Annotated in this window: 45 protein-coding genes and 1 pseudogene (1 of these 46 running past the window's edge); 23 read left to right on the forward strand and 23 right to left on the reverse strand. The window is 59.3% G+C overall.

Annotated elements, in window-relative coordinates:
• Window positions 1-112 precede the first annotated feature (112 nt).
• Window positions 113-859 (reverse strand): DUF3120 domain-containing protein, encoded by a 747-nt coding sequence (locus ACVWVQ_RS08470; RefSeq protein WP_457507929.1) that lies wholly within the window; start codon window positions 857-859, stop codon window positions 113-115.
• A 152-nt stretch (window positions 860-1,011) separates the two neighbouring features.
• On the opposite strand from ACVWVQ_RS08470, the gene ACVWVQ_RS08475 reads away from it, so the two are divergent.
• The 3 genes from ACVWVQ_RS08475 (at window position 1,012) to ACVWVQ_RS08485 (ending at window position 4,564) form a co-directional block, all read left to right on the forward strand.
• Complete coding sequence (locus ACVWVQ_RS08475; RefSeq protein WP_457507931.1) at window positions 1,012-2,055, forward strand: glucokinase; 1,044 nt, start codon at window positions 1,012-1,014, stop codon at window positions 2,053-2,055.
• 264 nt (window positions 2,056-2,319) lie between these two features.
• The gene (locus tag ACVWVQ_RS08480; protein WP_041436329.1) at window positions 2,320-3,306 is read left to right on the forward strand and encodes a methyltransferase domain-containing protein; all 987 of its coding nucleotides are present in this window, start codon (window positions 2,320-2,322) and stop codon (window positions 3,304-3,306) included.
• Window positions 3,307-3,319: 13 nt separating this feature from the next.
• Window positions 3,320-4,564: an FAD-dependent hydroxylase gene (locus ACVWVQ_RS08485; protein WP_457466853.1), complete on the forward strand. Its 1,245-nt coding sequence runs from the start codon at window positions 3,320-3,322 to the stop codon at window positions 4,562-4,564.
• Here ACVWVQ_RS08485 and ACVWVQ_RS08490 read toward each other — a convergent pair.
• From ACVWVQ_RS08490 to ACVWVQ_RS08500, 3 genes are all read right to left on the reverse strand, one after another.
• Complete coding sequence (locus ACVWVQ_RS08490) at window positions 4,534-6,261, reverse strand: helicase HerA domain-containing protein (protein ID WP_457507933.1); 1,728 nt, start codon at window positions 6,259-6,261, stop codon at window positions 4,534-4,536. The genes ACVWVQ_RS08485 and ACVWVQ_RS08490 overlap by 31 nt on opposite strands.
• Before the next feature lie 30 nt (window positions 6,262-6,291).
• The gene (locus ACVWVQ_RS08495; protein WP_457507935.1) at window positions 6,292-7,095 is read right to left on the reverse strand and encodes an Ig-like domain-containing protein; all 804 of its coding nucleotides are present in this window, start codon (window positions 7,093-7,095) and stop codon (window positions 6,292-6,294) included.
• A 257-nt stretch (window positions 7,096-7,352) separates the two neighbouring features.
• Window positions 7,353-7,721, reverse strand: a complete 369-nt coding sequence (locus ACVWVQ_RS08500; protein ID WP_011432615.1) for an AbrB family transcriptional regulator — start codon at window positions 7,719-7,721, stop codon at window positions 7,353-7,355.
• A 328-nt stretch (window positions 7,722-8,049) separates the two neighbouring features.
• On the opposite strand from ACVWVQ_RS08500, the gene coaBC reads away from it, so the two are divergent.
• From coaBC to ACVWVQ_RS08525, 5 genes are all read left to right on the forward strand, one after another.
• Complete coding sequence (gene coaBC / locus ACVWVQ_RS08505; protein WP_457507992.1) at window positions 8,050-9,279, forward strand: bifunctional phosphopantothenoylcysteine decarboxylase/phosphopantothenate--cysteine ligase CoaBC; 1,230 nt, start codon at window positions 8,050-8,052, stop codon at window positions 9,277-9,279.
• Window positions 9,280-9,347: 68 nt separating this feature from the next.
• Window positions 9,348-10,118 (forward strand): hypothetical protein, encoded by a 771-nt coding sequence (locus ACVWVQ_RS08510; protein ID WP_457507937.1) that lies wholly within the window; start codon window positions 9,348-9,350, stop codon window positions 10,116-10,118.
• Between the two features lie 210 nt (window positions 10,119-10,328).
• The gene (cax, locus tag ACVWVQ_RS08515) at window positions 10,329-11,447 is read left to right on the forward strand and encodes a calcium/proton exchanger (protein ID WP_414355509.1); all 1,119 of its coding nucleotides are present in this window, start codon (window positions 10,329-10,331) and stop codon (window positions 11,445-11,447) included.
• Between the two features lie 119 nt (window positions 11,448-11,566).
• Window positions 11,567-12,727, forward strand: coding sequence for a hypothetical protein (locus ACVWVQ_RS08520; protein WP_457507939.1), 1,161 nt, complete (start codon window positions 11,567-11,569; stop codon window positions 12,725-12,727).
• A 130-nt stretch (window positions 12,728-12,857) separates the two neighbouring features.
• On the forward strand, window positions 12,858-13,367 hold the full coding sequence (locus ACVWVQ_RS08525) for a mechanosensitive ion channel family protein (protein ID WP_457507941.1): 510 nt from the start codon (window positions 12,858-12,860) through the stop codon (window positions 13,365-13,367).
• Between the two features lie 88 nt (window positions 13,368-13,455).
• Here ACVWVQ_RS08525 and ACVWVQ_RS08530 read toward each other — a convergent pair whose 3' ends face one another.
• The 3 genes from ACVWVQ_RS08530 to ACVWVQ_RS08540 all read right to left on the reverse strand — a co-directional run bounded on the left by ACVWVQ_RS08530 (window position 13,456) and on the right by ACVWVQ_RS08540 (window position 15,081).
• Window positions 13,456-13,695, reverse strand: coding sequence for a DNA-directed RNA polymerase subunit omega (locus ACVWVQ_RS08530; RefSeq protein ID WP_457507994.1), 240 nt, complete (start codon window positions 13,693-13,695; stop codon window positions 13,456-13,458).
• Between the two features lie 264 nt (window positions 13,696-13,959).
• A complete protein-coding gene (locus ACVWVQ_RS08535) occupies window positions 13,960-14,643 on the reverse strand; it encodes a DUF2232 domain-containing protein (RefSeq protein ID WP_414383551.1) in 684 nt (227 codons plus the stop codon).
• Window positions 14,644-14,892: 249 nt separating this feature from the next.
• Complete coding sequence (locus ACVWVQ_RS08540) at window positions 14,893-15,081, reverse strand: hypothetical protein (RefSeq protein WP_457403271.1); 189 nt, start codon at window positions 15,079-15,081, stop codon at window positions 14,893-14,895.
• A 125-nt stretch (window positions 15,082-15,206) separates the two neighbouring features.
• Here ACVWVQ_RS08540 and ACVWVQ_RS08545 point away from each other — a divergent pair, with 125 nt between their 5' ends.
• From ACVWVQ_RS08545 to ACVWVQ_RS08555, 3 genes are all read left to right on the forward strand, one after another.
• Window positions 15,207-16,217 (forward strand): ArsJ-associated glyceraldehyde-3-phosphate dehydrogenase, encoded by a 1,011-nt coding sequence (locus tag ACVWVQ_RS08545; RefSeq protein ID WP_457507943.1) that lies wholly within the window; start codon window positions 15,207-15,209, stop codon window positions 16,215-16,217.
• A gap of 21 nt (window positions 16,218-16,238) precedes the next feature.
• Window positions 16,239-17,525, forward strand: a complete 1,287-nt coding sequence (gene arsJ, locus ACVWVQ_RS08550) for an organoarsenical effux MFS transporter ArsJ (protein ID WP_414355478.1) — start codon at window positions 16,239-16,241, stop codon at window positions 17,523-17,525.
• Between the two features lie 139 nt (window positions 17,526-17,664).
• Window positions 17,665-19,296 (forward strand): alpha-D-glucose phosphate-specific phosphoglucomutase, encoded by a 1,632-nt coding sequence (locus tag ACVWVQ_RS08555; protein ID WP_457507945.1) that lies wholly within the window; start codon window positions 17,665-17,667, stop codon window positions 19,294-19,296.
• 44 nt (window positions 19,297-19,340) lie between these two features.
• On the opposite strand, the gene ACVWVQ_RS08560 is transcribed toward ACVWVQ_RS08555, so the two are convergent.
• The 4 genes from ACVWVQ_RS08560 to menA all read right to left on the reverse strand — a co-directional run bounded on the left by ACVWVQ_RS08560 (window position 19,341) and on the right by menA (window position 27,013).
• A complete protein-coding gene (locus ACVWVQ_RS08560) occupies window positions 19,341-22,826 on the reverse strand; it encodes a hypothetical protein (protein ID WP_457507947.1) in 3,486 nt (1,161 codons plus the stop codon).
• Window positions 22,808-23,986: an LptF/LptG family permease gene (locus ACVWVQ_RS08565; RefSeq protein ID WP_457507949.1), complete on the reverse strand. Its 1,179-nt coding sequence runs from the start codon at window positions 23,984-23,986 to the stop codon at window positions 22,808-22,810. Before ACVWVQ_RS08565 ends, ACVWVQ_RS08560 begins: the two co-directional genes overlap by 19 nt.
• Window positions 23,987-24,063: 77 nt before the next feature.
• On the reverse strand, window positions 24,064-25,917 hold the full coding sequence (locus ACVWVQ_RS08570) for an LptA/OstA family protein (RefSeq protein ID WP_457507951.1): 1,854 nt from the start codon (window positions 25,915-25,917) through the stop codon (window positions 24,064-24,066).
• 154 nt (window positions 25,918-26,071) lie between these two features.
• Window positions 26,072-27,013 (reverse strand): 2-carboxy-1,4-naphthoquinone phytyltransferase, encoded by a 942-nt coding sequence (gene menA / locus ACVWVQ_RS08575; protein WP_457507953.1) that lies wholly within the window; start codon window positions 27,011-27,013, stop codon window positions 26,072-26,074.
• Window positions 27,014-27,284: 271 nt separating this feature from the next.
• On the opposite strand from menA, the gene ACVWVQ_RS08580 reads away from it, so the two are divergent.
• Window positions 27,285-28,931, forward strand: coding sequence for an isochorismate synthase (locus ACVWVQ_RS08580; RefSeq protein WP_457507955.1), 1,647 nt, complete (start codon window positions 27,285-27,287; stop codon window positions 28,929-28,931).
• 149 nt (window positions 28,932-29,080) lie between these two features.
• Complete coding sequence (gene thrC / locus ACVWVQ_RS08585; RefSeq protein ID WP_414355507.1) at window positions 29,081-30,160, forward strand: threonine synthase; 1,080 nt, start codon at window positions 29,081-29,083, stop codon at window positions 30,158-30,160.
• A gap of 23 nt (window positions 30,161-30,183) precedes the next feature.
• Here the strand turns inward: thrC and ACVWVQ_RS08590 are convergent, their stop codons facing one another.
• The 5 genes from ACVWVQ_RS08590 to ACVWVQ_RS08610 all read right to left on the reverse strand — a co-directional run bounded on the left by ACVWVQ_RS08590 (window position 30,184) and on the right by ACVWVQ_RS08610 (window position 34,737).
• Window positions 30,184-31,089, reverse strand: a complete 906-nt coding sequence (locus ACVWVQ_RS08590; protein WP_414355472.1) for a coiled-coil domain-containing protein — start codon at window positions 31,087-31,089, stop codon at window positions 30,184-30,186.
• A gap of 338 nt (window positions 31,090-31,427) precedes the next feature.
• Window positions 31,428-32,828, reverse strand: a complete 1,401-nt coding sequence (locus tag ACVWVQ_RS08595) for an AtzE family amidohydrolase (protein ID WP_414409002.1) — start codon at window positions 32,826-32,828, stop codon at window positions 31,428-31,430.
• Entirely contained in the window at window positions 32,825-33,013 is a 189-nt protein-coding gene (locus tag ACVWVQ_RS08600) for a DUF4089 domain-containing protein (RefSeq protein ID WP_457507958.1), read from the reverse strand. Before ACVWVQ_RS08600 ends, ACVWVQ_RS08595 begins: the two co-directional genes overlap by 4 nt.
• 71 nt (window positions 33,014-33,084) lie before the next feature.
• Window positions 33,085-33,717, reverse strand: coding sequence for a hemerythrin domain-containing protein (locus tag ACVWVQ_RS08605; protein WP_457507959.1), 633 nt, complete (start codon window positions 33,715-33,717; stop codon window positions 33,085-33,087).
• 153 nt (window positions 33,718-33,870) lie between these two features.
• Window positions 33,871-34,737 carry a tRNA (5-methylaminomethyl-2-thiouridine)(34)-methyltransferase MnmD gene (locus tag ACVWVQ_RS08610; protein WP_414355468.1) on the reverse strand — a complete coding sequence of 289 codons (867 nt, stop codon included), beginning with the start codon at window positions 34,735-34,737 and terminating at the stop codon, window positions 33,871-33,873.
• A gap of 124 nt (window positions 34,738-34,861) precedes the next feature.
• Here ACVWVQ_RS08610 and accD point away from each other — a divergent pair, with 124 nt between their 5' ends.
• The 3 genes from accD to ACVWVQ_RS08625 all read left to right on the forward strand — a co-directional run bounded on the left by accD (window position 34,862) and on the right by ACVWVQ_RS08625 (window position 37,247).
• The gene (gene accD, locus ACVWVQ_RS08615) at window positions 34,862-35,806 is read left to right on the forward strand and encodes an acetyl-CoA carboxylase, carboxyltransferase subunit beta (protein WP_414344447.1); all 945 of its coding nucleotides are present in this window, start codon (window positions 34,862-34,864) and stop codon (window positions 35,804-35,806) included.
• Window positions 35,807-36,045: 239 nt separating this feature from the next.
• Window positions 36,046-36,441 (forward strand): STAS domain-containing protein, encoded by a 396-nt coding sequence (locus ACVWVQ_RS08620; RefSeq protein WP_457507962.1) that lies wholly within the window; start codon window positions 36,046-36,048, stop codon window positions 36,439-36,441.
• A 101-nt stretch (window positions 36,442-36,542) separates the two neighbouring features.
• Window positions 36,543-37,247: a class I SAM-dependent methyltransferase gene (locus ACVWVQ_RS08625; protein ID WP_457507964.1), complete on the forward strand. Its 705-nt coding sequence runs from the start codon at window positions 36,543-36,545 to the stop codon at window positions 37,245-37,247.
• Between the two features lie 75 nt (window positions 37,248-37,322).
• Here the strand turns inward: ACVWVQ_RS08625 and ACVWVQ_RS08630 are convergent, their stop codons facing one another.
• Window positions 37,323-39,503, reverse strand: coding sequence for an NAD-binding protein (locus tag ACVWVQ_RS08630; protein ID WP_457507966.1), 2,181 nt, complete (start codon window positions 39,501-39,503; stop codon window positions 37,323-37,325).
• A 474-nt stretch (window positions 39,504-39,977) separates the two neighbouring features.
• Between ACVWVQ_RS08630 and ACVWVQ_RS08635 the strand changes: the two genes are divergently transcribed.
• Window positions 39,978-41,024 (forward strand): Fe(3+) ABC transporter substrate-binding protein, encoded by a 1,047-nt coding sequence (locus tag ACVWVQ_RS08635; protein WP_457507968.1) that lies wholly within the window; start codon window positions 39,978-39,980, stop codon window positions 41,022-41,024.
• A gap of 82 nt (window positions 41,025-41,106) precedes the next feature.
• Here ACVWVQ_RS08635 and ACVWVQ_RS08640 read toward each other — a convergent pair.
• Window positions 41,107-42,215 (reverse strand): annotated as a pseudogene (locus ACVWVQ_RS08640) (RNA-guided endonuclease InsQ/TnpB family protein).
• A gap of 124 nt (window positions 42,216-42,339) precedes the next feature.
• Here ACVWVQ_RS08640 and ACVWVQ_RS08645 point away from each other — a divergent pair.
• From ACVWVQ_RS08645 to radC, 3 genes are read left to right on the forward strand one after another with little or no spacing between them, the layout of a single operon-like run.
• Entirely contained in the window at window positions 42,340-43,404 is a 1,065-nt protein-coding gene (locus ACVWVQ_RS08645; RefSeq protein ID WP_457507970.1) for a CIA30 family protein, read from the forward strand.
• Window positions 43,397-45,169, forward strand: coding sequence for an ArnT family glycosyltransferase (locus tag ACVWVQ_RS08650; protein ID WP_457507972.1), 1,773 nt, complete (start codon window positions 43,397-43,399; stop codon window positions 45,167-45,169). Before ACVWVQ_RS08645 ends, ACVWVQ_RS08650 begins: the two co-directional genes overlap by 8 nt.
• Before the next feature lie 7 nt (window positions 45,170-45,176).
• On the forward strand, window positions 45,177-45,908 hold the full coding sequence (gene radC / locus ACVWVQ_RS08655) for a RadC family protein (protein WP_457507974.1): 732 nt from the start codon (window positions 45,177-45,179) through the stop codon (window positions 45,906-45,908).
• Window positions 45,909-46,012: 104 nt separating this feature from the next.
• Here the strand turns inward: radC and fmt are convergent, their stop codons facing one another.
• From fmt to ACVWVQ_RS08670, 3 genes are all read right to left on the reverse strand, one after another.
• A complete protein-coding gene (gene fmt / locus ACVWVQ_RS08660; RefSeq protein WP_457507976.1) occupies window positions 46,013-46,981 on the reverse strand; it encodes a methionyl-tRNA formyltransferase in 969 nt (322 codons plus the stop codon).
• 80 nt (window positions 46,982-47,061) lie between these two features.
• Window positions 47,062-47,790, reverse strand: a complete 729-nt coding sequence (locus ACVWVQ_RS08665; protein WP_457507978.1) for a hypothetical protein — start codon at window positions 47,788-47,790, stop codon at window positions 47,062-47,064.
• Window positions 47,791-47,950: 160 nt separating this feature from the next.
• A complete protein-coding gene (locus ACVWVQ_RS08670) occupies window positions 47,951-49,675 on the reverse strand; it encodes an electron transfer flavoprotein (RefSeq protein WP_457507980.1) in 1,725 nt (574 codons plus the stop codon).
• Window positions 49,676-49,785: 110 nt separating this feature from the next.
• On the opposite strand from ACVWVQ_RS08670, the gene ACVWVQ_RS08675 reads away from it, so the two are divergent.
• Both ACVWVQ_RS08675 and ACVWVQ_RS08680 read left to right on the forward strand, forming a co-directional pair.
• A complete protein-coding gene (locus ACVWVQ_RS08675) occupies window positions 49,786-50,919 on the forward strand; it encodes an anhydro-N-acetylmuramic acid kinase (protein ID WP_457507982.1) in 1,134 nt (377 codons plus the stop codon).
• Between the two features lie 181 nt (window positions 50,920-51,100).
• Window positions 51,101-52,549, forward strand: coding sequence for a DUF2079 domain-containing protein (locus tag ACVWVQ_RS08680; protein ID WP_457507984.1), 1,449 nt, complete (start codon window positions 51,101-51,103; stop codon window positions 52,547-52,549).
• Window positions 52,550-52,874: 325 nt separating this feature from the next.
• Here ACVWVQ_RS08680 and ACVWVQ_RS08685 read toward each other — a convergent pair whose 3' ends face one another.
• Entirely contained in the window at window positions 52,875-54,029 is a 1,155-nt protein-coding gene (locus ACVWVQ_RS08685) for an RNA-guided endonuclease InsQ/TnpB family protein (protein WP_457507986.1), read from the reverse strand.
• 163 nt (window positions 54,030-54,192) lie between these two features.
• On the opposite strand from ACVWVQ_RS08685, the gene ACVWVQ_RS08690 reads away from it, so the two are divergent.
• The gene (locus ACVWVQ_RS08690) at window positions 54,193-56,193 is read left to right on the forward strand and encodes a PhoX family protein (protein WP_457507988.1); all 2,001 of its coding nucleotides are present in this window, start codon (window positions 54,193-54,195) and stop codon (window positions 56,191-56,193) included.
• Window positions 56,194-56,359: 166 nt separating this feature from the next.
• Here the strand turns inward: ACVWVQ_RS08690 and ilvD are convergent, their stop codons facing one another.
• A protein-coding gene (gene ilvD / locus ACVWVQ_RS08695) for a dihydroxy-acid dehydratase (protein ID WP_457507996.1) crosses the window boundary here: on the reverse strand, window positions 56,360-57,362 show its 3' portion. The gene runs 695 nt beyond the window's last position; only the last 1,003 of its 1,698 coding nucleotides appear in the window; the start codon falls outside the window, past its right edge; the stop codon is at window positions 56,360-56,362.

Genomic DNA, 57,362 nt, shown 5'->3' on the forward strand with positions numbered 1-57,362 from the left:
GCGGGATACCGCCATTCTGTTTGGAAACAAACAGAATGCTATCGCTGCATAGTTGAACAGTGATGTTCAGCAGTGTTCAGCGTAAATGTATCAGTTATGGGGATGTCCCAGCTCACCGCAGCAGAGCTGCCCCCCAGCCAAATAGCCCATCCACCAACAGGGTATTCAGCACTGCTCCCGCAAATGCCCAATGGTGCAAGCGGCGGGATCCCTGGACTCTCCACAATCCAACACCCAGCAACAGAAGGCCCAAGCCGATGCCCCAACCCAGGCCCCAGGGGGTAGCCATTTTGTCGAGGGCCGCCCTAAAAGGGACAACCGCCTGCTCCAACCGGTCAAACTGCATCGCCTGCCGCCACTCAGGCAGCAGCCCCACCGAGTGAATGTAGAGATCTGTAACCGCCGTACCCCACAGGGAGCCGAGATAAAACCAGGTACCGATGCGGGCAAACCGTCGCCGTGTCCCCCACCAGACAATCGGGATCCCCAAGGCTTCCATGGGCATGTGCCAAAGAGGCTCAAAGCGCAGCCATCCCCAATACAGGGATCCTGCCAGCCAAGTCAGGGTAAAGCCGTACAGCAAATCTCCCCACAGGCGGGTACGGGGCTGGGAGTAGAGATGCAAGCTAAGGCCCAGCCAGCCCAAAGACATCACCAAACTGACCCAAGGGGCATATCGCACCAGGGGCGCTTGCACAAAAACCGGCAGGCACACCAGCAGAGCTGCCATTCCCCCAATGGCATGGTGGGATCGAAAACGCCTTTGAGCCGAGAGAGGGCGGGGATCCAGCCCGGCCAAACGCTCAGAGGACAGCAGAGGCTCATCTTGGAGAGGGGGTAAAAAAGGTGTAGAAGACAAAATGCAATATTAAAAACCTTTACATTAGTTAACATAGCACCTTCTTTGCCCTTCCCTCTTCTCCCCAGCAGGAGCGGGGAAGCCTTGGGGGCCTGGCATTCTCTCTCCAGAGATGTCAGGGTGGGAAGGAGGTGCTGGCCGGAGGAAACTGTATGGACTTGTTGTTGGCAGGAGACATCGGGGGCACCAAAACCAGCCTCAGCCTTGTCAATGCCGAGGATCCCGAGCACAGCCTTTACCACTGCCGCTATGCCAGCCAAGATTACGCCAACCTCGCCCCAATGGTGGGAGAGTTTCTGGCCCAGGCTCGGCGGGAGCTGGGGCGAGATCCACAGCCTGCTGCCGCCTGTTTTGCAGTGGCCGGCCCCGTCATGGAAACAAGGGGCTCAGGGTCTGAGGGACAGACTGCCAAAGTGACCAACTTGCCCTGGGATCTGCAGTCGAGCCAATTGGCCGCAGAGCTGGGGATCCCGCGCGTAGCCTTGATCAACGACTTCAGCGCTGTGGGGTATGGCGTGCTTGCCCTCAGCGACCAGGATCTGGACACCTTGCAAGTGGGTGAGCGTCAACCGCGGGCTCCGATTGGCGTGATGGGAGCAGGCACGGGTTTGGGGCAGGCTTACCTTACCTGGGGAGAAGGGGGTTACCAAGTTCATGCCAGCGAGGGCGGTCACGTGGACTTTTCCCCGCGCACCCCTCTGGAGTGGGAGCTCTTGAGGTATTTGCAAAAACGGCACGGACGTGTCTCCACCGAGCGGGTGGTCTCGGGGCAGGGGATCGTTGCCATTTATCAATTTTTGCGGGATAGCCAGTGGGGCTCAGGAGAAGAACAGCTGCTGGCCCAAATTGAGGCTTGGGAAAAGGGAGCTAAGCATATTGACCCGGCAGCCCAAATTGCCAATGCTGCCATGGAAGCACGGGATCCTCTGGCGGTGGAGTGTCTGCGGCTTTTCATCAGCCTGTACGGGGCTGCAGTCGGGAACTTTGCCCTACACCTATTGCCGCGCGGGGGCCTGTTCATCGCTGGGGGGATCGCGCCCAAGCTCTTGCGCCTACTGCATCAAGGGGAGTTTTTGTCCTCGTTTTTGGATAAGGGGCGGATGCGTCCTCTTCTGGAGCAACTGTCGGTGCAGGTGGTGGTGAATGCGCAGGTGGGGCTGAGGGGAGCTGCTCGCTACGCCGCCAACCTTTGGTAGGGAGCAGCCGCTGCTACTGAGGTTGCCGCCCCGGCCCAGCAGGCGATCGCAGCAATCCCAATGGGTGCTGGAAAATCTCGCCCAGCCGTCCTTTGCCCCAGACTCCATCTTGAGCCAGCAGATGGGGCAAGATGGGATTGCGCCTTTGCTGGGCTGGATTGGCAGACCCCACACCGGAAAGCACTCTGCCTGTGGCTCCGCCATCCAACTGACAATGATTGCCACCACGCAGAGGGACTTCATAGAAACTTCATGGTTGATCCGATGAATCCAATCTTTTGGGCTTTGGGCATAGCTGTGCTGCTGGCCGTGGGCTTGGCAGCCTATCTGTTGACTGCTCGCAAATACGAGTCTCCCGCCTCTGTGGCCAAGTCTTACGACGAGTGGACTCGGGATGGGATCCTAGAGTTTTACTGGGGCGAACACATTCACCTAGGCCACTACGGCTCTCCTCCCCAACGAAAAAATTTTCTGCAGGCCAAGCACGACTTTGTCCACGAGATGGTGCGCTGGGGGGGGTTGGATCGACTGCCTGCAGGGACAACCGTGTTGGATGTGGGCTGCGGCATTGGTGGGAGCTGCCGCATCTTGGCCCGTGACTACGGCTTTGTCGTTACCGGCATCACCATCAGTCCTCAGCAGGTGAAGCGGGCCCAGGAGCTCACCCCCCCTGATCTGCCTGTCCAGTTTCAGGTGGCAGATGCCCTCGACCTGCCCTTCCCCGATGCCAGCTTCGATGTGGTGTGGTCCATTGAGGCAGGGCCTCACATGCCGGACAAGGCCCGCTATGCCCAAGAGATGCTGCGGGTGTTGAAGCCAGGGGGAATCCTGGTGGTGGCGGACTGGAACCAGCGGGACGACCGGCAAAAGCCCCTGAACTTTTGGGAGCGGCTGGTGATGCGGCAACTGTTGGATCAATGGTCACACCCTTCCTTCTCCAGCATCGAAGGCTTTGCCGAGCAGTTGGAGGCTACTGGCCTGGTGGCAGGACGAGTGGAAACCGCCGACTGGACTCAGGAGACCCTTCCCTCTTGGCTGGATTCCATCTGGCAGGGCATTGTCCGTCCCGAAGGGTTGCTGAAGTTTGGCTTGGTGGGCCTGATTAAGTCGCTACGGGAGGTGCCCACTTTCTTGCTCATGCGCCTGGCCTTCGGCACCGGCCTCTGCCGCTTTGGCATGTTCCGGGCCGTGCGAGCCGCCACGTCGGCAGACTCCACCCGCACAGAAGTGGTTGCCCACAGCAGCCAATAGGAGAATAAGAGAGATGACAACTCTTGCTCCCACTCCGGATACTTTGGCAGCCCTCTACGACGTGATTATCGTCGGCGGAGGCATCGCGGGCTTAACCCTAGCTTGTGCCCTGCGGGGATCCGGCCTGCGGTTGGCCCTCATTGAGGCCCAGTCGGCTGAGGCAGTCAAACAGCGCCCCCTGGCCTATGCCCTTTCGCCGCTGTCAATCCGCATCTTCCGGGCCGTCGGGGTGTGGGAGGCGCTGGCTCCCCACATTACGCCCTTTGCTCAGGTGATTTTAACCGACGCCAACGCTCCCCAGCGGGTGACGTTTAGACCGGAGGATGTGGGGGAAGCGGCAGTTTTCTACTGTGGCGAGCATGCCTGGCTGCAGCAGGCGCTCCAGGAGCAGGTGGCTGCCGATCCCAAAATTAGCTGCTACTACGAAGCCAAGGTGGAGAGCGTAACCTATGGGAAGGCTGCAGCCGAGGTAGAGCTGGAAACGGCCCAGGGGCGTCGCCAACTGCGGGCCTCCCTGGTGGTCGCCGCCGACGGCCTGCGCTCCCAGGTGCGGCAGTGGGCAGGGATCCCTAGCGACGGCTGGGACTATTGGCAGTCCTGCATCACCGCCTTGGTGGCCCCTTCCCAAGACCACCAAAACATTGCCTACGAGCGCTTCTGGCCTGCCGGCCCCTTCGCCATCTTGCCCCTGCCCGGCAACCGCTGTCAGGTGGTCTGGATCATGCCCCACGAGCAGGCCAAAGCCACCCTGGCCCTTCCTCAGGCCGACTTCTTGGCCGAGATGCAGCGCTACTACGGCGGTCAGAGCGGCCAGCTCACTTTGCTGAACCGGCCCCAGGTTTTCCCGGCTCGCCTACGGCAAAGCCGCCGCTACTATCAGCATCGTCTTGCCTTGGTGGGAGATGCCGCCCACCACTGCCATCCGGTGGCTGGCCAAGGGCTCAACCTCGGCATCCGCGACGCCGCTGCCCTGGCCCAGGTGCTCCTAGACGCCTGGAGACGGCATGAGGATCTGGGAGATGTCAAAGTCCTGCGCCGCTACGGTCGCCGTCGCCGCTGGGAAAACTGGGTGGTGCTGCTCTTCACGGATCTGCTCACCCGCACTTTCTCCAACTCCTACTGGCCCGTAGTGGTTATGCGGCGGTGGATCCTGAGAGGGATGATGGCCTTCCCCCCCCTGCGGTGCTTGCTGCTGTGCTTGATGACGGGACTTTGGGGGAGCTCTCCCTACAGTCCCAGCTCCTCCTTGGCCTTCTGAGCGGCCAGGAGCACCTCCGCATCCTCAGCCTGAGACCAGTCAGGATCGGCAATTTCGGCGTAGAACCGCTGGTCGTAGGGGCGGGTTTGCACCACCACTGGCATGGGCACGGCATGGCCCAGAATTAGGGCTTGCTGTTTGGAATCCAGCTTGGCCAACACCGTTCTCAAGTTCTGGCTACCCGCCACCCCTGTGAACACCGCCTCGATATCTTGGTCGTCGTTGAGCAGCGCCGTGATGCGAGTGCCCAACTGCGACATCACCTCGCTGTCGATGCTGGAAGGGCGCTGATCCACCACCAGCAGGGTGACAAAGTACTTGCGCATCTCGCGGGCAATGGTGCCGAAAATGGTCTGCTTGGCTGCCCGCGGATTCAAAAAGCGATGGGCCTCCTCAATGGTGATGCATAGTTGACGGGGCTTGTCGAGGGGATTTTTGGATTGCAAGTACCGCTCCGTCTGATGTACGTAGGCCTGGTGAATGCGGCGGGTGATGACGTTGGCAGCCAACATGTAGGAAAGCAAGTTGGACTGGGATCCAAACTCGATAACCACGTGAATGCCGCGGCTGAGGGCATCCAAAATCTGGCCGATGTAGTTGTGGGGCAGGGTGCTGCGGATGTACTTGAGGTTGTCAAGGCGGGTGAGCTTGCGCTGCAGGGCCATCATCGAGGCTTTGTTGCCCATTTTCTGTTCGCAAAACTCTTGAATCTCGGTGTTGGAAAGGCTCAAGAGGCGGCTGATCCAGTCGCGGCCAAACTCGTTGCGCAGGATAATGGCGTTTTCCAGGCTGGCTTCCGATAGGTTCAGCTCCTCTGCCAACAGGGCCAGATCCTCCACCTCGATCTGGTTGTAGGCGATGAAGAGCTCCTGCGCATCCCGCACCCCTCGCCGCCGGGTGGAATCGGGATCCAGGGTATAGATCTGTACCTGACCGGGAAAGAGCTGCCGCAAGCCCTTGACGGTGCTGGCGTGTTTGTCTTCGCTGGCCGCCTCCCAGCCGTACTCGGAGTGCATGTCAAAGATCAAGTTCACCGCTGCCCGTTTGCGGATGATGCCGGCCAGGATCAGGCGGGCTAGAAAGGACTTGCCGGTGCCCGATTTGCCGAAAATGCCGTTGCTGCGCTCCACCCAGCGATCCAAGTCCAAACAGATGGGCACAGCCATGTCGAGGGGCTGGCCGATAGCAAAGTTGCGCCGCTCTGGGTCATCTTCCCAGCCGAAGACGGTGCGAAAGTCCAGTTCCCGTGCCTCATACACCTGTGAAAAATGGGCGGGCACCGTTTTCACGGGCAGCAGCTCCATCGCGTAAGCGGGACGGAGTTCTCGGCTGGGGGTGGTGGAAGCCGTTTGAGTCTCTGCCAAGTCAGGATGGATCGGAGGATACTCCCCCTCCATCTCCCGCGGCACCAACATCAGCATCGGGGTGAGGGCAATGATGCCGTAGGTGCCGGTACCGGCCAGCACTTCCCGCAGCAGGGTCTCTTCAGGACGGGGGGGGTTGACCAGGATCTGGGGGTTGCTGGTTTCTAGGGTAACGTCGGTGAGCAGGCCGAAGAAGCGGTTGCGCTGCCCCTGGATCACCACGAATTTGCCCACCCGCAAGTCTTCTACCGAGACGCCGGGATTGAGGCGAGCCTCCAGTCCCCGACTCAGGGATCCCTGGATCACGGTGGCCAAGGGTTGAGGAGGGGTCATGGCGTTGGGGCTTGAGTTCCAGATGCCTTGTCAGTTGCCCATCTGTAAGCGGGCGCTGGTGCGGGGGGCGCCATCCTGCACAATCCAGGTGCGGACGATCTCCACTTCCTCCGGCGTCCAAAAGCCCAGACGGGACAGGGGCAGCCCGCGGGCCTGAATGTAAGCAATCTCAGGGGATCCGCCGCGAGCTTGGGGGCGGTTGGGGTTAGTGGCGTTGAGGATGTAGGCGTGGCGGCTCGTCCACCGGGGATTGATCAACTCGCTATTGGGATCCCCGGGCCTGACATAGGCCATCGTGGCCTCATAACTGTCCAGCAACTGGGTGCGCTGCCGTCCTGCCGGCTGATGGCAACCCACACAACTGGCTTCTAGCAGCGGTTTGACATCCCGTTCGTAGGTAAATTGCGGTTCGGTGCGAAAACTCAGCTGAATGGCCTGCTCGAGGGGCAGCCCCTCTTGGGGAGAAAGCGTGAGGGTGTAACGGGTGCTAAAGCGCAAGGGATCCCGAGGCTTAAGCAACAACTCGTCTCCCTGCACATCAAAAATAACCGCTGCCGGCGGATCCAACTGAACCGCCAGACGTTGTAGATTGGGATCCAGTGGCCGATTGAATTGCAGCCGAATGACTCCATCCACAAAAACATCCTGCTGTTCGGGGGTAGGCTGGGAAGACACCCACTCCAAAAATGCCTGACTTTGAGAAGCATTCGACTGAGGCCAAACTTGCCGATGAGACTCGATGACAAAGAACGCTGCTGCCAACAACAACAGCCCCGCCCAAGTTCGCCACCGCCGCCAATGGCGAAAGACATTTTGTACGGTCGGAGTGTTCATTGCCGCAGACCCAATTTAACTGTTGTCAGAATAGCGAACTTAACCCACACTTCAGCCATTGATGAGGTACAAACTGCCAGGGATCCCCAGCGGATCATGAGGATCCCTTGTTCTGAAAAGTAGAAAGACAATGAGCACCGGAGCGAAGGGAAGAGGTCGCTGCTCCCAAGCCCCTAGAGGCCGAAAGGAATACCAAAGGCTTTACCCAAGCTGAGATGAACTCACCAGCAGGGAAAAGCATCCAGGGAGACAGCAAATCAGTTGACCCGCTCCAGCTTGATGTTATGGTGGCCCAGCTTGATCTCGAACTCATCTCCGGGCTTGAGGCCCATCTTCTTGGTGTAGGCAGCTCCAATCAGGAGGTTGCCATTCTTATGAACCGAAACCCGGAAGGTAGGAGCGCGGCCACGGGATCCATTTTCGTCACTAGCGCCGAGATCCACGCCAACGGCCTTCAACAGGGCGTTGTTAAACTGCATCAGATTCACTCGCTCCTGACCATTCTTGGTGTAGGTGACATAACCACAGGCGCGAGCTTTTTCCTTGCGATCCGCATTTCCCATTGAAGTTACCTTGTCGAGGAGCTCTTGGCCAGTGAGTGGTTTTGGTTTACTGGTTGTAGCCATATCGAGATGGTTTTAGGGACAACTGTTAGTGTAGCCAGAAACAAACAGGGATTGCAACAGAGTTTGATCCAATTCCTTCTTATTACAGGGAATAAGTCAGCGACCGCAATGGGATCTGAGGGGTGGTTGCGCAAAACAGCAGTGGGGAATTCCCTCTAAAGGCCAGAACCTGTGGGGGAGACTTTGGCTGAAATTGGGTAATGACAGATCCTCAGGCCCTATTCTCGACAGGGTCAAAAGTATCTTTGGGCGAGGGATCCCCGCTTCGCTGCCGGAATTGAGCAAAAGCAGGGAAACTGGAAACAAGGCTGTTTGCGTGTCACTCGATATGGATCCCTTTTGGTCGGGGCGGCGTCTCCTCATTGGGGTGAGCGGGGGGATTGCTGCTTACAAAACGGCAGCTTTGGTGTCTGCTCTGGTGCAGCAGGGAGCAGAGATCAAGGTGGTTTTGACAAAAGCCGCGGAACATTTTATTTCTCCTTTGGCTTTTGCCACCTTGTCTCGCCAACCGGCTTTCACCGATGCCGCCTTTTGGCAGGCAACACGAGGACGACCGCTGCACATCGAGTTGGGGGAATGGGCGGAGGCTCTCCTCATTGCGCCCTTGTCGGCCAACACCTTGGGCAAGTTGGCTCATGGGCTGGCGGATAATTTGCTCACCAATGTGATCCTGGCTTCCCAGTGTCCGGTGGCGGTGGCACCGGCTATGAATACGCAGATGTGGAAGGCAGAGAAGGTAGCCGAGAATTGGCAGCGGCTGCAGCAGGATCCCCGTTTTTGGGCCTTGCCGACGGCCAGTGGCCGCTTGGCCTGTGATGCGGTGGGGGAAGGGCGCATGTTGGAGCCGGAGGCCCTGCAGGAGTATGTGCGGGCTTTGCTCTGGACAGGGGGGAAAAAAGATTGGCAGGGCAAGCGGGTGTTGGTGACGGCGGGGGGTACACGGGAGCCCATCGACGCAGTGCGTTTTATCGGCAACCCGGCCAGTGGTCGGATGGGAGTGGCGCTGGCGGTGGCGGCAGCCTGCCGGGGGGCGACAGTGACGCTGGTCCATGGGCCGTTGGGGATCTCCTTTGATCCAGCGCCCTTCGCCATTCGGGCCATTCCGGTGGAGACGGCAGCCCAACTGGAGGCGGCTTTGCAGGCGGAATTTCCCCAGGCGGATCTCTTGTGGATGGCTGCTGCTGTGGGGGATGTGCGCCCCTCTCAGGTTTACGCGGGGAAGCTGCCCAAAGCCGATCTACCCCAGATGTTGCCGTTGGAGCCGATCCCTGACCTGCTGGCAGCTCTGGCCCGCCACAAACGCCCTGGCCAACGCCTCATCGGCTTTGCCGCCCAAAGTGGGGATCCCTTGCCACCGGCCAGAGAGAAGCTCCGCCAAAAGGGCCTGGATGCTATTGTGGCCAACCCCATCGACCAACCGGATAGCGGCTTTGGCAGCAGCCACAACCAAGGCTATTGGATCCCCCAGCAGGGAAACCCAGAACGGATCCCATTGGCGACCAAGCCAACCCTGGCCCACCGACTGCTGGATCTGGCCCTGCACTTGGAGTTGGGCTGACTTCGACACCAAGACTAACGATCTTGCCAAAGATCAGGTACCTTTGAGGCTAAGCGCAGAGGGATCCCATGGCGATCATCGTCCTGAAAGCCTGGTATTTGGATTCGGTGTTGTCTGCTTCCCAAGTCCAACAGAGGGCCCCCGACCTGCGCCTAAGCCGTACCGGCCTCTTGAAGACGGCAATGCGGGCCGACTTTCTCGACGATGTGGAGCAGGTGAAGGCTTCCCTGTGGTGGCAGCGCTACCTGGAAGGAGAGCTGGTGGAGTTTTACATCGAGGGCAGCGGTGCCTACAGCATCTCCAACCTCGATTTGATCAGCCGCGAGATCTACTTTAATAAGCGGGCCACTCTGAACATGACCGAGCCCGTCATCTACTTCTGCGGCCAATCGGATTACCCCAACTCCAGCGCCACTCTGCACCGGGCATTGCAAGCCGTGGTAGAGACCCTCAATCGCAACCACGGGCCGGTTGTGCCCCTGCAGCTGCAGGGATCCCTTCCCGCCGAGGCCGAGACCCCGCTCATCGACGCGGCCTTGATTCGCAAGCTTAAGCACGCGCTGCTGGTGGTGGCCGATGTAACCCCTGTGCAGGTGAATGGCCGGGGGCGTCCCCTGCCCAGCCCCCAGGTCTGTCTGGAGTTGGGCTATGCCCTGCAATCGAAGCGCCCTGAACAATTGCTGCTGGTACAACTCCCCCGCGACGGCATCGAGGGATCCTTTCCCTTTGAGGTAGAGGGCAGCAGTTTTTTGAAAATCGCCGATCCCCAGCATCTGTCCGATCAATTGGGAGCCGAGATCGCCCGGCAGTTGCAGCGCAACCGGGTTATCTCCCTCTAGCCAGCAGCACCTATCCAACCTCCCCTCGCAGCCGTTAGACTCTTGGAGATGGTCACTCCTGGCCATGGGGGATCTGGCTCCCCGAAACCCAAACAGCCTCCATCGTCGCTACCTTTTCTCCCCTTGTGAACCATGACCCTGGCTAACGCAAATCCTTTGGTTTCGCCGGATCGCTCTGCGGCAGGTTGGCAGAGAGGTCTGAACAGCATAATGTTCCTGCTGCTGTTGGGGGTTCCCCTATCTTGGGTGGGGCACTTCCGGGGCTGGGATCCCAACCTGGTCTTCCTCTGTGCGGCTTTGGCGGTGGTGGCCTTGGCAAAGTTTATGGGTCAGGCCACGGAAGAGATTGCAGCCTTGACAGGGCCGACAGTCGGGGGGCTGATCAACGCCACCTTTGGCAATGCGGCGGAGTTAATCATCGGCTTGGTGGCACTGCGGGCGGGGCTGGTGGATGTGGTGAAAGCCTCCATCACCGGCGCGATCATCAGCAACCTGCTCTTGGTGGCCGGCTTGGCCATGTTTTTGGGCGGGATCAAGTTTCGGGAGCAGAGCTTTCGACCCGAGGTGGCCCGCATGAATGCCTCGGTGATGAACCTGGCGGTGGTGGCCTTGATCTTGCCCAGCGTGGTCACCTATGCCGATGCCAACTTGGGGGAGATCTCCATCCAAGAGCTATCCACGGCGGTAGCCCTGGTGCTGATCGGGGTTTACGGTCTTACTTTGCTGTTTTCCCTCAAAACCCACAGCTACCTCTACACCCTTCACGAAGCGGAAGCCGCAGAAGATGAGGCGGCCAGTCGCCTGGCCCTCAATCCGGTTTTGCAGGCGGAGGGATCCATTCCCCAAGTGCTGACGGCTCCACCTGAGCGGGCCGGTTTGGGGTTTTGGGTGCTGATCCTCTTGGGGTTGACGGTGCTGGTGGCGCTGGAGTCGGAACTGTTGGTGAGCACTCTAGAGGATACGCTGGAACACTTTCACATGACGCCGCTGTTTATGGGGGTGATTTTGTTGCCGATCATCGGCAACGCGGCAGAGCATGCGACGGCGATCACGGTGGCCATGAAAGACAAGATGGATCTCTCCTTCTCGGTGGCGCTGGGCTCGACGATGCAAATTGCCCTGTTTGTGGCACCTCTGCTGGTGCTGGCCGGGGATGTGCTGCATCAGCCCATGAACTTCAACTTCGGCATGGTAGAGTTGGTGGCCATTGCCGTCTCGGTGCTGCTGATCAATTCCGTCAGCAGCGATGGGCGCTCCAACTGGCTGGAAGGGCTACTGCTCTTGGCCACCTATGCCATCCTCGGGATTGCTTTCTTCTTTCTGGAGTGAGGCGTTAAAGTGTTCTGCACCGCTGACGCGAACGGCTCATGCTGCGAAGCTGCGAATGGTGCCCCGCACCGCTGACGGGAACGGTAGGCAGGCCGAAGCCGAGGAAAACGGGATCCCTGTTGTGGCCTCTCCTTTTCGGTGCATCTTTTGCCCTATCCCCCATAGGCGGGCCCGCATGGGGGCAGGAAACTGCCGAAAACAACGGCACCGCCCCCAACCTGCCTTTGCTCAACCGTTTGGATGCCCTAGAAGAGCTGCGGCAAGCGCTTAGCCTCCCCACCTCTTCTATCCAGGCGGAGGCCGTGACGCTGGATGGGCGGCGTTTGTTCGTGGTTACCGCACCGCAGGGGGATCCCGGCAGCCTGCCGCCGGTGTCGCAGCGGGTGCGCTCCATTGAACAAACCCTGCACCAGTTGGCCAGCGCCGGATTCGATCCAGAGGCGCTGCAGGTTGAAGTCACCCTGGACGGCCAGACCAACCAGCCTGTTATCCGGGTGAATGGGCGACATTTGCTAACCATCACCTCCCTCGATGCTCAATTCCAGGGCGCCCAACCCATGGACTGGGCTGAGAAGGTAGCCGGCATTGTTGAGGAAGCGCTGCGCACTTCGCAACGGGAGCGGCAGCCTCAATTTTTGCGCCGCCAAGCGGTGATTGCCCTCGGCATCTTGGCCGTGGCGGGCAGCCTGAGCCAGCTCTGCCAGCGAAAACGGCGACGGCTGCAGCAAAAACGCGCTGCCCTGCAGACGGAATACCAGGCCATCCAAGCAGAGGTACAGGAGCACCTAGCGGGGGAAGAGCAGTCGGGTGTGGATCCCGTCCTGGTCGAACAACAGGCCGGACGCAAACGGCAGGAATCCTACTTGGAGCTGCAAATTCGCCTGCTACGCCTGGTGCAAATTGGCCTGTGGGTGGGCGGAGTCGGGGTGAGCTTGGGCCTTTTCCCACAAACGCGACCCCTGCAAACGTTTTTCCTGGTTTCCCTGCGCGGCCCTCTGTTGCGGTTGGTAGGGGTGGGTCTGGCCACCTATGGCAGTGTTTGGCTGAGTGGACTGGTACTGGATAACCTCTTTGCTGCCCTGCGCCAAGAGCAAAATGCCCCCACCTATCGCCTCAGCAAACGCCTCAGCACCTTTGCCAGCGTCTGTGACATACTCCCATCACTGACCCTACAGGTACAGCGTGGGCTTCGCGCTTCAAAGTGCTACGCACCGCTGACACGAACGGGGAGCTACTGCAAGAACCCTCCACGCGCAGACACGGGATGTCCCACCGCGTAGCTGTACCAGATTCCGGCAACGCCGTTTTGTACAGCCATGTTGATTATGGCACAGGATATATACGCCTTTCATCCCGACCCTCCTGCTGTTGCAGAGAGTGCGGGGCTTCCCGGCGGTTTAGCTAACCCAGTTGCGCAACACCGAAGGCAGCTTGATCTCCATTCCCAACAGTGCCATCCGGGTGGTGGAAAACCTCTCCAACGGCTGGTCACGGGTGGATCTGGGGATCATGATTGCCTATGAAAATGACCTGGAACAGGCGATACGCATCACCGAGCAGGTGGCTCTGCAGATGTACCGGGAGCCGGCTTGGCGGGAACAAATTCTCGAGCCCCCCGAAATGCACGGTGTCGATGATCTGGGGGAGCGGGGGATCACGTTGCGCATTTGGATCAAGGTGCAGCCCCTGCAGCAGTGGAGGGTGGCGCGGGAATACCGCCGTCGCCTCAAGCACGTCTTCGATCAAGCAGGGATCCAGATTCCTTTCCCACAGCAGACCCTCTGGTTCCACAGCCCCTTGGAGATGCGCATCCAGGGTCTCAGCCCAGAGGAGACCCACCGCCTGCTGCACCTAATGGAATCGCGGCTCGAGGCTCGCCTGCGGGAAAGGGATCCCGTTCCAAGCGACTTGACAAAATAGATAGACGCCGAGGGCTTCCACCCTTAGCCGCTCAGCCAGCTTGCAATTTCAACAGGGCGATCCCGCCAGCGGGCCGTGGGCCTAACGGCTACTCATCGCCGATGATTTCCGGCTCGGTCAGCTCATCCGACATTTCGATGACGGCGCGGCGGATCGGCTTCATCCAGCCATCTTCTATGTCGTCCGGATCGTCGTAGCAGCGGCGCTTGGCGCGGTTGGCCACCTGTACCGTGATGCGATAGCGATTTTTGGAAGCGTTGATCAGAGCCTCTACCCGACGCATCAGCTCGTCATTGTCAATAGCCAGTTGATTTTTGCGCAGGGCCATCATCGCAGTCTTAGTCTTGGTATCTTTTGCCGCCGGGATCCCAAGGGGACTCCGTCCCGCTACCGCGAAAGGACTCCGTCCCGCTACCGCGAAAGGACTCCGTCCCGCTACCGCGATCCTAGCAGAGAACCTTCCAGTTCTTGCATTCCTGTAGCGTTGCATGGCAATAGGGTGGGACTTTTGCCAAGAACTCATTTGTCAAGATTTGTCAAGAACTCATTTGCAGAGCAGCTTGCTCTGCTCTTGTACAACTCACAGGGGCTGCTAATCCAGCAAAAACTGTACCCACTTCGGCGGGGGTGGCAGCGGGCAACGAAAGTGCTCCATCACCAGGGCGGCCACCAAATGCACCGTGAATACGTAGATGAGGGAATTGAAGGCAATAAATCCCACCACCACCACCTGAACCATCCAGGGTTCTGCCACCCAGTAGACGCCCCATCGGCTGAGGGACACATCCAGGAGCCAGTTGGTTAGGCCGGTAAGTTGAATGGTTACATAGATCCAGAGGTTTTCCCCCACCAGTAGGGAGGAAAGCACCAACTGGAAGATCAAGCCCAGGGCGCTGAGCACAGCCCCGCTCACCACCGAGACGTACCAGGAAAGACGCTGCTGCCACAGGCGGGCACACCAATAGCCCAGCAGACCATAGGGAATGACATAGAGAATGCTGCGCGTGGGCCCTATCAGCACCGTCAGCAACAGGCCGGAGACCACCAGGGCCATTGCCCCTGTGCGGGGATCCCAGCGCATCACCGCCAGCGCCACCGGGATGGGGAAAAACAGGCGCATGAAAGGAGCTAGCGGCGTGTAGCTCAGGATCCAGATCAAGGCTGCCGTACTGGCCAAAAAAGCTGTCTCCACCACCCTCAAGGCCGGAGAACGGGGAGGTGGGGGGGGTAAGGGAGGAAAGTCATCCTGCACAGAGGGCTGAGGCGGCGGGGGCACATCCAGAAAAGCACAACTTTTCCCAGCTTAGCTTGTCGGGGTGTGGGGGTAGCTAAGCCCCGCACTGTACTCGTAGAGTCAATGTCGGGATACAGATACCCCCACATGGTGTATGATGGGAGTACTTGCACAAAACGGCTTTTGCCGGAATCTGGTGCAACTACGCGGTAGGGCATTCCGTGTCTGCTCGTGGAGGGTTCTTGCGTAGGCTCCCCGATGAAGCGAGAAGCCCACGCTGTACCCGTAGGGTCAGCGATGGGAGTATGTCACGCCACCGGTTGCCGGGTTGGGCGAATTGTTGCCCAGAGGTGTGGATCTGGACTGCAAATCGGCTACAGGATAGGCCCTGTTGTCGATTGGGGCTGCCTCAGCGGATCCCTTTTGGATTTCAGGACATTCGGCAACATTTCCCAAGGCCAACCGTGAACCGACCCCCATCGGCCAGTCTCTCCTGACCCTACCCATCAACTTGTCTTGAAACGACTAGGGCGTTCTGATAAAGTCGAGGCGGGATTTGCCCTGAGAGAGCGGGATCCCTTCTGGACAAGTCTAGGGTCAATGCTATGGCAGTGCGGGTGGGCATCAACGGTTTTGGCCGCATTGGACGGCTGGTGTTGCGGGCTGCTTGGGGCTGGAAAGAGCTGGAATTCGCCCACATCAACGAGATCAAAGGGGGAGCGGCGACGGCGGCCCACCTGTTGAAGTTTGACTCGGTGCAGGGCCGCTGGGCTATCGACATTGAGGGATCCGATAACCGGCTGCGCATCCAAGAGAAAACCCTCACCTTCAGCGAACACAAATCCCCCGGTGAAGTGCCCTGGGCAGAGTTGGGGATCGAGCTAGTGCTGGAATGCTCGGGCAAATTTGTCAAGGCAGCGGAGCTGGATGCCTACTTCAAAGCGGGGGTGCGCAAGGTGATTGTGGCTGCCCCTGTCAAGGACGAAGAGGCCCTCAACATTGTTATGGGCGTCAACGATCACCTGTACGACCCGGCCCGGCACCATTTGCTCACGGCGGCTTCCTGCACCACCAACTGCCTGGCTCCTTTGGTGAAGGTCATCCACGAGGGGATCGGCATTGTTCACGGGGTGATCACCACCATCCATGACGTCACCAATACCCAAACCATGGTGGATGCCCCCCACAAAGACCTGCGGCGGGCCCGCTCCGCTCTGCTGTCTTTGGTGCCCACCACCACCGGCTCGGCCACGGCCATTGGGCTGATTTACCCCGAACTCAACGGCAAGTTGAACGGCATTGCCGTGCGCGTGCCCCTCTTGAATGCTTCCCTAACCGATGCCGTGTTTGAGGTCAGGCGGCCCACCACTGTGGAGGAGGTTAATCACCTTTTAAAAACGGCAGCCGAGGGCCCACTCAAAGGCATCCTTGGCTATGAGGAGCTGCCCTTGGTCTCGGTGGATTTCAAAGGGGATCCCCGCTCCAGCATTGTGGATGCGCCCTCGACGATGGTGGTGGATGGTACCCAGGTGAAGATCCTGGCCTGGTACGACAACGAATGGGGCTACGCCAACCGCATGGCGGAACTGGCCCGCAAAGTGGCCCGCAGTCTATAGATCCCCTTTGGAGACCTGCCCATGACTTCTGTTTCGACGGCTCAAGCCTCTGCGGTTCGCAACTACGCCCTGGTTACAGCGGCCTATTGGGGGTTCACCATCACCGATGGCGCCATCCGCATGTTGGTGCTGCTGCACTTCCACAAGTTGGGCTTTACCCCGATCCAAATTGCCATGCTGTTTCTCTTCTACGAGATCTTCGGGGTGATTACCAACTTCCTGGGCGGCTGGATTGGATCCCTGTTTGGCCTGCGGCTGACCCTCTATGGGGGCATTGCCATCCAGATCTTCGGTTTGGTGATGCTGGGCGTGTTGAACATGCAGTGGCCGGTCTGGGGTCAGGTGGCCTACGTGATGACGGCCCAAGCTCTGGCCGGGATCGCCAAAGACCTCACCAAGATGAGCTCCAAAAGCGCCATCCGCCTGGTGGTGCCCAAAGAAGCGGAATCCCGCCTGTTTCGTTGGGTGGCTATGCTCACGGGATCCAAAAACGCCCTCAAGGGGGTGGGGTTCTTTGTGGGAGCGGCCCTGCTGCAGATCTTCACCGAAATCTACGGGGATCCCATGGGCTTCCGCATGGCCAACTTTGTCCAGGCGGGGGCGTTGGCTTTGATCTTCTGTTCGGGGGCGCTGCTGCCTGCAGACATGGGCAAAATCAAGGCCAAGATCCCCTTCAAGCGGCTGTTTTCCAAGAGCAGAGAGATCAACATCCTCTCGGCAGCTCGCTTTTTCCTGTTTGGGTCGCGGGATGTGTGGTTTGTGGTGGCCCTGCCGGTGTTTCTCTACGACGAGCTGGGCTGGACTTTTATGCAGGTGGGCAGTTACATGGCCATCTGGGTGATTGGCTATGGGTTCATTCAGTTTGTAGCGCCGCAACTGCTGGGTGGGGGTCGCCCTGGCCGTGCTCCCAAGGCCCGCACCATCCAGATTTGGACCTTCGTGCTGACGGCGGTGCCGGCGATCATTGCCACAGCCTTCATGGCCGGGCTGGCACCGGAGCTGGTGATCACCGGCGGCTTGATCCTGTTCGGGATCGTCTTTGCCTTCAATTCGGCAGTGCATTCCTACCTGGTGCTGGCCTACACGGAAGACGACGACGTAGCCCTCAATGTGGGCTTTTATTACATGGCTAATTCCGGCGGGCGGCTGTTGGGGACGGTAACTTCTGGGATCCTCTTCCAGTTCTACGGATTGGAGGGCTGTCTTTGGTTTTCCACCCTCTTGATCTTGGCGGCGGGGCTGTTCTCGTTGAAATTGCCGGATCCCAGCAAAACCCCGGTGGAGTGGGTGGTTAAGCCAGGGGATTGAGGATGGAGGGCTACCAGCGGAGATCGATGCATCCATTCGACCCATCCACAAATGGGTGGAGGGGAAAGAACTCTGCTCAGCACAAACGAGAGGCCCAACGATGAGATAGTAGAGGAGCAAGCAGCTTTTCCGGCAGCCTATGAGCCTGCGCATTGTTCCCACGACGCCCTTCCCTGGCCAAAGACCCGGCACTTCTGGCCTGCGCAAGCCGGTGTCCGTGTTTCAGCAGCCCCACTACCTGGAAAACTTCGTCCAATCCATTTTTGATGTCCTAGAGGGATCCAGCGGCCAAACCCTGGTGGTGGGGGGAGATGGCCGCTACTACAACCGCGAGGCCATTCAGATCCTGCTCAAGATGGCGGCGGCCAATGGTATTGGGCGGGTGTTGGTGGGGCAGGGAGGGATCCTCTCCACGCCGGCGGTTTCCTGTCTCATCCGCAAGTACGGCGCCTACGGGGGGATCATCTTCTCCGCCAGCCACAACCCCGGCGGCCCCCAGGGGGATTTCGGCATCAAGTACAACATCGGCAACGGTGGCCCTGCCCCGGAGAAGGTGACCGAGGCCATTTACGCCCGCACCCAGCAGATCCGGGAGTACCGCATCCTGGAAGCTCCCGATGTCGATCTGGATCGCTTGGGCGAGCAACGGCTGGGGTCCCTCACGGTGTCCGTCATCGACCCGGTGGCCGATTACTTGAGCCTGATGCAGCGTCTGTTCGATTTCGAGGTCATCCGCGACTACCTGGCCTCTGGGATCCGCATTGCCTTCGACGCCATGCACGCCGTCACCGGCCCCTATGCCCACGCCATTTTCCAGGGATCCCTGGGAGCACCAGAGGGCAGTGTGCTCAACGGGCAGCCCCTGCCGGATTTTGGCGGCGGACACCCGGATCCCAACCTGGTGCATGCCCGCCCATTGGTGGAACTGTTGTTTCGGGAAGATGGGCCGGACTTTGGGGCCGCTTCCGATGGGGATGGGGATCGCAATCTGATCCTGGGCCGCCAATTTTACGTGACCCCCAGCGACAGCTTGGCAGTGCTGGCAGCCAATGCCCACCGGGTACCCGGCTACCGAGAAGGTCTGGCGGGAATTGCCCGCTCCATGCCCACCAGCCAGGCAGCGGATCGGGTGGCGGCCAAGCTGGGGATCCCTTGCTACGAAACGCCTACTGGCTGGAAATTCTTCGGCAACCTGCTGGATGCCGGCAAGGTCACCCTCTGCGGGGAAGAGAGCTTCGGCACCGGATCTCACCACATCCGGGAAAAAGACGGGCTCTGGGCCGTCCTGTTTTGGCTGAACATTTTGGCCGTTCGACGGCAGCCGGTGCGGCAGATTGTGGAAGAACACTGGCGCACTTATGGGCGCAACGTCTACTCCCGTCACGACTACGAGGGACTGCCGGTGGAGGTGGCCGAAGCGCTGATGGCAGACTTGCGACGCTCCCTGCCTGGGTGGGTGGGCCAGCGCTTGGGATCCCAGCTGGTGGCCTACGCTGACGACTTCAGCTACACCGATCCCGTGGACGGCAGCACCACCAGCCACCAAGGGATCCGCATTGGCTTTGAGGATGGATCCCGCATCATCTACCGGCTTTCGGGAACCGGCACCCACGGAGCCACCCTGCGGGTGTACCTGGAGCGATTGGAGCTGGATCCCGCCCGACATGGCCTGGAGCCCCAAGCGGCCTTGGCCGAACAGATTCAACTGGCCGATCACCTTGCCCAAATTCGCGCCCGCACCGGTCGGCAGCAGCCAGACGTCATCACCTAGCCCGTCGCAACAGTGGACAGGGAGCCTTCCCAGGGAAGCGGGGATCAGGGCCTGAGGCCATCCCAGCCGGTCGCGTCGGCGCCGCGGAGCAAAAAGGTGCCGATAGGAGAGGTGATGGGAGAGGTCAGTTGAAAATCTCCCCGCTCTTGGGTGAGGCCCACCGGGCGACTGGGGAAAGCCACCAGGATCCCTTCCAGGCGCAGCGACTCGGCTACCGGATCGTAGGCCAGGCGCAGCTCAAAATCCCGCAGGTCACGGCGAACTTCCACCCGGCGGATCCCTTCTTCCGTCAGGCCCAAGCGCAGCCGCCAGTGATTTTGCCATCGCGTGCCGAGGGTGGCATCCAGCTCCAGACCATAGGTAGAGATCTGGCCCAACCGGGGATCGTAAACCGCCTGCAGCGCATAGCTGATCCCCGGCTCATACACATCCAGGCCGGAGCGTTGATCCCGGTTAAATGTGGTGCTGCTGCGTCCCCGATATTCCAGACGAACGGGTTGGAGCTGTCCCTGGTTCAGGTCGTAGGCCGTCTGCAACTGAATGTTGAACAGATCAGGGGCGGTGCTCCAGGTGAAGTTGGCGTTGAGGGTATCCCACTTCTGGGTGATGAAGTCGTAGCCAAGGCTGGTGTCCAGGCGCACCAGGTTTTTCACCTCTGCCTGCAGCTCCTGCAAGTTGCGGGAGGCAATCGCTGCCAAATCCTCCGGGGTATCGTCGGGGAAGGTCAGGGCTATCGGCAGCTCGCCGGGCAGGTCATCTTCAAAGGCAATGTAGCCTGGGGGCACATCGGGTAGGGGATCGCGGGGCGTAAAGAAGCTGATGTTGGCATTGATGCGATCCACATCTTTAGGGCTGGTGGAGAGGGTTTGGAAGGGCACAGAATTGTTGCCGTAGAAGGTGCGGCTGTAGCGCAGGTCGATGGTATTCCAGTCGGCAGGTCTGAGACTGAGGCGAGGGTTGAGGCTGACGGTAGACTCCTGGTCAGGAGTGGAGTAGAGAACTTGGGTGTAATCGATAGAACCTGGCATGAAGGTGATCCAGGGAGCCGGTTGAATATCGTTGAACTGGAGGCTGGAGCGCAGCTCGTAGCGATTGAAAAAGTGGAGACCTGCCCCCACCTCTTGATCCGGCTGTTGCTCTTGAGTCAGGGTGAGGGCGCTGCTGAGGGCAATATCGGGCGTGATGCGAATGAGGTCGGGGTTAAAGGCCAGCTCGAAGTTGCGACGCGGCTCGTTGTCGCCATTGGAACTGCTGTAGGCACGGTAGGCCAGGCGATAGGTACCTCCCCAACCGGGTGGGGTCAGTTGAGTGCCCAGCGTCAACCGCGCATCGGCAAAGTCGGGGCCATCTTTGACGCTCACCCGCTGGTTGTAGTCCAAGCGCAGATTCGATTGCAGCCAATGCACGCCCCCGTAGCGCTGAGTGTGGCTGAGGGTGAGGGGGAAGCTGTAGATGCCCCGCTCCTGGGATCCGGTGCGGCTGATGTTGAGGGTGGTGGTGGAGAGATCCCCCTGAAAGGTGGCGTTGAGGCGGAGATCGGCGTTGTCGTTGCGACCGCCGGCAGGACGGTAGGTGTTGTCCAGGTTGAGGTTGAGCTGTCCCCGCAGTTGGCCTTCCTGCCCAAAGAGGTTGGCAGCGTAAAAGTCGAAGTTGTGGTCGATGCGGAAACGGCTGGAGAAGCGCTGTTGGTCGGCTTCGGTAACCAAGTAAAACTGGGCTCGCCCGTAGTTGACGCTGTCCGGGATGGGCAGGATGTAGTCATGCAAGAAACCAATGCCCACCCCTTTTTTCTGGATGGCATCCAGCCGCAGGCCGCCGAAGTTGTATTCGTCGAAGCGGTAGGCCCAACTGGATTTGACAAACACCCCCTCTGTCTCGCTGCGCCCCGGCAGCACCCATTGGTGATCTCGCAGGCTGTAGATGAACAGGGGGAAATAGGCGATCTGAAGGCCCGCCCGCAGATCCCCTGCTTCTGTCAGCTCGCCGCCGGCAAACACGCGGGCGTCGTAGACGATCACCCGGTCATCGGGAAACACCTCCACCCGATCCCCTTGCACGTAGTGGGTGATGGGTGGCTCTGGCGAGGTGGTGACGGTGGCTTTCTCGAAAAAGATCTGATCCCCCAAAATGGCGGTGGTCTCTTGGCTGCGCACAAAGACCTTGGTGCCCGGCTCCTCCCCCGGCAGAATGACCAGCGAGCTCTCAAATTGGGCGGTGCGACCGGGGATATCCAGATCCAAATTTCGCCCTTCGATTTGCCGGATCCCGCGCCCTTGGGGGCCAGGGGGCTGCTCCATGCGAAAAGGGCCCTCGCTGCGCAGGCGTCGCTCCCGCCGATAAAACAGCAGCCGGTCGCCGGTGATGCGGGTGCCGTCGGCCAGTTGGATCAAGGCGTTCCCCTCGGCAATGCCCAGGTCTTGTTCGGCGATGTAGCTGAGCACATCCCCGCTGACGTTGATTTGATCCGGGTCAAGGGGAATTTGCCGCTGCGCGGTGGCCGAGAGCTGCTGGCGAATCTGGGATCCCTGGCTAACGTTCCCTGTCGCCGAGACGGCATCTGCCCCGGTGCCCAGATCCCGCAAAAGGGGGAACTGCTCCAGCAGTTGAGGAGCCAGGGGTGAGCCCGCAGTGGGGACAAAGGCTTCCCTGCCCCTTTGAGTGGCCATGGGGGATCCCGTCAGCCCCGACCCAGGGGTGGCCTCTGCCAACAGGACACCGCCCAAATCCAAGCTCCCACCGGCTTGGGAGATCAAGGGAGGAACCGTCGAAGCTGGGATCCGATTTAACCTTGCCTCTGAACCGGCTCCACCTTGCAGTTGGGCCGTAGCCCGGTTTTCGCCATTGGATTCCGATCGCGTTAGCGGGACGGAGTCCTTGGTGGGGCGCAGCCAGGGTTGCTCTTCCACCCGCAGGGCCTCAGCCTGAGAAGTCATGGGCTGGGAAAGTCGAAGGGAGTCCAGGGTGGGAACTGCCGCGGTGGGCGTCGCCGGTGAAGGGGGTTGGGGAGAAGGTGTTGCCTGGGCCTGCTGCGCCTGTCGCCGAGCATGGGCTGCTGCCCCTTCGGCCAACAGCCGTTGTAGCCGCTGTCGGTTCAGTTCTTCTGGCGTGAGGGGCTTTTCAGGAGAGTTGGCAAGGGGAGGGGATCCAAAGTCTGAAACCGGGGCCGTAGGGGGTGGGGTTGCCGCAGTCAAGGCCGTAGCAGGCAGGGGAGAAGCAGCCGCCGGCGGGGAGGATTGCGCCTCAACCAGGGTAATGGGATCTCCATCGGTAGGAGCAATCGGTTCTGGACTGGAAGCCCGGCGGGCCAGTTGCAGGCGCTGAGCAAGTGTTTGCGCTGACCGAAAGCGCTGGTAGCCCTCCAGAGAGAACTCCGTCCTGCCGACGCCAACAGTGGGCAGGGGGTCCAACTGGGCGAAGACGGCCTCCCCCGTCCCCAACCACAGGGAGCCGCCCCAGCAAAGAGCCAACCACTTTGCCCAAGGGCTGAAGTCAGGGGGGAAGTTGCAGGATTTCACCGTAAAAACCGCCACAGTAAAGAGAAGCCCACCCCACCGAAAATCATATTCGGCAACCAGGCAGCCAGCCAGGGATCGATGTGCTCAACTCGACCCATCGCTCGTCCCAGGCTCATCAGTACATAGTAAATAAACACCAGAACAATCGCTAGCGCCACGCCGCCGTAGCGCCCCGTTTGCCGCACCGTTTGCAGGCCCAAGGGGGCAGCCACCAAGATGGCGAAAAAGCTGGCCAAAGGAATGGCGAACTTGAGGTGGTATTCCGTCAGGCAGCGAGCCACATCGGCAGAAGGACGTTGCTCCGCTCGATATCGCTGGCACTGCTCCCACAGCTCCCCCGCCCGTTGCTCTTGGGGCACCTTTTCCGCGTACACCAGGCCCACCAGTTTGTTGACGATGTTGAGCTGCATTTCTTCCACCTGGCCTTCATAGTAGGTGCGCCCCTGCTCGTCATAACGGCGGATCACCACATCTCGCAGTTGCCACGATTGGCCCACCTGCTGCGCGGTTTGAGCGGAGATCACCTGCGGATAGCGCAGGTGGCCGGTCTCAGCTTTGCGATCCAGGATCAACAAATCCTGCATCAAGCCGGTCTTCGGGTCAATCGATCCGACATGAAACCAGAGATCATCATCCACCCGCACGATCTCTTCTGGATTAAACAAAAGAGCATCTTGAGCCAAGATGAGGTTCTTGTTCAGGATTTTCACCTTTTGGTTGGTTTCCGGCACAATCACTTCATTGGTCAACAGCGCCAAGCCGCTGATCAGCAGGCCAATACAGAGCACGGGGATAAACACTTTGCGATAGGGGATCCCAGCAGCGCGCAGGGCGATGATCTCGCTATCGGCTCCCATTTTGCCCAGGGTGAGCAAGGTGGCAAAGAGGCCGGCAATGGGAAAGGTGACCACCAAAATGGCGGGCAAATTGAGGAGGAGAATGTGCAAAATGGTCAGGGGAGGGGCGCCCTTTTTCACCAGCAGATCGGTGTAGATAAACAGCTGGTTGCCCAGCATCAGCACCGTGCCCCCGGCCACCCCCAGAAAGAAGGGGCGGATCATCTCTTTGAAGAGATAAAACTCCAAAAAGGCAGCTCCCAATCTCAGGGATCCCCAAAAGCTGCCCGCTTGAGCAGGGGTTCTGCGCAGTTTGCCCTCGGCGAGTGGAGCCGTCATGACATCACCTCGGATCACAACCTCAGCCAAACCTGGACGATCAAAAACCACAGATGGCTCCCCGAGGGGGGATCCCATCAGAGGGCGTCGGTGATGCGAAACTGAAACATGCCCTGCTGTTGCCCGTCCCCTTCGACGGTGTATTCATCTTGTTTTATGTTCAGGGTAACCAGCTTGCCACTGAGGCGATTGGCACCCCGGCACATCTGATCCAGCGCGTTGCGGCCCGGCAGAGCTTGGGTGCTCTCCCCGGGAAGGCGGCCGACCTCTCCCCGATCGCAGAGCACCACAGGAGCCTGTTCGGCGCTGATTTTGAAAATTTGTTCTCGGTCAAAGTAATCGGCGCGATCCCCTTCGATGGCGCGGTTGGCCTGCACAATAACCACATTGCCAAAGAAGCGGGCATCGCCGCTGGCTTGGTCGATCTCCACCCGGTCGGCGTAGATCACCGTCGGCTGATCCACATCGGCCTGGGTCTCCGGGTTTTGTAGCCGCCGCGCCAGCCACTCCCCTTCGATCTGCTCGATCACCACCTCTCCCCGCAGCTCCACCTTTTCAGGGGTGATGGTGGCTTGGTTGGCCTTGGCCCTACGTCCCCGCTGGATAAACTCGACGGCATCGCTAAACTCGGAAGTACCGGTGCGGGAGTTGTAAACCAGGCGGGCAGCCCGCACTTCGGTTTCGGCTTGGCGCAGTTCTTCCGTCAGGGATCCCCCGCCGGGCGTGGGGGTAGAGGCAGCCATCTGCCGGTAGAGGACGTTGTCTTCAAAGAGGAAGATCTTGTCGCGGTGGTTGCCCTCCAGGCGGGCGGAGGTGAGCACCCGTCCGGGTTCTTCCAGGGTAACTCCTCCCGTCAACAGACTTTGGGATTCGCGGCGGCGGTAGGTGCCCTGGGCCGCCTGGATGATGGTTTCCCCCTGGCGGATCTCCAGGTTGCCTTCCCCTTGGGCAATTTGTGTGTTGCGGTCGTACGTGAGGCGGTCGGCAATGATGGTGACTTCTTGATCCTGTTGGTCTGGGGTCGCCTCCGGGCCGGGAGAGGCCTGGGCCAAGCGCAGATCGGCCAATAAGGGATCCCGGCTGCTGTCGCCGGCCACCTCCTGTAACACCACGCCGCCGGAGAGAATGCTTTGGGCCTGTTGCCGCAGGTAGGTGCCCTGGGGAGCGCGAATTTCGATGCCACGTTCGCGAATGCGCAGGTTCCCTTTCCCCTGAGCCACTTGTTGGGTGCGGTCGTAGGTGATCTGGTCGGCGGTGATGGTGATGGAAGCGGGATCCGCTGCAGCACTGGCCACCCACTGGGAAGCGCTGGCGGGATCGGTCGGGGGGGCGGCTGCCGGGCTGTCGGTGCGCAGCACCACCAGCTTGCCCTGCTGAGCGCTGAGAAGGGCAAATTGAAAGTTAAACGAGCCAGAGCGGCCCTGCAACACCATTTCCCAGCCTTTGAGGGTGAACTCCGCGGGCACCTCGATGCGTTCTTCGGGGGTGACTCTCAGGGCGCTGGTCAAGAGCAAGCTGCCATCGTCGCTCCTCACCTCCACCTCGCCATCCAAATACAGCTCGTCGGCGGTGGCATTGTAGCGGGCTCGCTTGGCCCGCCAAGTCATCTGCTCGCTGCTATCAAAAAAGGGATCCGGCACCCCTTCCTGTCGGTCGGCGCTTTCTCCGTAGAAGTAGCCGTGCGCCCCCTGCTCAAATACCTGTTGCCCGGCTGCCAGATCCACCTGCTCGGCGATCAGTCGCCACCGCTGATGGCCTCCCCGACGACCCAAGATATCTACCCTGCGGCTGACCGAGAGGGGCTGGTCGGGGGGAGGAGACTCCACCTTCACTTCTTCGATGTCGATCAACAAGGCCCAGCCCACCAAAGCAGCCAAGATGCTGCTCCCCAACAGCGCCACCCCCAGGTTGGAATTGAAGAATCGCCGCATCCTGTTTTCGCTGCCGCCTCACCTCGACCCGAACTGACCACTCCCCTTGGAGCCAACGCTCTGAGCTAGCACTCTAGGCTGTAGCTTATCCCATTTTGCCGGCTGCACCGGGGGGATCCCTCGCACACCTAGCCTTAAGCCGACTTTTCAGCCTTCAGCCATAGCGGCTGAGGATGAACCCTAGCCCCAGAAACAGCCCCAGCCAAAAGTGGAGGCCGACGGCAATGAACTTGGAATGGCTAATCCGCTGCGGCTGATCGTGATAGGTACCCAGCAGGCGGGAGAGCCGCACCGCAAACGGGATCCCGGCCAAACTCAGCAGGGTCCAAGCTGGAAAGATCCCCAGCCCCACAAACAGCAGCATCAGGCCAAAAAGGCTGCCGCAGAGCCAGGGGATGAGGCGGGCCGAGCGCAAAGTCCCCAGGCGGGCCACCGGCGAGCGCTTGCCGCAGGCTAGGTCATCCTGCACTTGATGGAAATGGGAACAAAACAAAATCAAGCTGGTCGCCATTCCCACCACCAGTGAGGCTGCCAACCCCGGCAGCGACCAGGTCTGGCTTTGGCTGTAGTGGGCGGCCAAAACCGCCAGCGGCCCAAAGCTGAAAAAGCAGAGGATCTCGCCCAGGCCCTTATAGCCCAGGCGCAGGGGCGGCCCCTGGTAGGCATAGCCCAGCCCGCAGGCCAGCAGCACCAACAGCAGCACCGTGGGATCCGATTGCCGCCAGCTCAGCCACAGGATCCCCAGCAGCCCCAGAGCCAAAAAGGCATTCCCCACCCAAAACACCTGCCCCGGCTTGCCCGTCAGGTTGACCAGCGAGTGGAGTTTGTTTTTGTCCACCCCTGTCTGGGCATCGAACACGTCGTTGCTGAGGTTGACCCAGGCCAAGATGCAGATGGCGGCTCCCAAAAACACCCCCAAAACCCCCAAGTCCAGCACCCCTGACTGGGCGTAGGCAATGGCGGATCCCACCCAGATGGGCATGATCGCCACACTGTACATGGGGGGCTTGAGGGCAGCCATCCACAATTGCCGGCGAGAGCGGTTGCTCCATGCGACCTCTGCTGGTGGCTGCACTTGGCCGACATCTGGATTCATGGGAGTTCTCCTTGGGAAGCAAGCCTGCTCTGGGGCCTGTCTCTGGATCTGTCTACAACCATCTGCTCTGTAGGGTAGAGCGCCTGAGAAAGCATCCCCCAGGATGCTAAGAAACTTTGCAGTCCGTGAAGAAGCTCCTCAGATCTGGCCCCCAGAAGCTCAGGCTGCCGGCCCTTCTCCTAATCTCTTATCCTAAAGTCATCTTCTGCCGGTCTCCATCGACGGGTGTCCTGTTTTCGGCCAAGGTGGGATCGTCTTCTTTTTCTTGCGCATGACCTCTTCTCTTTCCCCTTGGAATGCCCACGGTACGCTTGAGTGCCTGGAGTGGCCGAGAGCATGGCCGCCGACTCGCACTTCTACCTGGACGGACGAGGCGAGGGATCGGCGCCACTGGGATCCCTTCCTAACCGCCTGCCAACAGATGGCGCGGGCGCGGGGCGTGCCCCAAATCCTCAGCTTGTCCCAGCCCATCCCAGAGCTGGATCCGCTGGCGGTGCTGGCCCAGAAGCTGGGTTCTCTCCCCACGAACCGATTCCCGAGCTACTGTTATTTCTCCCACAAGGCCCGCGGGGAAAGGGTGCGGGTGCTGGGGTGGGGATCCCTGCGGCGGGTCGATCTCTCGGGAGAAGGGGGCTTGCAGGCGGCGCGGATTTTTGTGGAAGAGCTGCAGCCCCATGTCCATACCGCTTGCGTCGGCAGAATGGAGCCCTCTGAGGTGGGGGGATCCCCAGGCAGCCGGCAGGAACGCCCTCTGTGTTTCTGTCGCCTCAGTTTCAGCCCCAGGAGCAAAGGGGGGGCAGCGCTGGTGCTGCCACGTTGGCAACTGTTGCAGGTGCCAGGCTCCTGGGGATCCCTGACGGTAGCGCGGCTCAATCTGGAAATTGCTCCCGAAAGTGACCTAGCAGCTTTGGCCGGGCAGATCACCGCCTTTTTTGCCCAAATGGAGCGCCTTTCTCGATCCCCCTTGCCCTTGTGGGAATTGCAAGCTCCCGTGCCGGTGGAGGTGGAGGAAGCTGCCCTCTTGGGGCGCATCCAAAAAGCCCTGCAGGCGATTCGGGCGGGATTCTTAGAAAAGGTGGTGCTGGCAGAGGCTGTGGATCTGCACTTGCCTGCCTCGCCATCGATCCCGCCTCTGCTGGCTTATCTGGAAAAGCATCATCCCGATTGCAGCATCTTTGCCTTCGCCGCTCGCGCTACTCGGACGGAGTCCCTGGGGGCAGACAGGCGGGGGAGTTCGCCGGCCAGTCCTCTCCCTCTGACCCAAGAGGGGATCTCTCCCCAGGTTTTCTTGGGGGCCACTCCGGAGCGCTTGCTTTCCGTGTGGCAAGGCCGGGTGCAGATCGATGCCTTAGCCGGCTCCGCCGCCCGCGGCGCCACCCCTGTCCAGGATCGCCAGTTGGCCGAGGAGCTGCTCCGCAGCCCCAAAGACCGCCGCGAACACCAGTGGGTGGTGCGCTCGATCCGGGAGGCTCTGAGTCGGTTGGGGATGGATCCCTGCATTTCCCCTCAGCCTCGGCTGCTCCGTTTGGCCAACATCCAGCATCTGCAAACTTTGATCGAGGCCGAGCTCCCCGCCGATGTGCATCTGTTCGACCTGCTGGCCCAGCTCCACCCGACGGCGGCAGTGGGAGGGTATCCCCAGCAGGCGGCGCTGCAGTGGCTGGAGCGGTTGGAACCCTTTGATCGCTCTAGCTATGCTGCTCCTTTGGGCTGGGTAGATTTACAGGGCAATGGCGAGTTTGTGGTGGGGATCCGCTCCGCCCTGATTCGGGGGGATCGAGCCCGTCTGTATGCCGGTGCCGGGATTGTGGCCGACTCCAACCCAGAGCAGGAGCTGGCCGAGATTCGTCTGAAGCTGCGCTCTCTGGTGCAGGCTCTGGCCCTACGCCCTGCGGCTCTCCCGCTCCCAAGCCTCTGAGAGAGGGGATCGAGAGGGTGTTTCTGCCGCCACTGCGCGAGGTTGATACGAACCGCTCCACGAACCGCTACAGTGAGAAAGCTGGTCTTTAGATTGGCCTCGGTGTTCTCTGCGGCATGGCGACCCTAAATCCCACCCATCCCCCTCGTATGGCCGGATCCCGCGCGCAAGTGGGGCTTTGGCCCGGCCTGATCCAGCACTATCGGGAATGGCTCCCCGTCAGCGCTAGCACGCCTGTGGTCACGCTACATGAGGGCAACACGCCCCTGGTGCCTTCCCCGGCTTTGAGCCAACGGCTGGGGCGAGACTGCCAAGTTTACCTGAAGCTGGAGGGCCTCAACCCCACCGGTAGTTTTAAGGATCGGGGTATGACGATGGCGGTGTCCAAGGCCAAAGAGGCCGGAGCAGAGGCCGTGATCTGCGCCAGTACCGGCAACACCTCGGCGGCTGCCGCTGCCTTTGCAGCCAAAGGGGGTCTGCGGGCCTATGTGCTGATCCCAGATGGCTATGTGGCCAAGGGCAAACTGGCCCAAACCCTGATGTATGGGGCGGAGATCATCGCCATTCAGGGCAACTTCGACCAAGCGCTGGCCATGGTGCGGCAACTGGCGGAAACCTACCCAGTGGCTTTGGTGAACTCGGTTAACCGCTTCCGCTTAGAAGGGCAAAAAACCGCCGCCTTCGAGGTGGTGGATGCTTTGGGGGATGCCCCCGATTGGCTCTGTATCCCGGTGGGCAACGCGGGCAACATCACCGCCTACTGGATGGGGTTTTGCCAGTATCGCCAGCAGGGCAAGGCTACCCGTCGCCCTCGTCTCTACGGCTTCGAGGCTGCCGGTGCTGCTCCCATGGTGTTAAACCGGGTGGTGGAACACCCAGAGACGGTGGCCACAGCCATTCGCATCGGCAACCCTGCCAGTTGGGTGAAGGCCAAGGCGGCAGTGCAGGTGAGCGGCGGCCAGGTGGATAGCGTCACCGATGAGGAAATTCTGGCGGCCTATCGTCTCCTGGCCGCAGAGGAAGGGATCTTTTGCGAGCCGGCCAGTGCAGCCTCGGTGGCAGGATTGCTGAAATGGCGAGAGCAGGTGCCTGCCGGGGCACAGGTGGTGTGTGTGCTGACGGGCCATGGCCTCAAGGATCCCGACACGGCTACCCACCAGGGATCCACCCCCATCCACACCGGCGTTGTCCCTGAGCTGTCCGCTGTTGCCCGTCTGATGGGTTTTTAGGAGAGTCGATAAGTCGATACCGGTCAGGCAGCCTGCGACTTCATGGGCTCCGAGCAGGCCAAAATGAACTGGTCGATCTCCAGCAGGATGCGTTCTGCCTCGGCCAGAGAGGCCGGTACGCTTGCCAGCACCTGGGCATCTACTTCCGCAGCCTGCTCCGCTTCTTGCAAGAGGTTCATCGAGTCATGGCCGAGCAGGAGCTCCAGCTCGTTCAGGGTTACCATGGCCAGTTGCTGTTCGGCTTGATGGAGCTTATTTCGTAAAGTCTGAACTTGTTCGGTTTGCGCCTTCAGCCCGACTTCCGCCTGCTCCGCGCGAGACATAGCCAGTTGTGCAGCCTGCTGGGCCTCATCCCGCTGAGCTTTCAAGAAGGCCATCTCTTGCTCCAATTGGGCCAATCGCTCCTGCAGGCTGTAAATGTGCTGATCCCGGTCTCCCAAAGCTCGCTCTAGCTCGCGATTTCGAACTTCCATCTGCTGACGAGCTTCGTTCGCTTGGGCTAGCTGTTCCGCCAAGTTTGCCATTTCCTCTTCCACGTTGGTAAGCCGACTCAAGCGTTCCAAAACCTGAGCATTTTCCGCTTCAAGTTTCTCAATCAGCGCTTGAGCGCTCAACAGTTCTGCTTTGGTGGAGTCCAGCTCGCCACAGACTTGATCGTAGTTGGCGATTAGCTCGCCAAGCCGGGCTTCTTTGGCTTGCAGTTCTTCTCGCAAGGAGTTCATCCAGCGGTCGCTCTGCTCAATCCGCTGTTGCAAGAGCGGCAGTTGAACCAGAGCTTGTTGGGCAGCACTGAAATAGCCAAGGAGTCGTTTGAAGTGGCGCTGTAGGTGGCTGTGGGACTGATCCAATTTGTCGAAGGCTTCGTTGAGAGAGAGATAGGCCTCGCACAGTTTCATGTAGCGCCGAGCCACAGAATCAGGATGATCCATAGGGTTATAGAGTCCAGGTGGGGGTGCCGTGTCTATTTTATGCTGTTCATTCTATTGGCCAAGCCTGGAGAAGGAGGCATTTGATACAACAACTGGGAGCTTAATTTTACTTTAATATCCGGTGCCCCAATCTCTCTTGCGAGCCAAGGCCAAAGATTCTGCCCCAATACAGCTTCAGACGTTACCCACAGGCTACACAGAGACTAAAGCGGCTCCTCAAAAGCAATTGAAATCTTGTCTTGACCACACAACCGGTTCATCTACATATTTAGTGTTCATGAGAAGATGCCCACGAGCTCTAGCGCTAGATGTGCTGCAAAAGTAGGGCTCTTCATGGCTCAAACCGGCTGCGCATTGGGGATCCCTAGCTTCTCCAAATAGGCGGCTGCCCGCAGCAACTTGGCTTCTTGGTAGGGGGCGGCCACCAGTTGTACGCCAAAAGGCAGGGATCCACTCTCGCGCAACGGCAGCGAAAGCACCGGCAGACCGATAAACGAGAGGGGCTGGGTGTAGAGGCCGAGGTTGGGCCGGGTGAGAACTTCTACCCCATCGATCACCATCTTCTCTTGGCCAAGTAAGGGGGCAGAGCAGGGGGTGGTGGGGGCAATGAACAGATCGATCTCCTGAAAAATGGTCTGCACCTGCTGGCGGTACCAGCGGCGAAAGCGCTGTGCCTGCAAGATCCAACTGGCGGGCAGCAAAGCTCCGGCCAAAAAGCGATCCCGGGTGGCCGGATCGAAGTCGTGGGGGCGAGTTCGCAGGTTGGGCAGGTGCAGGTTGGCTCCCTCGGCAGCCGTGATCAGGTAGGCGGCGGCGCGGGCGCGCTGGGCTTCCGGGATCCGCACAGTCTGGCGGGCCCCCAGGGCTTGGGCCACTTTTTCTACTCCGGCCAAGATGGGGAGCTCTGCCCCTCGGGCAAAGTAATCATCCGCCACCGCGATGCGCAAGCCTTCGATCCCCTGCCCCAACTGCCCAAAGGTGGGATCCACAGGACGCCGGGTACAGACGGGATCTTGGGGATCCGGCCCTTGCATAACATCGAAGCTGAGGGCAATATCGGCCACCGAACGGGCCAAGGGGCCCACGTGGTCGAAGCTGGCGGCAAACAGAGCCACCCCTGCCCGCGACAGACGGCCATAGGTGGGCTTGAGGCCGTAGACGCCACACAAAGAGGCCGGTACCCGAATCGAGCCGTTGGTGTCGCTGCCCAGGGCAAGGGGCACCAAACCTCCTGCCACCGCTGCTGCCGAGCCGCCAGAGGATCCCCCCGCACTGCGGTTGAGATCGTGGGGGTTGTGGGTGGGGCCGTAGTGGCTGTTTTCGGTGACGAAGCCATAGGCATACTCGTCCATATTGAGGGTGCCCACCAAGATCGCCCCTGCCTGCTTGAGACGAGCCACCACTGTTGCATCTTGGATGGCCGGGGGGTTCTCGCGGTTGATTACTGAGCCAGCTAGGGTGGTGAGGCCGGCCACGTCAAACAAGTTCTTGACGGCAAAGGGCACCCCTGCCAGCGGGCCCACCGGGATCCCTTGAGCCACCTGTCGATCCACCTGCTCCGCTGCTTGCAGAGCCGATTCCTCCAGCACGGCTGTGAAGGCATTGAGCTGGGGATCCCGCCGGCGAATCCGCTCCAGACAGGCGGCCACCACCGCTTGGGCACTCACGGATCCCTGGCGGACAGCCCTGGCAATGGAGACCGCGTCGGCGCTGCCGAGAAGATGGGGATCGCCGGTCATACTTGCGAGTCAAAGGTGGGATCTGGCTCAACTATCGGCGGCAACGGGAACTCCAGCACCTGTTGAGCAATGGGCAGAAAGCGGGCAAAATTTTCGATCACCCCTGCTCGGTGTTCAGGATGCAGGGGCAGTTGCAGCAGTTGGGCCATTTGATCGACGTAGGTTTCGGGATCCCAGGGCTGCATGGTTTTGGGGTCAGGGAGCCGATTGCAGCAAAAATACCACCACTAGCCTCCAACAACAAGACCGTCGTTGGCTAGGGAGCGGACATTTGCACAGTGTTGCCCTGCAGCGACCAGAAGCGCTCGTTGGGCAAGACAGGGCGGGTTATCGCCTGCCGTTCCAGCTCATTCAAAGCAACGCGACGGCTATGTGCAGAGCGATTGGAAGCAGCGCTGGCTTGCAGGCGTTTGCGGAACAGACGCAACTGCTGCTGCTCTGCTTCGGGAGAAACATGCTGGGCAAAGAGGGGATGCAAGATTTTCTCCTCCTGATCAAACTGAGCCCGCAATTGCCGATAGAAGTGAAGGGCAGCAGAAGGATCCACCTGCTGCGGGGTGCGCTCTGATTGGTGCAAAAAGCGCGTCAGCTCCGGGATCTGATCCCGCAGATGTTGCTCCAGCCGCTCAGTTTGGGCGCTGAGGTGGGGATCCGCCTGGAGAGCCGACCTGAGCAGGGGGTAGAGAACATGGCGCTCCAGTTGAATGTGGCGGGAGAGGCGCTGTCGCAACCTTTGTACACAGAGGCGTCGCTGCTCCAGATCCAACTCCGGCGCTCGAGACAGGCGAGTCAAAAACTGCAGGATGACGCGGTGCTGTTCAGCACAAAGGGCGATCAGCGTACCGGCAGAGGTTGCTCGCGTCAGCGGGAGGGACTCCTCAGAGGACATGGCATTCACAGCAGAAAAGTTTCATCCTAGCTTAACTTTGTCAAGAAATGGTGGCTTGCGTAAGGGTACGGGAATAGCGCAGGTGTCTTGGATACACTCGGGCAGCAATCCTGGGAAAAGTTGTCCAGATCTGAACTCCGGCAACGCCACTCTCTAGGCTTGCACAGGCCAGCGGCGTTTCCAAGCGGAAGTGGGCTCCAAAGGGGATCCCTGCTGTTCCCGTTGGCGTTGCAGCCGGATTTGCGCTCTATCTCCTTTCAAGGTGGGATCCCGGTAGGGCACGGCAGCGCGAGTTTTCAGGTGCTCCCACTCCATGGGGGAAAGAGGCGGCAGGTGGTCAGGTTGGGGCGAGGCCACTGTCCCCGGCCAAGGACGACCTACCGGGGGGGTAGAGCCGATGAAAAGCCCTGCTTCCAACAGAGCCGCTCGCACCGCCGCTGCACAGGAATAGGTGGCCAAAATGCCGGTTGGTCGCATCCGTTCAGCCACGGCCCGCAGGAAATCCACCGTCCACAGCTCTGGGCAAACCGAAGGGGAGAAGGGATCCAAAAACACCGCATCTGCCCACCCCAGCGGCACCTGCAACACCGTTTGCCGGGCATCGCCCCACAGCAGCGTTCCGCGCCAGCGCTCCGATTGCCAGGATCCCTGTTCAATCCAGTGTTGCCATTCTTGCCCAAAGCTCCAGGTGGATCCCACCCCCGCCTGCCAAGCCTGGCGAGGCACTTCCGGGGATCGCTCTAGGCCGATTACTTCTACAGAACAGTGGGGCCGGATTTGCCAAATGGTTTCTAGGGCAAGGCCGGAGTTGTAGCCCAAGCCAAAGCAAATATCCAAAAGGCGAATGGGCTGGGCGGGATCCCGTTCCAACGGCAGCCGATCCAGCCGGCAAGGGCGGACAAACTTCTCCAAAGCCTCCTGGGCGGCACCACTGACGTTGTGAAAAGCCTGTCCAAACTCTTCCGAGAAAAAGGTCAGGGATCCATCCCCTGTGGTCAGCACCTGCCACCGAGTCTCCATCGCTTGCTGTTGTCTCTATTTTCAGTCGGGCGATTCTTTGATAGCTTGAGAACGTTGAGATGTGTTTCGCAGCTCACCGGCAGGGCTCTCAACATCCCTGGCCAGAAAAGGTGTTTCAACAGCTATGTCTCTACTGGATTGGTTTGCGGAACGGCGCAGACAAACCTCTCTAAACCTGACAGGTAGCAGCCCCTTCGACAAAGAGCGTCAGGTGAGAGAAATTGCCGATGGCCTCTGGCAAAAGTGTCCTGCCTGTGACACCCTGACCTACACCAAGGATCTGCAGCAAAACTGGCAAGTCTGCCCTAGCTGTGGGCATCACCACCGCATTACAGCCCCAGAGCGTCTGGAACAGCTTTTGGATCCCGGATCCTGGCAGCCCCTGGACGAACACCTGGCTCCCACGGATCCCCTGCACTTTTTCGACCAAAAGCCCTACTCCGAGCGCTTGGCCACCTACCAGGAGCGCACCCAGCTCAAGGATGCCGTCCTGACAGGGTTGGGAAGCCTGGAAGGGATCCCGGTGGCGATTGGAGTGATGGACTTTCGCTTCATGGGCGGCAGCATGGGCTCGGTGGTGGGAGAGAAGATCGCCCGCCTCACGGAACGGGCCACCTGCGATCACCTGCCCTTGATCCTCTTTTCGGCTTCGGGGGGGGCCCGCATGCAGGAAGGGATCCTCAGCCTGATGCAGATGGCCAAGACCTCAGCCGCCCTACAAAGGCACCGCGACGCCAGACAATTGTTCATCTCCGTGCTCACCCATCCCACCTATGGCGGGGTAACTGCCAGCTTTGCCATGCTGGGAGATTTGATCCTGGCCGAGCCGGGCGCGCAGGTGGGGTTTGCCGGGCCCAACGTAATCGAGCAAACCATCGGCAAGGGCAAGCTGCCAGAAGGCTTCCAAACCGCCGAGTACCTGCTGGCCCAAGGGCTGATCGACGCGATTGTGCCCCGCACCGAGCTGCGCAAGCGGCTGGCCCAGTTGCTCTCTATGCACCGTCCCCGTTTGCACATGTCCCTTCCCTCCATAGACTCGGAGGCTTTAACCCTGCAACCTATGCTGTAGGTAGATCCGCCTAAGATGCGGAATTTGTGGCCGAGGCCGGATCCCTTCCCTGCGGGGGATGGAGTTCCTGCTAAGCTCTGGGGCGGCTCTTACTTCATGGGTTTACACGGCTTCCCTCTGGCTTGTTGGGAGAGGAGCTGGGGGCGAGAGGGCAGATGTTTTTGGAGGGAGCCGCGCTGTCCCTGGGGATCTTCACAAGATTTCCTGGTGGGCGGTAGCGGATGGTGTTAAGGTGGGGCATGAGGTCTTCACTGGAAACGATGGATTTCAAGCTGCGCATCCGTACTGCTGAAACTCCGCAAGGGCAAAAACTGGCGATTGTGCCGCTGGAGGGTCGTTTTGATGCCAAGGCTGCTTCAGAAGCTCGGCAGTTGCTCCAGCAAGTTATAGATTTCGGTTACACCAATATGTTGATCGATATGTCGTCGGTCACTTTTATGGACAGCTCTGGGCTGGGGGTGTTGATCTCTGCTTTGCGCAAGTGCCGTGCTGCTGGGGGCAACATTAGCCTCTGTTGCGTGCCGGAAAATGTGGCCCTCGTCCTCAACCTCACCTCTATGGAAAAGGTATTGACCTGCTTTAGCGACCTGGAGACCGGCATTGCCAACTTTTCCAGCGCTCCCACGGCTCGTTAGGCCGACATTAGGCCTTACTTTTGGGGATCCCCCGATGCTCTTTTCAGCCCATCAGCGAATTCTGGTGATCCCTCTAGCAATTTTCTCAACAATCTTCAGCCATGCCCCAGACCGGCCTCGATACCTTTCAGCTTCTCTACCAGCACCACCGTGGCCCCAGCTTCTGCGAGCGCATGCTGGCAACAGCTCCTGGGCGCTTTAACGAAGCGTTTTGGCAGTTCTGGCAGATGCACATCGAGCCCTGTCTGCCTCCTGCACCGCGCTTGTTGGATCTGGGAACCGGGCCGGGGTTTGCTCTGGGTCAGTGGGCGCAACGCTATCCCGGAGGACACTTCATCGGGGTGGATGTGATGCCCTACATGTTGGAGCGAGCGGCGGCAGATTTGAAAGGGATCCCTGGAATCCAGCTGCTGCAGGCCGACCTGCACGACCCTCACTTGCCGCTTGCGGCCAACAGCATCGATGCAGCTCAGGCAGTGGTGGTGTTGCACGAGATGGTGCAGCCCTTGCGCTTGTTGCAGGAGGTGTTGCGTCTACTCAAGCCGGGGGGGCGATTTTTGCTGGTGGATTGGGTGCGCGCCCCGCTCAGCCTCTACTTCGATGCCGATACAGAGGCCCAACTCTTCCAGCCCGATACCCCTTTGGAAACGCTGCTGGATCAGTTTACCCACTTCTACGAGCACAATCGCTTCAGCGCCGAAGACCTGGTGTGGTTGCTGGAGAGGGTGGGTTTCGCAGTGGTGGCTCAGCAGCTCTACAACCAAAATCGCTTTGTGCGACTTGCAGCCGAAAAGCCTATCTCCTAAATGTCCAACTGCCCATAACGAGATGTTTTGGACTACGGAGTGCAGAATAGACCAATAAATAGAACAGTGTCCAAATCAATTCAGATTACTCTCGCTGTTTTCGTTCATGGCTGCAGGGATCCAATGGGCAGGCTGCGCCTGGGCAAACACCTGCACTTCAGTGCTCATTTTGCGCAGTTGGCGGGCTAACTTGATTGCCTTGTCACGGGGAAGGGGTGGGCTCACCACCGCCGGCAGACAGCCCAATAGGGGTTTCAGGGCCGTCTTGGGCAGGCGTGCGTAGAACGATAAAGCTGAAAGGATCTCATCTTCAAAATAGGGGTTGCGACACTCCAAAAGGCGCACTTGATACAGCTCTGGGGGAAGAGGCCGTCCTTGGGTCAGGCGAATCAGGGATCCCACCGTTCCCATCACATAGAGTTGATCGCCTTCTTTCAACGGGGTCTTGCCCTCTTTTTGCCAGATCTTGGGAAAAACACAGGGTTTCCCCGGTCGGGAGCGATGCAGCAAGATCACCAGGTCATAGTCCTGGGCCAGTTGGCGCAAGGATAGCCCCAGGTAGTGGCAATCGGCCGAGACCTCCAGCAGCGTCACCAGCAGAGTTTCCCCCTGCCAAGCCAGGGTGCCGTAGACGGATCCCACCAGTGCTGCGGTGGCAAAAGCCCGTGCCCCCAACCCGGTAGCACTGTAGCTGATCCCCAGCGTCTGCATGTGGCGCTGCATCCGAGCGGCCAATTCGGGATCGGTAACCCGCAAAATGGTGCGGATCCCCGGTTGCAGGCTGTGGGACGTCAGGGCCGTCTCCAGGTTGGTGAGATCGTCAGGGGTGGTGCAGATTAGGCAGCGGCTGCCCTGAATGCGAGCCTGTTGCAGCGTGCTTGCCAGGGCATAATCCCCACGAATCACCACTGCCCCCTCCCGTTCCGCCGCCTCCAGCAGAGGGTTCTCGGTATGAGGATCCACAGCCACCACCTCATAGCCCATCTGCCGCAACAACTGCAGCACCAAATAGCTCAGCCGCCCCAACCCCGCTATCACCACATGGTCTTGTTTGGGCATGCGGGCAGCCTGGCCCAAGCCAAAGCGACTGCTCACCAATTTGTCGGTCACCAAGCCGTAAATCAACCCCACCAGGGCGGCCCCCACCAAGGTCATCATCACCGCCAGCACCTTCGCCCCCAGCGGCGTTTCCGGCTGTTGAAAAGCCTCGATATCCCCGTAGCCCCCTGTCAGCACCACAATCGTCAGCAACAGCCCATCGAAGACGGGTTTGCCGATCATCCTGAAATTGATCACCCCCAGCACCAACATGGCCCCCAGGGTGAAGGTGAGGGTGCGCACGATGGGCTTGACCTGCAGGAGTCCCTGCACTCCCCTGTGCAGCCAAGACACGAGGGATCCCTGCCCCAGCAACCTGCCTTGCCGTTGTTGTCGCTTATCCTGCACCTGTTCGCTGGCCCAGCGCTGCGCCCGTGAGGAGCCCCGTCGCCCGTTGCGTTCCAGCAGTTGCAGGTAGGCTCTGGGGTTGCAAATGACCAAAATGCGATCCCCCTCCAGCAGCTCTGCCTCGTGGTCAAAGTCGTCGAAAACTCGCTGTTTGGAAAAGTTAGAAAGCCCATCCACCGGGTAATGAAACAGCACCCGCGCCCCAAAAGTTTCCTCCAGCTCCGAGAGGGGCATATGCAGCAGGCGGGAGTTGTATCCGATGGTCAGCTCTACCACGTTCCAGAGGCTGGTCTCTTGGTCTGAGACGAAATAAGCCGGATCTGCCAGCTCTGGCGGGAGTGTGGCCGGCTGGGCTTCCAACTGGGGCAGCTCAAAGTAGCCAACAAATTCGTCGGAAACGGCCTTGAGGGCAAAAGCCGGGGCAGCCAAAGCCGCCACCGATAGGGAAAAATGCTGCGGCAAAACCGAGTCGAGATAGCGGGCAAGGCTGTGGTTGAACAGACGCGAGACGACGCGCACCTGTGGGTTGAGATCTCGAATCAGCAAAGCCAGCTCAAAGTTGGCTTGGTCATCGTCCTCCAGCAGCAGCGCCACCTTGACCCGCTCGATCCCAGCTTGCCGTAACACCTCCGGCTGTCGCGGATCCCCCTGCAGGTATTCCCAGTCCTCTTTCGGATAGGGCCGTGGGCCGGGAGCCACCACCACAGCCCGCTGTCCAAAAGCCTCTAGGGCCTGGAGAGTGAGCTCCACTAAGTCGTTGTAGCCGCAGACAAGGATAGAGACGCCCGGATCCCTGCTATTCTCTTGCACCTGTGCATGAGGCGATCTCGAAAGGGAGCTCACTATAGCTCTGTCATCTACCCTGCTCCCGTTATACCCGAAGCCCTTCCAGCTTTTGCGGGTGTTGTCAATACTGCTCCGCGGGGCTCCGGCCACAGACCGATTGCTCAACAAGATCGGCAAGATCGGCTGGGTCGCCGGCCATCTCGAGTGCTGTCGAGAACAGGGGGAAGTTGGCCAGTTCCATCCCAAAGGGTGAGAGATGAGAAAAACTTCTAAGAGCTTGACCCAGTACTTGAGATCCTCTATCATTGCCCCAAGGCGAGGTTCTTGAATAAAAGTCTCAATAAAGCTGGCCTAAGATGAGGGTCAACAGAGTGAGATTTGCGGGAACCGCCTTTGTCCTTTGGGCGTAGCTTTCAGGTTTTTTCTCAGAGAGAGGCATGGCCAGCTTGGCCGGTCGAGCTCTGTCTCTTGAGATGTTTTTGAGCTTAGGAGTTGGGTATGCGCTTATCGCGACGGCAATTTGTCAGTGGAGCCACGCTAGGTTCTGCGGCTCTGGCAGCAGGGTCTCTTCTGCGTCCGGCCCATGGCGCCAATCGGGAAGTGAACCTCTACACCTCGCGGCACTACGGCACAGACGAGAAATTGTACGAACTTTTCCAGCAGAAAACGGGCATTACCGTGAATTGGGTGCAGGGCAACGCCGATGAGATCGTCCAGCGCATCCGCAGCGAGGGATCCAACAGCCCCGCCGACATCTTCATGACGGTGGATGTTGCCCGGTTGTGGCGCGCTCAGAACGAGGGCTTGTTTCAACCCATCCAGTCGGAGACGCTCTCCAAAAATATTCCCGAGTCTCTGCGGGATCCAGAGGGGTACTGGTTTGGCCTCACCAAGCGGGCGCGGGTGATCATGTACAACAAAGACAAGGTGGATCCCAAGGAGTTGTCCACCTATGAGGACTTGGCCAACCCCAAATGGCGGGGCAAGGTGCTCACCCGCTCCTCCAGCAACGTTTACAGCCAATCCTTGACGGCTTCGATCATCTTGGCCCACGGGATCCCGGAAACGGAGCAATGGGCCCGGGGCTTGGTGGCCAACTTTGCCCGTCCGCCGGAAGGGGGAGACACGGATCAGATCAAGGCCGTGGCCGCCGGGGTGGGAGACGTGGCTTTGTCCAACACCTACTATTTGCCGCGTTTGATCAAATCCGACAATCCAGAAGATCGCGCCGTAGCCGAGAAAATCGGCGTCTTCTTCCCCAACCAGCAGGATCGTGGCACCCACGTCAACATCAGCGGGGCCGGCATTCTGAAAACAGCTCCCAACAAAGACGCGGCCATCCAATTTTTGGAGTTTCTCTCCGGGCCAGAGGCGCAGGCCATTTTTGCCCAGAGCAACAATGAGTACCCGGTACTGCCCGGGGCTGAGATCGACTCGGTGGTGGCCAGCCTTGGCACCTTTAAGGAAGATACGATCAACGCCGCCAGCATTGGCCGCGTCACCCCTGATGCGTTAAGAGTCATGGATCGGGCAGGTTGGCGATAGGGGTTGGGATCGCCCAGAGCGCCGGGGTGGCCGAGAGTCTTCTTCATTGGCTCCCCGGCATGGCTTATGGCTCGGCCATAGATCAAAGCCAAGCCTCAGATTTTGGTCTTGAGACGTGACATACTCCCGCACTCATGCTGACGTATAGATAGAGAGCGGGCTTTCGGTAGCCCTGTAGTTGGCAAGCCAACCACGTTCGCGAAGCCAGCCGTAGGCTTAGCCTCTGGGCTGGTTTACAGCAGCCCCCAAAAGCGCGATCATATTTGCCCCATTCAAGTCCGCATTCCCTTCCCATCCACAATGCTCACACTCAAACTTCTTCTCACTGCGATAGGATCGCGCAGGGTCGGGATGGATGTGCAGACACCGGTGGCAAGTTTGGGATGTATAGGCAGGCGGAACAAGAATCAGAGAAACCCCTGCACGCAGAGCCTTGTACTCCAGAAACTGTCTCAGTTCTCCTTGCCAGACAGCCGTTGCAGCAGTTCTCTGCATCTGCGCCGCCAACTGCGTGTGCCCTTACCGGCTTTGCGTTGGAGTACCGCCCTCAACCGCAAGTAGTGGTCTCGGACGCTGTTCAACTGCTGTCCATTCCAGTTGTCCCCCTCTGACGTATGGGCAATATCCGTCCTGCCCAAATCCACCCCCAGCACCCTATCCGTGCGTTGCGGTGGGGACGGCTCCGTTTCCACACAGATTTGAATGGAGTAGGAACCGTCTTTGCGCTTGACCAGAGTGGCCGATTTGGGATTGGAGCCTGCCAACTGTTCTCTCTGGTAATGACCAATTGCCAGCTCAAAGCGTTCTCGACCCTCCACCGTGGTCAGCGACACCGTCCAGTCTTTCTCGCGGAACGAAAAGAGACGAGCATCATAGGTAGCAAAGCCGCCCTTGTTCGCGTTAGCGTCGCGTAGCGACAACGCTTTGACCGGGCGGTTTTTCTGTTGTGCCACTTGCGGGCAGACGCTGTCTGTCTGCAGACCTGTTGAGCCAAATTACTGGACAAGCCGAAACAGGCACGGATTTCGTGGTAGCACAGAGATTGGAGTTTGACTGCGTTAACTACCTTCTCGGGTGTGTTTTGGTTACCCAGTTCAACGCCTGGAGGAAAGCATCCAAGGTCGCATCCAATTTTGCGGCTTGCGACTCAGACACCTTGAGCTTGCAGGAAACGGTCAGGACTTGGGTCATGGCCTTGTTATTATTATTGTATTGATATTGATTATTGTATTTTCCTCGGATTCTTCCCGGCCCTCGACCTGCGGGCAGAAGGCGGGGCTCCTGCGGCTTCTAGCTGAAGAGACGAGGTAGACTCATGCCTTGGGATCTGGGGCGGTTCTGGAACACACTCACCTACTATGAGGCCCTGCCTTTGGCGGAGGTGTGGCGTTGGGTTCAGAATGGGTTCCAGGCCGTGGAGGATGATTGTGTGCTACCTTCTCTTGCCGAGTCGGCTCCTATCCAGGTGGGGGTAGTGGGGGAAGGTTTGCCTGACGGGTTGGCGGAGGCGCTGCGGCAGCAGGGCGTGGAGGTGAGCCATACGCCAGATTGGGCGACAGCAACCGTGATCCTGGGTTTGGGGGATCCACCAACGGCCAAGGCTTATCTGGAGCAATTGCGCAGCAGTGGGCAAACGGAGCGGATGCTGTTCGACTTTCGCCGGCCCAACCCGGATTTGCATCGGTTTTGGGGCATTTTGGACGATGTGGTCATGGGAGGGGTGAGCCAAAGCCAGTTGCAGTGGGGGGAGGGGCAGCTTCTGTTTACAGGGCAAGTTTCCACGGCCAACTTTGGGGGGTTTGTTTCCACGCGCACCCGCAATTGGCAGCCGCCGCTGGACTTGTCGGGGTTTGCCGGTCTGGAGCTGCGCCTGCGAGGGGATGGGCAGCGGTATAAGGTCTTACTGCGGGATCAAGGCGGCTGGGACAGCCCCGCCTACGGCTATGCGTTCGACACTGCGCCGGGAGAAGAGCAGACCGTTCAGATCCCCTTTGCGGAGATGGTTGCCACGTTCCGCGCCCGCCTTGTGCCTTCGGCTCCTGCGCTCAATACTCGCCAGATCTGCTCTCTGCAGGTGATGTTGAGCAAGTTTGAGGCGGATGGCCGCTTGAACCCCCGTTTCCGACCGGGGCCTTTTCAACTGGGCTTGCGCTGGATTGGGCTGTATCGTCGGGAGCCTCTGCCGCAATTGATCGGGGTGGCGCGGGGATCCCTTGCCCCGGAGTGGATAGCTGCCCTGCAGGGTAGCTCCAGCCGTTGGTGTGGGGTGGAAATTCCGGCGGAGATGGAGGGATCCGCTCTGGCAGCCCAGTTGCTGCGGCTGATGCGGTCGCCTCAAAATGTGGGCCGGGTGGAACGATGGGCGGCCTTCCATGCTTAGGTTCCCGGCCTGCTTGCCTTTCAAAGGATCCCTGGGATGGGCCTTGGGGATGGGTTTTTTGGCCGGGCTATGGCTCCTATGGGGGCAGGGGATCCCCTATCTGTTCGACTGGGATGAGCTGATCTACGCCAGCTTGGCGCGGCAGATGCTGGCCAGCGGGGATCCGCTCTCGTTGGCGATCAACGGGGAGCCCTTTTTTGAAAAGCCGCCCCTGTTTTTTTGGCTGCAGGCCCTGTCCATGGCTGTTTTGGGGATGAACGAATGGGCGGCGCGGTTGCCCAATGCCTGGGTGGGCGGGATCACAGTGGCGCTATTGGTGGGGTGGGGATCCCATCTGCGTGGGGTGGGGTTTGGCTGCCTGTGGGGGATCCTACTGCTGACGGGCTACCTGCCCTTGTTTTTTTACAAAACCGGCCTCATCGACCCGCTGTTGAATCTGGGGATGGGGGTGGGTCTGGGATCCCTGTTGGCCGCGGATCAGGCGCGTCGGGTGGGGTGCTCCGGTCGGGTTTGGAAGGCGGTGGGGGCGCTGGCTCTGGGCTTGGCGGTGTTGGCCAAAGGGCCGGTGGGGTTGGTGTTGCCCCTGGCTATCTGGATCCTCTACAAGCTCTGGCAACGGGATCCTCCCCTTCGATGGGGGGAGAGCCTGGTTTTCCTCAGCCTAGCTGTGGCTATTCCCCTCACTTGGCTGGCGTTGGAGGGGGTGCAACGGGGGCCGCAATGGGTGGAAGAGTTTGGGCGCTACCAATGGCGCATCCTCACCACCTCGGATGGGCATCCCGGCCCGGTTTATTTTCATCTGTTGGCCTTTGCCCTAGGGTGCTTTCCCTGGGGTTCTTTGGCTTTGGCCGAGATCCTGCAGCCCATCCCCAGGAGCGTGGGCTCGGTGGATTTGACTCGGCGGGCAGAATCTCTGCTGTTGGTGGCTTTTGGGGTGGTGCTGGCCCTGTTTTCGCTGCTGGTGCAAACCAAGCTGGTTCACTACACCTCGCTGCTGTACCCCATTGGGGCCTACTTTGCTGCCCTGCGCTTGCAGCGCCTGGTTGCTGAGAAAAGAGGGCCCAGTTTTTGGGAAAGTGCCTGGATCCTGCTCAGTGGCTTGTTTTGGCTGGCCCTGTGGCTGTTGCTGCCCTGGCTGGGATCCCAGGATCCCATCCTGCTGATGTCGGTGGCCGAGAAAAGATTGGAAGCTTTGGGGATCCCTCTTCCCGAGCTTTTCCAGAGCCTATCGGACAGCTTGGCGCTGGGCTATCTGCAAGCCGATGTGGATTGGCCCGGCTTCGCCTATGGCCCTGCTTTGCTTTTGGTGCTGGGGGGGCTGGCCTGGATCGGGGGTCGGCACAAAAGTTGGGGATGGGCGATCCTACTCTTGGCCACCGGACTGAGCGCCCAACTGGCCTGGTGCTGGGTCTTCCCCCGCCTGCTGCAACACACCCAGGGAGGAGCCGTCCACTTTTTCCGGCAGTTTGCCACTTCCGAAAACAACGCCCAGCCGGCTCTCTCTGGAACGGTGGGCCTGTACGGCTTTCGCTCTTTTGTACCCTATTTTTATAGCCCGCTGCAGGTTCCCTACGCCGCCAGCCCAGAAGAGCTGGCCGACTGGCAAGCCCAGGGGCAGGCGCCCGACTACCTGGTTACCTGGGATCCCTTTGTAGCTGAACTTACAGCTCCCGAGGGCGAACAGGCAGCCATTCTGGGATCTTGGCGGGTCGTCGAGCGCCGCAGTCCCTTTTGGCTGTTGAAAAAAACCTCTTCTCCTCCCTAGGCCCCAGATGAGCCAGTACGTGCTGCGCATCAGCGATATTCCTGCCCAAGATCGTCCCCGCGAGCGGCTGCTCAGCCAAGGGGCAAGGCACCTCTCCCACGCCGAGCTGCTGGCCATCTTGCTCAACACTGGCCAGGGGCCAGGCAAGCTCTCGGCAGTCGGCCTCGCCCAGTTGCTCCTGAAAAAGTTAGAAGCCCAAGGGGATCCCTTGGCCCAGTTGCGCCAGGTGGAAGCCGGAGAGCTGATCCAGATCGAAGGCATTGGCCCGGCCAAGGCAGCCACAGTGTTGGCCGCCATCGAGCTGGGACGACGGGTGTTTTTGAGTCGTCCGCCAGACCGGACAGCCATTGAGTCGCCAGAACAAGCGGCTATAGCTCTGAGTGGTGACTTGATGTGGGAATCTCAAGAGCACTTTGCCGTCTTGCACTTGGATGTCAAGCACCGTCTGCTCAGCCAGCAGATTGTAACCCGGGGCACCGCCACCGAAACCCTGTCTCATCCGCGGGAGACTTTCCGCAGCGCCATCAAACAGGGGGCCAGTCGCATCCTCGTCGCCCACAACCACCCTTCCGGCAGCTTGGATCCCAGCCCAGAAGACCTTGCCCTCACCCGGCAACTCTTGCAAGCGGGGCAACTGCTACAGATCCCGGTCTTGGATCACCTTATCCTCGGCGGCGGACAGTTCCTCAGCTTGCGCCAGCGCACCAACCTTTGGCAGGAGTTTCCCCAGCCGGAGTAGTCTTCACCCCCAGCCTTTCTCCCAGAGAGAGAGAGTAGAATCAAGGCAACGGACAGGTTCGCCGTCTTTGGGTTGGCCGCGCTCAAGGGATCCCTGTATGGCTCTCAAGCATCCGGGAGTGGCTCAAAACGCATCCCCACCTTGAGCTGGCCGCCATTGACCAGGTCCCAAGCCGATTGTTCTTTTCTGCCAGGCAGCTGCGCCCGCCGGATCAATAGGGATCCCTCTCCTGTGGCTACGTAGATCCCTTCTCCTCTGGCCAACCCCACCACTTCTCCGGGACTGCCCTGGGGGATTTCAGGGGGTGGCGAGTGCAGTTGGGGAGAGGCGGAGCGGACAATTTTGATCCGCTGCCCCCTCAAACTGGTGAAACAGTCGGGAGAAAAGGCGCGGATTTGGTTGTGCAAGGCCTGGGCAGGGCGCTGCCAGTCGAGGTGAAAGTCTTGTTTTTTGAGCAAAGGGGCGTAGGTTGCCCGGGATCCATCCTGAGGAATAGGGGTGAGTTCCCCTTTCTCCAATTTCAAGAGCGTTTCCACCAAGAGTTCTGCCCCCAGTTGAGCCAGTTGGGGTGCCAATTCTAGGCTGGTTTGCTCTGGCCCAATGGGTAGCTTGGCCTGGAGCAGGATGGCCCCCGTATCCATTCCCTCATCCATGAGCATGGTGGTTACGCCGGTCTCGGTTTCGCCGTTGGCAATAGCCCACTGGATGGGGGCAGCGCCACGATAGGCGGGCAGGAGGGATCCATGCACATTCACACAGCCCAGCTTGGGCATCTGCAACACCGTCAGGGGCAAGATCTGGCCGTAGGCCACCACCACAAACACATCGGCAGCCAGCGCCTCCAGAGCCGCCAGCACTTGGGGATCCCGCCGCAAGCGGACAGGCTGCCACACAGGGATCCCGTGGGCTTGAGCCAACACTTTGGTAGCGGGCGGGAGCACCTTTTGCCCTCGCCCCTGGGGCCGATCCGGCTGACAGACCAATCCCACCACTTCAAAGGGAGACTGCGGCTGCAACAGGATCCGCAGCGAAGGCAGGGCAAACTCTGGCGTGCCGAAAAAAACAACCCGCATGGCCAACCCCAACGAGCACTGTCCTTCAGAATACGCTCAGCCAGCGGCTGCAAACGCTCGGCTACTTACTATCTCCTCCGTCAACTGACACCCGGAGATTCAGTCTGGGAGGCAGGAGAAGGGGGTGGCGGCTTATCCAGCGGAGAGATTTCTCTCTCTGAGATGGGGGATCGCCCGGTCAAGGGCACCTGCGGGGACTGCCAAAAGGCAGGCTGTTTGAGATCGAACTCTTGGCTCCAGGCCGGGAAAAAAGAGCCCAGTTTCTGCCCAGAAAGCCGCAGCCGTTGCAAAAAAGTCCATTCCAGACGGGTTAAGGCTCGCCGCAGAAAATCCCTAGCCCAATCCGGATCCGGGGCTTCTGCCGCCTGCAAGTTCACCTGCAGGAGGCCCAGTTTGGGATGGAAATGAACCCGTGCTTGGATCCCTTCCGGACGCAACAGGTAATTGAACACCTGCTGGATGGCCACCTCATCCCCCCGCTGAGCGCGATACAGAGGGCTGTTGGGGTTGGGCTGGGGCTGGTAGCGCCACTCGCGGTGCCATTCTGGGATCCCTTCATTGGCCAGAAAGCCAAACAGCTCCACCTGACGTTGCCTGTGGGTCAGCGCCATGTGCTCCAATGCCGGCGAGAGGCTCCCCAGCAAAGCATCCGGCTCAGGCAAGGGATCCCCCTCTAGGCGCAGCAACAGGCGGTGGCCGGAAAGCCGCGCTTGTACCTGAAGATGGCCCAACCCCAGGGATCCCAGGGCTTTTTGCAGATCGGCCAAAATGGCGGGCAGAGGAGCCTGGACATCCAAAGAATCGCTCACCGACAAAAGATCCTCAACAAGCCGTAACTCAACCTAGCCAATTTCCTAGGTTGCTTGGATCCCTGGGATCGCCGGCCAAGATGGCCAGATCCATTCACCTCAGTTGCTAGACCCCCAGGATCAGGCGAGCTGCAGCGAACTGAGTTAACCTCAGCAACGGCTACAGCCCATAGAAATCCGGCCCGGATCCCTCGTAGCTGGGGTTGACCCGCAAGTTTAAGTGGGGACAGATGATCTCGCAGGTGCGGCACTGGATGCAGTTTTCCAAAGACATGGCATGGGAGCGGATGCCATTTTGGTCGCGGATGTGGTGTACCTCGGCTGTGCAGTCGGCAACGCAGGGGGTGGGGCGATTCAGCTTGTCGTAGGTGGCGATGCACCGGCGGCAGGTTTCGGCGTCGAACTCCAGGATGTGACGGTTGCCTTCGGGGTAGCGGGGATCCGCAAAAAAAACCGCATCGGGCCGCGAGAAATAGCCCGGTCGAGCGGCCAATTCCTGGGGGGCCAGGGCTGTGGGGGCCACAAAATCCGCTTGAATGGCAGCGTGGGGGGCCACATAGCCTCGCGGGGGTGGCTCGCTGGGGCTGACCCGCCCGGTGAGCAGGGTGTAGGCGCGCAGAGTTTCTCGTCCGCGGCGAACGGGATCCTGTAAACCCCAGCGCAGGGATCCCAGCCAGGGATGGCCGGCATCGACGCTGCGGCACACCTGAGGCAAGTATTCTTCCAGCAAGCGGGAGTTCTCCAGAAAAGCCTCGCGGAAATAGCGACTGCGGTAGAGGTTTTGCCCCACCGCACTTTCCATCACCGCCCTTTGGTAGTCGGCCTGGATGCGCAGATCCCCTTTCAAGAAGCCATCGTGAATGAGGCCCGCCGCCAGATAGCCGGTTTCCATGGCATTATCCACCCCGGCCAAGCTGCCCACATCCAACACCCCCAGCGCATCCCCCAACAGCAGGGCTCCCTCAACGCCAAACCGGGTGGGCAGGCTGTGGTAGCCCCCTTCGGGAATCACGGCAGCCCCGTACTTGAGCAACTTGCCGCCGGCAATCAGGGACTGGATCCAGGGGTGAGCCTTGAACTCCTGCAGACGTTGCTGGGGGTTGAGGTTGGGGTTTTTGCTGTCGAGGCCGATGATCAGACCTAAGGCCAGGCGATTGTCTTTGAGGCCATAGACGAAGCCGCCGCTGAAGCTGCCATCCAAAACCGGGTAGCCCAAGGTATGCCACACCTGCCCCTGCAGGGACTGGGGGATCTGCCACACCTCTTTGACCCCCACCGACCACAATTGCGGGTTGGGGCGCAGTTGAAACTTCTCGATGAGATCTTTGGAAATGAAGCCTTTGTCGCCAAAGCAGGTGAGTTCGGCAAAGATGCAATCTTCGTAAACTTGGCCGGAATCGCTCGCCCGCACCCCAATCACCCGCTCCCCGTCGTAGAGGATTTCATGGGCGGCAAAGCCAGGGAACACATCCAGGGTAACGTTCGGGATCCCTTTGGCTTTTTCCTGCAGGGTTTCGGCCAGCCAACGGATGACGTGGCTGAGGGTGAGAATGAACTGCCCCTGCTTGCGAAATCCCGGCGGGATCACCGCTTCCGGCAGATCCCAGCGCTGTTGGGATCCCAGCACGCTCAGATGATTGGCTTCCACCCGCCCTTCATGGGGAAATCCTTGGCTTTCAAAATCGGGGAAGAGCTTGGCGATCACCTGAGGATTGCAGATGGCGCCACTGACGATGTGACCGCCGAATTGGCGGGCTTTTTCCAAAATGGCGATGGAGATTCTTAGCCCGGATAGCTTGGCCAAATCCAAAAGGCGATGGGCCAAGATCAAGTTGGAGGAACTCCCCCCCACCAACAGAAGGTCGTAGCGGATGGCTTCACTCATCCTCTCCACGCGGTAGCTCCGGATACGCTGCCTGTATCTTAAAAAGGGGAGGGGAGAAAGAGGGCAAAACTTTAGACCTTCTCAAGCCTCTGGTGCGAGCCCCCAGCAAGATGATCGTCGTCGGCCTAATGTCGGGCACTTCGGTAGACGGGATCGATGTAGCCATCGTCCACCTGGAGGGTGACGATCCCCTACAGTGGGAGTTAATGCATTTCCAGACGATCCCCTATTCCCCAACGCTGCGGGCAGAGATTTTGCGGGCTGCGGATCCCAAAACCGGCATGGTAGATCGCATCTGCGCCTTGAACTTTCGTTTGGGCCGAGCTTTTGCCGAAGCGGCCTTGCAAGGGATCCAGGCGGCCCATCTTACCCCCCAACAGATCGATCTCATCGGCAGCCATGGCCAAACCCTTTGGCATAACCCCAGTGGGCCAGAAGCTTCGACTTTGCAAATCGGTGAAGCTGCAGTGATTGCCGAGCTGACCGGGATCCCGGTGGTGAGCAATTTTCGGGCGCGGGACATGGCGGCAGGAGGTCAAGGCGCACCTTTGGTAGCTTTTGTGGATTGGCTGCTGTTGAGGCATCCCCACCTTCATCGTGTGGCCCAAAACATCGGCGGCATTGCCAACCTCACCTATCTCCCCAGCCTCTGCAGTGGGGGATCCCCCTTGGCCTTCGACACTGGCCCCGGCAACATTTTGATCGATCTGGCGGTGATGCGGGCCAGCCAAGGACAACAAGCCTTTGATCGCGATGGAAAATGGGCTGCCCAAGGCCAAGTCCACTGGGAAAAAGTTGCAGAATGGATGCGGGATCCCTATTTTCAAAAGGCACCGCCCAAAACCACTGGTCGGGAGTATTTTGGATCCCTTTATTTGGAGCAAATTTGGACCCAATTTATATCTGCTCACGACTGTATTGCCACCCTCACAGGGTTTACGGCCTGCTCCATTGCCCAAGCCTATAGGGACTTTTTGCCCGCGACCCCAGATCAAGTTATTCTCAGCGGTGGCGGCACCCAAAACCCTGTTCTCATGCAACTGCTGCAGGAGCAACTGCCGACCACAACCCTGTTGACTTCCGACCAAGTGGGGATCCCTTCTAAGGCCAAAGAGGCCCTTGCCTTCGCGGTATTGGCCTATAAAACCTGGCAAGGTAAGACCAACAATTTACCGGAAGCAACTGGGGCAAGACATGCTGCCATCTTGGGCCAAATCACACCCTCTTGTCGTAACCAGTCCTAACTCATCTGTATCGTTATCTCCAACAAGCTTGAGCCATTCCTCATACTCCCGAGGAAAGAGAAATGTCCGGAATTGCGGCGGAGCCTCTGCCGAATCCAGATCTCGCTAGGATGTCACGCAAGGCTGAGAAAAGCGATAAAGTTACCTTGCCAAGATCTATAAATCAAAAGCCCTAGTTCTTATGAAGGATCGTCCTCTGCCTCCACTTCTGCTGGCAATCATGATTTTTAATTTCTTCATTCTCTTTGGCTGTAGTGTTGTCCGGCATCACCTGTTTCAGTCTGGAGGATATGATCTTGGCATCTTCGACCAATCCATCTATCTAATCAGTCGGGGAGAGGTTCCGTTTTCGACCATTCGAGGGATCCACATCTTGGGAGACCACGCAGCCTTTATTCTCTATCCCATCAGCTTTTTGTACCGCATTGTCCCCTCGGTCTATTGGCTGTTTGGGCTCCAATCTCTGGCGTTAACCTTGGGAGCATTGGCTATTTATCACCTTGCGCTTCAGGCCAAGATCAATCCCGGCCAAGCAATGGTGATTGCCGGGGCCTATCTTCTCTACCCGGCCATTTTTAACGCCAACCTTTTTGATTTTCATCCAGAGGTCATAGCTGTTCCTCTTTTCTTGGCGGCTGTGCTCTGCATTCGCTCTGGAAAATTGAGGGGGTTCCTTCTCTGTTTGAGCGGCATTCTTGGCTGTAAGGCGGTGTTATCTCTCAATGTTGTTGCTCTGGGAGCCTGGCTGTTGCTTTGGGAAAGAGGACGAATTCAAGAACGCTGGCAATGGCGCTGCCAAGTGGGCGGCTGGACGGCAATTGCAGCAGGATCAGCTTGGTTTGGGATAGCCACTTTTGGGGTCATTCCTCACTTCAGCGGCAGCGAGCCGGCAGCCGTTTCTCATTACGACTATCTAGGGAATTCTGTTGCGGAAATTGTTCAAGGTTTAATCTTGAGACCGATGCTGGTTTTGAGCAAAGTCTTCTCTCTGGACACCCTGTTTTATGGATTTTTATTGGTTGCGCCTTTGGCTTGGGGCCTCTCTTGGCGGCATTGGGATCCCTGGATCCCTGCCCTGCCTACCCTGGGTTTGAATATACTCTCCAGCAATCCTGCCTATCGGGATCTGGTACATCAATACGCTTTGCCTATCGTTCCTTTCTTGTTCTTGGCCGTCATCGAGAATGTGAAAAACCATCCCTTGCAGAGCCATTTTATAAAAGATAGAAAATTGCCTCTGATCTGGTCTTCGCTGGCCTTTTTGGCCTTGGGGAAGTACACCTTTTTCGGCTCGATTTATCTCAGCTCCCTGGACACTTGGCAGGCAACCCGACAGGCTCTTGCCCAGATCACCACCCAAGGGGGCGTTCTCACCACCCATGAGATCAGCCCTCACCTCACCCATCGACTTGTAATCTACTTTACAGATGAGAGACGCTTCAATGGATCCCCGCCCTCTCAGTGGGATCCCTTTGATTATGTGTTGCTCAACACCCGTCATCCGGGGTGGCGCAGCACTACAGAGTTCTCCCGCATCCTGATTGAAGCTTTACAGAAGGAAACTCAATTCCAGCTTCTGTACCACCAAGATGGGGTGTATTTGTTCTCTAGGTTACGAAAAGACCTCTAAGAATCGCATAAGAATCGCAATTCTAAGGACTGCAGACTACTTTATTGGCACTTGATCTAATTGACTTAAACCAAGTCTTCTTCTCGTTGTTGCAACAAATGATTAAGAAACTGCTGCTTCAATCTAAAGAAATTGTTTACACTTGCAAGGCTTGATCTGAGCTTAGTCTTCTCTTAACTTCAAGCCACTAACTTTGTAGTGCCTATCCTCATGCGCGAATAGAGTAGCGCAGGGGTTAGGTGCTGTTTTATAAGACTCGCCAAGTTTCTAAACAAAACTTGTCAAGACAAGAGGAGAAGTCAACGTAAACTACCCGACACCCGCGCTACGCGCAGGGTGCAGGCTTTATCCCAATCCCTAGCGGCCCCAGAGGACAGCTAAGTTTCGGAATTTCAGGCGAGTTTACAGTCGCCCCAAGGAGAGAGATCACCTGAGCAGCGTTATGGTCAGCATCCCCTTCCCACCCACAATGCCCACACTTGAACGACTTACCATTGCGGTAGGACTTACCCCGCTCAGGGTGGATGTGCAGGCATTTATGGCAGGTCTGACTGGTGTAGGCAGGCGGCACCAGCACCACAGGTACTCCAGCAATGGCAGCCTTGTAGGCTACAAACATCCTGAGCTGGTAGAACGCCCAGTTGTTAGTCCTGCGCCGTTCGGCTTTGCTCCGAGGTTTCTGATTCAGGCACTCTCGAATGCCCGTCAAGTCTTCAAAAGCCAGTGCCGCACCAATAGCCTGGGCATCCCTGACCAAGGTTTTGCTGATGTTATGGTTCAGCCATGTCTGGTAGCGCCGTTCTCTCCCAGAGAGCCTTCTCAGCAGCCTCCTAGAGCTGCGAGTGCGTTTGGATTGAACCTTGGCGCGTACACGGCTGAACCGGTCACGGACGGCCTGGATGTGCTCTCCACTCCAAGAGCGTCCGTTGCTAGCGGTGGCGATATCCCGCCTGCCCAAGTCAACTCCGATTACCTTTGGAGTTTTGCCAGTCGGGGGAGTATCCAGCTCAACAGCGATGTTGATGTAGTAGTCCCCTTGCTTGGTCTTGGACAGGGTTGCACTTGTTGGCTCCTGGCCTCGCAGAAGCGCTATCTGGTAACCACCGATCTTGAGCTTGAGCCAGACTCGCCCGCTCATCAGGGTCACACCAACAGTCTGTTCAGACTCTCGGTACCTAAAAGTACGCGCGTCCAAAGTCAGACTGGTGGGGCGGAACTTGTGGACTTGCTTCACCGCCTTGGCATTGCTAATCACCCGACGGAGCGCCTGACAGACGTGGTTGGCTTTCAGCCCCGTTGCTGCCCTTACCGGCCGATAGACCAAGTGGTGCAGCTTGGCGGTGTTCCAGCAGTTCTTTTGTTTGGCGGCGTCGAGAATCTGGTTGCAAGCGTTCGCAAAGCCCTGCAAAGTGCGGTCAATCTCTTGACGCAACTCTTGTGGGACTATCAGCTTGCAACGTACCGATATAGTCTGGCTCATGGGCTTATTGATTGTAGTTCATCCAGACTTTGGCCGGCAAACCTATATATGAGGAGGGCTTTCCTCCCGACACCAAGCCTGCGGCTATGGTGCGGGCCTCCAGCCCGAAAATTTGGTGAGTATCCATTCGCATGGCCCTAAGCTTCGTCCTGGAGACGAGCCTATGTGTAACCACTCTCCCAACCCCACTTTCAGCAGCATCCTGGAGAGCCGTTTGCAGCGGCGTCAAGTGTTGCAGGGGGGAATTGCTGCGGCGGTGGCCACCTTTTTTGGCTTGCCTGCGCTGAACAGTGCTTCCAAATCGGCAAAAGCCGCCAGTGGCAGTGCTTTGCTGGGCTTCAAGGCAATTCCTGTGAGCGCGGAAGACAAACTGGTGGTGCCCGAAGGCTACACTGCCCGACCGCTGCTGGCTTGGGGTACTCCCATCACCGGCACCTATCCACAGTTCAAGCTGGAAAACACCGGTGCCGAGCAGGGAATGCAGGTGGGTACCCACCACGACGGCATGCACTTCTTCCCCATCGAAGGGAAGGATCCCTGGCAGGGCAGCTCCACCGAGGGTTTGCTGGTGTTTAACCACGAGTACGTCGAGCCTCGGTTTATGCATGCTGCGGCTGTGGGCCAAAAGCTGGATTCCGACTTGTATCCCACCAATCCTGATGGCAGCCGCGATCCCGACCAGGTGCTGAAAGAGCTGAATGGCCACGGGGTGAGCATTGTCCACATCAAGCAGCAGGGAGACGGCAGTTGGGAAGTGGTGCGGGATCGCCTCAACCGCCGCATCACCGGTCTTACCCTCATGGAGATCCAAGGGCCAGTGCGGGGATCCGACTTCGTGAAAACCAAGTTCAGCCCTGAAGGCACAATGACCCGGGGTACTTTGAACAACTGCGCCCACGGCGTCACTCCCTGGAATACCTACCTTACTTGTGAGGAGAACTGGGCGGGCTACTTTAGCAACACCAGCAAAGGCCCCGACCAAAAGCCCAACCTGCCCCGGGAGCACAAGCGCTACGGCGTAAGCACCAAGACTTCCCGCTACGGCTGGGAGCTGGCCAGCAACAAGGCAGACGAGTTCATCCGCTTCAATGCCACCCCCACCGCTGCGGATGCCACTCAAGACTACCGCAATGAGCCCAACACTTTTGGCTGGGTGGTGGAGATCGATCCCTTTGATCCCAGCAGCACTCCCAAGAAGCGCACCGCTCTGGGCCGCTTCGCCCACGAAGGCGTGGTGTTCCAGCCGCCGGTGGAAGGCCAGCCGATTGTGGCCTACATGGGGGATGATGCCCGCTTTGAGTACATCTACAAGTACGTCTCTGCCGAGCCCTACCGCAAGGAAACGGCGGGTGGACATCTGTTGGACAATGGCACCCTGTATGTGGCCAAGTTCAACGAAGATGGCACGGGCGAGTGGCTGCCGCTGGTGTTTGGGAAAAACGGTCTAACCCCGGAAAACGGCTTCACCAGCCAAGCAGATGTGTTGGTGAATACCCGCACGGCGGCGGATTTTGTCGGTGCTACTAAAATGGACCGGCCTGAGTGGGGAGCGGTGGATCCGCAAACCCGCATGGTCTACTTCACCCTGACCAACAACAGCCGTCGGGAACAAGACCAGGTGAACGCTGCCAACCCCCGTCCCAAAAACAAGTGGGGTCACATCATCCGTTGGAAGGAAGCCAACGACCGGCCTCAAGCCACCCGTTTCGAGTGGGATCTCTTTGTCTTGGCCGGGCCGCCTGAAGATAGCCGCACCCTATCAGGTCAACCCCTCAATGCAGACAACATCTTCAACTCTCCCGATGGGCTGTGGTTCGATGCCAGCCGTCGCCTCTGGATCCAGACCGACACCAGCGACAGCAATCTCAACCAAGGGGATTTTGCTCCTTTTGGCAATAACCAAATGTTGGCTGCCGATCCGGATACAGGGGAAATTCGCCGCTTTTTAACCGGGCCGATTGGGCAGGAGATCACCGGTGTGGTCACCACTCCCGATCAGCGCACCATGTTCATCAACGTGCAGCACCCAGGCGCCAGCACCAGCGAGGACGACTTTGCTGCCGGCAAGGTCAATTCCCGCTGGCCAGACTACGACCCCAATCTCTACCCCCGCTCGGCGGTGGTGGTGATCACCAAAAATGACGGCGGGATCATCGGTACCTAGTTGTCTCTGAGGCCGTCAGCCCATAAAACCCAGCGGCAGGGATCCTTCATCTCTGCCGCTTTCTTGCACTTAACCCAGCAAGGCTGATCCCTGCAGGGTCAGGAATCTGGAGCTATCTCTCAAGTACCAATTCTCCCTCTGGGAGACGAGCCGGGGGTGAGGGAAATTAATCCCACAGGTTCAAATCCGTCACTGCTCCCAAGCTGCTGCTGGAGACCAGCTTGGCGTACTTGGCTAGGGTGCCCCGTTTGTAGCGAGGCTCAGGAGGAGACCAGCGGGCGCGGCGGCGAGCCAGTTCTTCATCGCTCACGTGCAGGTGTAATAGGCGAGCCGGAGCATCGATGGTGATAAGATCCCCTTCTTCCACCAGGGCAATCGTGCCCCCCACATAGGCTTCGGGAGCCACATGGCCCACCACCATGCCGTAGGTGCCACCGGAGAAGCGGCCATCGGTGATCAGGCCAACGCTATCTCCCAAGCCAGCGCCGATGATCGCCGAGGTGGGCGAGAGCATCTCCCGCATGCCGGGGCCACCTTTGGGGCCTTCGTAGCGGATCACCACCACATCCCCTGCTCGGATCTGGCCGGAGAGGATGGCCTGCAGGCAGGACTCCTCTGAATCGAAGACCCGCGCCGGCCCGGTAATTTTCGGGTTCTTGACGCCGGTAATCTTGGCTACTGCTCCTTCGGGAGCCAGATTCCCCTTGAGGATGGCCAGATGCCCTTGGGGATACAGGGGGCTGTGCCAAGGGCGGATCACCTCCTGATCCGGGCTAGGCTCGTCCGGCACATCCCGCAGGACTTCGACGATGGTCTGGCCGGAGATGGTGAGGCAGTCCCCGTGCAGCAGGCCGTGGTTGAGCAGCATTTTCATCACCTGGGGGATCCCGCCGGCTCGGTGCAGATCGGTGGCCACAAACCGTCCTGAAGGCTTGAGATCGCAGAGGACAGGCACGCGAGCACGAATGGTCTCGAAATCATCTAGCGTCAGGGGCACTTCTGCCGCATGGGCAATGGCCAGAAAGTGGAGCACGGCGTTGGTGGATCCCCCTACGGCCATGATCACCGAGATGGCATTTTCAATGCTTTTGCGGGTGATGATATCTCGCGGGCGGATGTTGGCTTTGATGGCCTCTGCCAAGACCTTGGCCGATTGGGCGGCACTTTCG

The organism is Thermostichus sp. MS-CIW-36 (genome assembly GCF_054059035.1).

What these genes read in the sequence shown, in the direction of transcription:
- ACVWVQ_RS08475 (WP_457507931.1), top strand. Translation starts at nt 1,012, where the DNA reads ATGGACTTGTTGTTGGCAGGAGACATCGGGGGCACCAAAACCAGCCTC.
- ACVWVQ_RS08480 (WP_041436329.1), top strand. Translation starts at nt 2,320, where the DNA reads ATGAATCCAATCTTTTGGGCTTTGGGCATAGCTGTGCTGCTGGCCGTG.
- ACVWVQ_RS08485 (WP_457466853.1), top strand. Translation starts at nt 3,320, where the DNA reads ATGACAACTCTTGCTCCCACTCCGGATACTTTGGCAGCCCTCTACGAC.
- ACVWVQ_RS08490 (WP_457507933.1), bottom strand. Translation starts at nt 6,261, where the DNA reads ATGACCCCTCCTCAACCCTTGGCCACCGTGATCCAGGGATCCCTGAGT.
- ACVWVQ_RS08495 (WP_457507935.1), bottom strand. Translation starts at nt 7,095, where the DNA reads ATGAACACTCCGACCGTACAAAATGTCTTTCGCCATTGGCGGCGGTGG.
- ACVWVQ_RS08500 (WP_011432615.1), bottom strand. Translation starts at nt 7,721, where the DNA reads ATGGCTACAACCAGTAAACCAAAACCACTCACTGGCCAAGAGCTCCTC.
- coaBC (WP_457507992.1), top strand. Translation starts at nt 8,050, where the DNA reads ATGGATCCCTTTTGGTCGGGGCGGCGTCTCCTCATTGGGGTGAGCGGG.
- ACVWVQ_RS08510 (WP_457507937.1), top strand. Translation starts at nt 9,348, where the DNA reads ATGGCGATCATCGTCCTGAAAGCCTGGTATTTGGATTCGGTGTTGTCT.
- cax (WP_414355509.1), top strand. Translation starts at nt 10,329, where the DNA reads ATGTTCCTGCTGCTGTTGGGGGTTCCCCTATCTTGGGTGGGGCACTTC.
- ACVWVQ_RS08530 (WP_457507994.1), bottom strand. Translation starts at nt 13,695, where the DNA reads ATGGCCCTGCGCAAAAATCAACTGGCTATTGACAATGACGAGCTGATG.
- ACVWVQ_RS08540 (WP_457403271.1), bottom strand. Translation starts at nt 15,081, where the DNA reads ATGGGGGTCGGTTCACGGTTGGCCTTGGGAAATGTTGCCGAATGTCCT.
- ACVWVQ_RS08545 (WP_457507943.1), top strand. Translation starts at nt 15,207, where the DNA reads ATGGCAGTGCGGGTGGGCATCAACGGTTTTGGCCGCATTGGACGGCTG.
- arsJ (WP_414355478.1), top strand. Translation starts at nt 16,239, where the DNA reads ATGACTTCTGTTTCGACGGCTCAAGCCTCTGCGGTTCGCAACTACGCC.
- ACVWVQ_RS08555 (WP_457507945.1), top strand. Translation starts at nt 17,665, where the DNA reads ATGAGCCTGCGCATTGTTCCCACGACGCCCTTCCCTGGCCAAAGACCC.
- ACVWVQ_RS08565 (WP_457507949.1), bottom strand. Translation starts at nt 23,986, where the DNA reads ATGACGGCTCCACTCGCCGAGGGCAAACTGCGCAGAACCCCTGCTCAA.
- ACVWVQ_RS08570 (WP_457507951.1), bottom strand. Translation starts at nt 25,917, where the DNA reads ATGCGGCGATTCTTCAATTCCAACCTGGGGGTGGCGCTGTTGGGGAGC.
- menA (WP_457507953.1), bottom strand. Translation starts at nt 27,013, where the DNA reads ATGAATCCAGATGTCGGCCAAGTGCAGCCACCAGCAGAGGTCGCATGG.
- ACVWVQ_RS08580 (WP_457507955.1), top strand. Translation starts at nt 27,285, where the DNA reads ATGACCTCTTCTCTTTCCCCTTGGAATGCCCACGGTACGCTTGAGTGC.
- thrC (WP_414355507.1), top strand. Translation starts at nt 29,081, where the DNA reads ATGGCCGGATCCCGCGCGCAAGTGGGGCTTTGGCCCGGCCTGATCCAG.
- ACVWVQ_RS08590 (WP_414355472.1), bottom strand. Translation starts at nt 31,089, where the DNA reads ATGGATCATCCTGATTCTGTGGCTCGGCGCTACATGAAACTGTGCGAG.
- ACVWVQ_RS08595 (WP_414409002.1), bottom strand. Translation starts at nt 32,828, where the DNA reads ATGACCGGCGATCCCCATCTTCTCGGCAGCGCCGACGCGGTCTCCATT.
- ACVWVQ_RS08600 (WP_457507958.1), bottom strand. Translation starts at nt 33,013, where the DNA reads ATGCAGCCCTGGGATCCCGAAACCTACGTCGATCAAATGGCCCAACTG.
- ACVWVQ_RS08605 (WP_457507959.1), bottom strand. Translation starts at nt 33,717, where the DNA reads ATGTCCTCTGAGGAGTCCCTCCCGCTGACGCGAGCAACCTCTGCCGGT.
- ACVWVQ_RS08610 (WP_414355468.1), bottom strand. Translation starts at nt 34,737, where the DNA reads ATGGAGACTCGGTGGCAGGTGCTGACCACAGGGGATGGATCCCTGACC.
- accD (WP_414344447.1), top strand. Translation starts at nt 34,862, where the DNA reads ATGTCTCTACTGGATTGGTTTGCGGAACGGCGCAGACAAACCTCTCTA.
- ACVWVQ_RS08620 (WP_457507962.1), top strand. Translation starts at nt 36,046, where the DNA reads ATGAGGTCTTCACTGGAAACGATGGATTTCAAGCTGCGCATCCGTACT.
- ACVWVQ_RS08625 (WP_457507964.1), top strand. Translation starts at nt 36,543, where the DNA reads ATGCCCCAGACCGGCCTCGATACCTTTCAGCTTCTCTACCAGCACCAC.
- ACVWVQ_RS08635 (WP_457507968.1), top strand. Translation starts at nt 39,978, where the DNA reads ATGCGCTTATCGCGACGGCAATTTGTCAGTGGAGCCACGCTAGGTTCT.
- ACVWVQ_RS08645 (WP_457507970.1), top strand. Translation starts at nt 42,340, where the DNA reads ATGCCTTGGGATCTGGGGCGGTTCTGGAACACACTCACCTACTATGAG.
- ACVWVQ_RS08650 (WP_457507972.1), top strand. Translation starts at nt 43,397, where the DNA reads ATGCTTAGGTTCCCGGCCTGCTTGCCTTTCAAAGGATCCCTGGGATGG.
- radC (WP_457507974.1), top strand. Translation starts at nt 45,177, where the DNA reads ATGAGCCAGTACGTGCTGCGCATCAGCGATATTCCTGCCCAAGATCGT.
- fmt (WP_457507976.1), bottom strand. Translation starts at nt 46,981, where the DNA reads ATGCGGGTTGTTTTTTTCGGCACGCCAGAGTTTGCCCTGCCTTCGCTG.
- ACVWVQ_RS08670 (WP_457507980.1), bottom strand. Translation starts at nt 49,675, where the DNA reads ATGAGTGAAGCCATCCGCTACGACCTTCTGTTGGTGGGGGGGAGTTCC.
- ACVWVQ_RS08675 (WP_457507982.1), top strand. Translation starts at nt 49,786, where the DNA reads ATGATCGTCGTCGGCCTAATGTCGGGCACTTCGGTAGACGGGATCGAT.
- ACVWVQ_RS08680 (WP_457507984.1), top strand. Translation starts at nt 51,101, where the DNA reads ATGAAGGATCGTCCTCTGCCTCCACTTCTGCTGGCAATCATGATTTTT.
- ACVWVQ_RS08685 (WP_457507986.1), bottom strand. Translation starts at nt 54,029, where the DNA reads ATGAGCCAGACTATATCGGTACGTTGCAAGCTGATAGTCCCACAAGAG.
- ACVWVQ_RS08690 (WP_457507988.1), top strand. Translation starts at nt 54,193, where the DNA reads ATGTGTAACCACTCTCCCAACCCCACTTTCAGCAGCATCCTGGAGAGC.